The organism is Sphingobium sp. L-44, assembly GCF_056859495.1.
On sequence record NZ_JBSXOQ010000097.1, the window covers coordinates 1 to 54,597 of the forward strand.

General features: G+C 64.1%; 56 protein-coding genes, 3 tRNA genes and 2 pseudogenes (1 of these 61 only partly in view). 26 read left to right on the top strand and 35 right to left on the bottom strand.

Translation table 11 applies throughout. The features are described 5' to 3' along the window. Positions 1-567 precede the first annotated feature (567 nt). Together AC13EK_RS15130 and AC13EK_RS15135 are read left to right on the top strand one after the other, a co-directional pair. Positions 568-1,050: pseudogene (locus AC13EK_RS15130) on the top strand (TIGR02594 family protein); the annotation flags it as partial. Further along, positions 1,040-1,381 (top strand): PDDEXK family nuclease, encoded by a 342-nt coding sequence (locus tag AC13EK_RS15135; protein WP_069336934.1) that lies wholly within the window; start codon positions 1,040-1,042, stop codon positions 1,379-1,381. The pseudogene AC13EK_RS15130 and the gene AC13EK_RS15135, both read left to right, overlap by 11 nt. Before the next feature lie 403 nt (positions 1,382-1,784). On the opposite strand, the gene AC13EK_RS15140 is transcribed toward AC13EK_RS15135, so the two are convergent. The 7 genes from AC13EK_RS15140 to AC13EK_RS15170 all read right to left on the bottom strand — a co-directional run bounded on the left by AC13EK_RS15140 (position 1,785) and on the right by AC13EK_RS15170 (position 6,360). After that, a complete protein-coding gene (locus tag AC13EK_RS15140) occupies positions 1,785-1,913 on the bottom strand; it encodes a hypothetical protein (RefSeq protein WP_268801837.1) in 129 nt (42 codons plus the stop codon). Between the two features lie 160 nt (positions 1,914-2,073). Further along, positions 2,074-2,235, bottom strand: coding sequence for a hypothetical protein (locus tag AC13EK_RS15145; protein ID WP_017502130.1), 162 nt, complete (start codon positions 2,233-2,235; stop codon positions 2,074-2,076). A 79-nt stretch (positions 2,236-2,314) separates the two neighbouring features. Further along, positions 2,315-2,692 carry a hypothetical protein gene (locus AC13EK_RS15150; RefSeq protein ID WP_069336935.1) on the bottom strand — a complete coding sequence of 126 codons (378 nt, stop codon included), beginning with the start codon at positions 2,690-2,692 and terminating at the stop codon, positions 2,315-2,317. Between the two features lie 190 nt (positions 2,693-2,882). Beyond that, positions 2,883-2,957: transfer RNA gene (locus AC13EK_RS15155), tRNA-Thr, on the bottom strand. 28 nt (positions 2,958-2,985) lie between these two features. Next, positions 2,986-3,843, bottom strand: a complete 858-nt coding sequence (locus AC13EK_RS15160; protein WP_069336936.1) for a hypothetical protein — start codon at positions 3,841-3,843, stop codon at positions 2,986-2,988. Continuing rightward, the gene (locus AC13EK_RS15165) at positions 3,840-5,153 is read right to left on the bottom strand and encodes a replication-associated recombination protein A (protein WP_017499524.1); all 1,314 of its coding nucleotides are present in this window, start codon (positions 5,151-5,153) and stop codon (positions 3,840-3,842) included. Before AC13EK_RS15165 ends, AC13EK_RS15160 begins: the two co-directional genes overlap by 4 nt. A gap of 28 nt (positions 5,154-5,181) precedes the next feature. Next, on the bottom strand, positions 5,182-6,360 hold the full coding sequence (locus tag AC13EK_RS15170) for a glycosyltransferase family 4 protein (protein WP_069336937.1): 1,179 nt from the start codon (positions 6,358-6,360) through the stop codon (positions 5,182-5,184). Between the two features lie 123 nt (positions 6,361-6,483). Between AC13EK_RS15170 and AC13EK_RS15175 the strand changes: the two genes are divergently transcribed. Together AC13EK_RS15175 and AC13EK_RS15180 are read left to right on the top strand one after the other, a co-directional pair. Beyond that, positions 6,484-6,702 carry a hypervirulence associated TUDOR domain-containing protein gene (locus tag AC13EK_RS15175; protein ID WP_081331681.1) on the top strand — a complete coding sequence of 73 codons (219 nt, stop codon included), beginning with the start codon at positions 6,484-6,486 and terminating at the stop codon, positions 6,700-6,702. A gap of 75 nt (positions 6,703-6,777) precedes the next feature. After that, on the top strand, positions 6,778-7,431 hold the full coding sequence (locus AC13EK_RS15180; protein ID WP_069337021.1) for an MOSC domain-containing protein: 654 nt from the start codon (positions 6,778-6,780) through the stop codon (positions 7,429-7,431). 13 nt (positions 7,432-7,444) lie between these two features. Here the strand turns inward: AC13EK_RS15180 and AC13EK_RS15185 are convergent, their stop codons facing one another. The 7 genes from AC13EK_RS15185 to AC13EK_RS15215 form a co-directional block, all read right to left on the bottom strand. Continuing rightward, on the bottom strand, positions 7,445-8,071 hold the full coding sequence (locus tag AC13EK_RS15185) for a LysE family translocator (RefSeq protein WP_069336938.1): 627 nt from the start codon (positions 8,069-8,071) through the stop codon (positions 7,445-7,447). A gap of 100 nt (positions 8,072-8,171) precedes the next feature. Continuing rightward, complete coding sequence (locus AC13EK_RS15190) at positions 8,172-8,636, bottom strand: MaoC family dehydratase (RefSeq protein ID WP_069337022.1); 465 nt, start codon at positions 8,634-8,636, stop codon at positions 8,172-8,174. 116 nt (positions 8,637-8,752) lie between these two features. After that, positions 8,753-10,303, bottom strand: coding sequence for an alkaline phosphatase D family protein (locus AC13EK_RS15195; RefSeq protein ID WP_069336939.1), 1,551 nt, complete (start codon positions 10,301-10,303; stop codon positions 8,753-8,755). A gap of 45 nt (positions 10,304-10,348) precedes the next feature. Beyond that, on the bottom strand, positions 10,349-11,629 hold the full coding sequence (locus AC13EK_RS15200; RefSeq protein WP_069337023.1) for an alkaline phosphatase family protein: 1,281 nt from the start codon (positions 11,627-11,629) through the stop codon (positions 10,349-10,351). Positions 11,630-11,703: 74 nt separating this feature from the next. Beyond that, entirely contained in the window at positions 11,704-12,231 is a 528-nt protein-coding gene (locus tag AC13EK_RS15205; protein WP_069336940.1) for a DNA-deoxyinosine glycosylase, read from the bottom strand. A gap of 4 nt (positions 12,232-12,235) precedes the next feature. Continuing rightward, a complete protein-coding gene (ychF, locus tag AC13EK_RS15210; protein ID WP_004207317.1) occupies positions 12,236-13,336 on the bottom strand; it encodes a redox-regulated ATPase YchF in 1,101 nt (366 codons plus the stop codon). Positions 13,337-13,375: 39 nt separating this feature from the next. Beyond that, positions 13,376-13,735, bottom strand: coding sequence for a hypothetical protein (locus tag AC13EK_RS15215; protein ID WP_234792275.1), 360 nt, complete (start codon positions 13,733-13,735; stop codon positions 13,376-13,378). On the opposite strand from AC13EK_RS15215, the gene AC13EK_RS15220 reads away from it, so the two are divergent. Further along, on the top strand, positions 13,730-14,965 hold the full coding sequence (locus tag AC13EK_RS15220) for a hypothetical protein (protein ID WP_234792281.1): 1,236 nt from the start codon (positions 13,730-13,732) through the stop codon (positions 14,963-14,965). The two genes, AC13EK_RS15215 and AC13EK_RS15220, sit on opposite strands and share 6 nt — an antisense overlap. 9 nt (positions 14,966-14,974) lie before the next feature. On the opposite strand, the gene AC13EK_RS15225 is transcribed toward AC13EK_RS15220, so the two are convergent. Both AC13EK_RS15225 and AC13EK_RS15230 read right to left on the bottom strand, forming a co-directional pair. Beyond that, on the bottom strand, positions 14,975-15,685 hold the full coding sequence (locus AC13EK_RS15225) for a DUF2490 domain-containing protein (RefSeq protein WP_069336942.1): 711 nt from the start codon (positions 15,683-15,685) through the stop codon (positions 14,975-14,977). A 66-nt stretch (positions 15,686-15,751) separates the two neighbouring features. Further along, a complete protein-coding gene (locus tag AC13EK_RS15230) occupies positions 15,752-17,380 on the bottom strand; it encodes an alpha-D-glucose phosphate-specific phosphoglucomutase (RefSeq protein ID WP_069336943.1) in 1,629 nt (542 codons plus the stop codon). A 50-nt stretch (positions 17,381-17,430) separates the two neighbouring features. On the opposite strand from AC13EK_RS15230, the gene AC13EK_RS15235 reads away from it, so the two are divergent. The 3 genes from AC13EK_RS15235 to AC13EK_RS15245 are packed head-to-tail and all read left to right on the top strand — an operon-like array spanning position 17,431 to position 19,486. Then, on the top strand, positions 17,431-17,577 hold the full coding sequence (locus tag AC13EK_RS15235) for a hypothetical protein (RefSeq protein WP_483022264.1): 147 nt from the start codon (positions 17,431-17,433) through the stop codon (positions 17,575-17,577). A 28-nt stretch (positions 17,578-17,605) separates the two neighbouring features. Continuing rightward, entirely contained in the window at positions 17,606-18,661 is a 1,056-nt protein-coding gene (locus AC13EK_RS15240) for a linear amide C-N hydrolase (RefSeq protein WP_069336944.1), read from the top strand. 18 nt (positions 18,662-18,679) lie between these two features. Then, positions 18,680-19,486, top strand: a complete 807-nt coding sequence (locus AC13EK_RS15245) for a porin family protein (protein ID WP_069336945.1) — start codon at positions 18,680-18,682, stop codon at positions 19,484-19,486. Between the two features lie 7 nt (positions 19,487-19,493). On the opposite strand, the gene pth is transcribed toward AC13EK_RS15245, so the two are convergent. The 4 genes from pth to AC13EK_RS15265 all read right to left on the bottom strand — a co-directional run bounded on the left by pth (position 19,494) and on the right by AC13EK_RS15265 (position 22,699). After that, entirely contained in the window at positions 19,494-20,063 is a 570-nt protein-coding gene (gene pth, locus AC13EK_RS15250; protein WP_010337842.1) for an aminoacyl-tRNA hydrolase, read from the bottom strand. Between the two features lie 87 nt (positions 20,064-20,150). Further along, positions 20,151-20,762 carry a 50S ribosomal protein L25/general stress protein Ctc gene (locus AC13EK_RS15255; RefSeq protein WP_004207310.1) on the bottom strand — a complete coding sequence of 204 codons (612 nt, stop codon included), beginning with the start codon at positions 20,760-20,762 and terminating at the stop codon, positions 20,151-20,153. Positions 20,763-20,877: 115 nt separating this feature from the next. After that, complete coding sequence (locus AC13EK_RS15260) at positions 20,878-21,768, bottom strand: TraB/GumN family protein (protein ID WP_069336946.1); 891 nt, start codon at positions 21,766-21,768, stop codon at positions 20,878-20,880. 4 nt (positions 21,769-21,772) lie between these two features. Continuing rightward, entirely contained in the window at positions 21,773-22,699 is a 927-nt protein-coding gene (locus AC13EK_RS15265) for a TraB/GumN family protein (RefSeq protein ID WP_069336947.1), read from the bottom strand. Between the two features lie 134 nt (positions 22,700-22,833). Here AC13EK_RS15265 and AC13EK_RS15270 point away from each other — a divergent pair, with 134 nt between their 5' ends. The 3 genes from AC13EK_RS15270 to ppdK all read left to right on the top strand — a co-directional run bounded on the left by AC13EK_RS15270 (position 22,834) and on the right by ppdK (position 28,654). Then, a complete protein-coding gene (locus AC13EK_RS15270) occupies positions 22,834-23,706 on the top strand; it encodes a glycine--tRNA ligase subunit alpha (protein WP_004207307.1) in 873 nt (290 codons plus the stop codon). 106 nt (positions 23,707-23,812) lie between these two features. Beyond that, positions 23,813-25,816: a glycine--tRNA ligase subunit beta gene (glyS, locus tag AC13EK_RS15275; RefSeq protein ID WP_069336948.1), complete on the top strand. Its 2,004-nt coding sequence runs from the start codon at positions 23,813-23,815 to the stop codon at positions 25,814-25,816. A 138-nt stretch (positions 25,817-25,954) separates the two neighbouring features. Continuing rightward, a complete protein-coding gene (ppdK, locus tag AC13EK_RS15280; protein WP_048937175.1) occupies positions 25,955-28,654 on the top strand; it encodes a pyruvate, phosphate dikinase in 2,700 nt (899 codons plus the stop codon). Positions 28,655-28,716: 62 nt separating this feature from the next. Here ppdK and AC13EK_RS15285 read toward each other — a convergent pair whose 3' ends face one another. Beyond that, a complete protein-coding gene (locus tag AC13EK_RS15285; protein WP_069336949.1) occupies positions 28,717-29,208 on the bottom strand; it encodes a hypothetical protein in 492 nt (163 codons plus the stop codon). A 138-nt stretch (positions 29,209-29,346) separates the two neighbouring features. Between AC13EK_RS15285 and AC13EK_RS15290 the strand changes: the two genes are divergently transcribed. The 4 genes from AC13EK_RS15290 to AC13EK_RS15305 all read left to right on the top strand — a co-directional run bounded on the left by AC13EK_RS15290 (position 29,347) and on the right by AC13EK_RS15305 (position 30,181). Further along, positions 29,347-29,423, top strand: a tRNA-Arg gene (locus AC13EK_RS15290). Positions 29,424-29,528: 105 nt separating this feature from the next. Further along, on the top strand, positions 29,529-29,708 hold the full coding sequence (locus AC13EK_RS15295; RefSeq protein WP_069336950.1) for a hypothetical protein: 180 nt from the start codon (positions 29,529-29,531) through the stop codon (positions 29,706-29,708). Positions 29,709-29,801: 93 nt separating this feature from the next. Continuing rightward, on the top strand, positions 29,802-29,984 hold the full coding sequence (locus tag AC13EK_RS15300; RefSeq protein ID WP_004207302.1) for a hypothetical protein: 183 nt from the start codon (positions 29,802-29,804) through the stop codon (positions 29,982-29,984). 120 nt (positions 29,985-30,104) lie between these two features. Further along, positions 30,105-30,181: transfer RNA gene (locus AC13EK_RS15305), tRNA-Arg, on the top strand. 72 nt (positions 30,182-30,253) lie between these two features. Here AC13EK_RS15305 and AC13EK_RS15310 read toward each other — a convergent pair. The 10 genes from AC13EK_RS15310 to AC13EK_RS15355 all read right to left on the bottom strand — a co-directional run bounded on the left by AC13EK_RS15310 (position 30,254) and on the right by AC13EK_RS15355 (position 40,263). Then, positions 30,254-31,702 carry a cobyric acid synthase gene (locus tag AC13EK_RS15310; RefSeq protein ID WP_483022265.1) on the bottom strand — a complete coding sequence of 483 codons (1,449 nt, stop codon included), beginning with the start codon at positions 31,700-31,702 and terminating at the stop codon, positions 30,254-30,256. A 47-nt stretch (positions 31,703-31,749) separates the two neighbouring features. Continuing rightward, complete coding sequence (locus tag AC13EK_RS15315; RefSeq protein ID WP_069336972.1) at positions 31,750-33,393, bottom strand: TadG family pilus assembly protein; 1,644 nt, start codon at positions 33,391-33,393, stop codon at positions 31,750-31,752. Further along, entirely contained in the window at positions 33,390-33,836 is a 447-nt protein-coding gene (locus AC13EK_RS15320) for a TadE/TadG family type IV pilus assembly protein (protein WP_251007820.1), read from the bottom strand. The genes AC13EK_RS15315 and AC13EK_RS15320 overlap by 4 nt, the downstream gene beginning before the upstream one ends. Before the next feature lie 166 nt (positions 33,837-34,002). After that, positions 34,003-34,911: a histidine kinase gene (locus AC13EK_RS15325; RefSeq protein WP_069336973.1), complete on the bottom strand. Its 909-nt coding sequence runs from the start codon at positions 34,909-34,911 to the stop codon at positions 34,003-34,005. Positions 34,912-35,034: 123 nt separating this feature from the next. Next, entirely contained in the window at positions 35,035-35,256 is a 222-nt protein-coding gene (locus AC13EK_RS15330) for a hypothetical protein (RefSeq protein WP_029547748.1), read from the bottom strand. Between the two features lie 29 nt (positions 35,257-35,285). Then, positions 35,286-36,545: an N-succinylarginine dihydrolase gene (locus AC13EK_RS15335; protein WP_069336974.1), complete on the bottom strand. Its 1,260-nt coding sequence runs from the start codon at positions 36,543-36,545 to the stop codon at positions 35,286-35,288. Next, positions 36,542-37,561: an arginine N-succinyltransferase gene (locus AC13EK_RS15340; protein WP_069336975.1), complete on the bottom strand. Its 1,020-nt coding sequence runs from the start codon at positions 37,559-37,561 to the stop codon at positions 36,542-36,544. The genes AC13EK_RS15335 and AC13EK_RS15340 overlap by 4 nt, the downstream gene beginning before the upstream one ends. Before the next feature lie 16 nt (positions 37,562-37,577). Beyond that, a complete protein-coding gene (locus AC13EK_RS15345) occupies positions 37,578-38,795 on the bottom strand; it encodes a hydrolase (protein WP_069336976.1) in 1,218 nt (405 codons plus the stop codon). Between the two features lie 41 nt (positions 38,796-38,836). After that, complete coding sequence (locus AC13EK_RS15350; protein WP_010337856.1) at positions 38,837-39,736, bottom strand: DUF481 domain-containing protein; 900 nt, start codon at positions 39,734-39,736, stop codon at positions 38,837-38,839. A gap of 41 nt (positions 39,737-39,777) precedes the next feature. Next, a complete protein-coding gene (locus AC13EK_RS15355; RefSeq protein WP_069337025.1) occupies positions 39,778-40,263 on the bottom strand; it encodes an RNA pyrophosphohydrolase in 486 nt (161 codons plus the stop codon). 189 nt (positions 40,264-40,452) lie between these two features. Here AC13EK_RS15355 and AC13EK_RS15360 point away from each other — a divergent pair, with 189 nt between their 5' ends. Together AC13EK_RS15360 and AC13EK_RS15365 are read left to right on the top strand one after the other, a co-directional pair. Beyond that, positions 40,453-41,829 (top strand): cryptochrome/photolyase family protein, encoded by a 1,377-nt coding sequence (locus AC13EK_RS15360; RefSeq protein ID WP_069336977.1) that lies wholly within the window; start codon positions 40,453-40,455, stop codon positions 41,827-41,829. Positions 41,830-41,866: 37 nt separating this feature from the next. After that, positions 41,867-43,135 (top strand): annotated as a pseudogene (locus AC13EK_RS15365) (class I SAM-dependent methyltransferase). On the opposite strand, the gene AC13EK_RS15370 reads toward AC13EK_RS15365, so the two are convergent. Together AC13EK_RS15370 and purF are read right to left on the bottom strand one after the other, a co-directional pair. After that, positions 43,132-43,848, bottom strand: a complete 717-nt coding sequence (locus AC13EK_RS15370; RefSeq protein ID WP_069336978.1) for an SDR family NAD(P)-dependent oxidoreductase — start codon at positions 43,846-43,848, stop codon at positions 43,132-43,134. The pseudogene AC13EK_RS15365 and the gene AC13EK_RS15370 overlap by 4 nt on opposite strands. A 96-nt stretch (positions 43,849-43,944) precedes the next feature. After that, the gene (purF, locus tag AC13EK_RS15375) at positions 43,945-45,423 is read right to left on the bottom strand and encodes an amidophosphoribosyltransferase (protein ID WP_004207288.1); all 1,479 of its coding nucleotides are present in this window, start codon (positions 45,421-45,423) and stop codon (positions 43,945-43,947) included. A 184-nt stretch (positions 45,424-45,607) separates the two neighbouring features. Here purF and ccmC point away from each other — a divergent pair, with 184 nt between their 5' ends. The 8 genes from ccmC to AC13EK_RS15415 all read left to right on the top strand — a co-directional run bounded on the left by ccmC (position 45,608) and on the right by AC13EK_RS15415 (position 52,460). Further along, positions 45,608-46,330, top strand: a complete 723-nt coding sequence (gene ccmC / locus AC13EK_RS15380; RefSeq protein WP_037506637.1) for a heme ABC transporter permease CcmC — start codon at positions 45,608-45,610, stop codon at positions 46,328-46,330. 2 nt (positions 46,331-46,332) lie between these two features. After that, positions 46,333-46,464 carry a heme exporter protein CcmD gene (gene ccmD / locus AC13EK_RS15385; RefSeq protein ID WP_010337862.1) on the top strand — a complete coding sequence of 44 codons (132 nt, stop codon included), beginning with the start codon at positions 46,333-46,335 and terminating at the stop codon, positions 46,462-46,464. Next, on the top strand, positions 46,461-46,907 hold the full coding sequence (gene ccmE / locus AC13EK_RS15390; protein WP_069336979.1) for a cytochrome c maturation protein CcmE: 447 nt from the start codon (positions 46,461-46,463) through the stop codon (positions 46,905-46,907). The genes ccmD and ccmE overlap by 4 nt, the downstream gene beginning before the upstream one ends. Further along, on the top strand, positions 46,904-48,832 hold the full coding sequence (locus tag AC13EK_RS15395) for a heme lyase CcmF/NrfE family subunit (protein WP_069336980.1): 1,929 nt from the start codon (positions 46,904-46,906) through the stop codon (positions 48,830-48,832). The genes ccmE and AC13EK_RS15395 overlap by 4 nt, the downstream gene beginning before the upstream one ends. Continuing rightward, positions 48,829-49,356, top strand: a complete 528-nt coding sequence (locus AC13EK_RS15400) for a redoxin family protein (protein WP_234792285.1) — start codon at positions 48,829-48,831, stop codon at positions 49,354-49,356. The genes AC13EK_RS15395 and AC13EK_RS15400 overlap by 4 nt, the downstream gene beginning before the upstream one ends. Then, positions 49,356-49,766: a cytochrome c-type biogenesis protein gene (locus AC13EK_RS15405; RefSeq protein WP_037506841.1), complete on the top strand. Its 411-nt coding sequence runs from the start codon at positions 49,356-49,358 to the stop codon at positions 49,764-49,766. Before AC13EK_RS15400 ends, AC13EK_RS15405 begins: the two co-directional genes overlap by 1 nt. Then, the gene (locus AC13EK_RS15410; protein ID WP_069336982.1) at positions 49,763-50,404 is read left to right on the top strand and encodes a tetratricopeptide repeat protein; all 642 of its coding nucleotides are present in this window, start codon (positions 49,763-49,765) and stop codon (positions 50,402-50,404) included. The genes AC13EK_RS15405 and AC13EK_RS15410 overlap by 4 nt, the downstream gene beginning before the upstream one ends. 133 nt (positions 50,405-50,537) lie before the next feature. Continuing rightward, entirely contained in the window at positions 50,538-52,460 is a 1,923-nt protein-coding gene (locus AC13EK_RS15415) for a potassium transporter Kup (RefSeq protein WP_069336983.1), read from the top strand. 6 nt (positions 52,461-52,466) lie between these two features. Here AC13EK_RS15415 and AC13EK_RS15420 read toward each other — a convergent pair whose 3' ends face one another. Next, positions 52,467-53,534 carry a PA0069 family radical SAM protein gene (locus AC13EK_RS15420; RefSeq protein WP_069336984.1) on the bottom strand — a complete coding sequence of 356 codons (1,068 nt, stop codon included), beginning with the start codon at positions 53,532-53,534 and terminating at the stop codon, positions 52,467-52,469. Positions 53,535-53,653: 119 nt separating this feature from the next. Between AC13EK_RS15420 and AC13EK_RS15425 the strand changes: the two genes are divergently transcribed. Further along, positions 53,654-54,133 carry a YbjN domain-containing protein gene (locus AC13EK_RS15425; protein WP_234792291.1) on the top strand — a complete coding sequence of 160 codons (480 nt, stop codon included), beginning with the start codon at positions 53,654-53,656 and terminating at the stop codon, positions 54,131-54,133. Positions 54,134-54,139: 6 nt separating this feature from the next. Here AC13EK_RS15425 and moaB read toward each other — a convergent pair whose 3' ends face one another. Further along, positions 54,140-54,597, bottom strand: partial view of a molybdenum cofactor biosynthesis protein B gene (gene moaB, locus AC13EK_RS15430; RefSeq protein WP_069336986.1) — the 3' portion only. It continues 70 nt past the right edge of the window; the window shows 458 of its 528 coding nt (coding positions 71-528); its start codon lies off the right edge, out of view; its stop codon occupies positions 54,140-54,142.

Here is a 54,597-nt window from a genome sequence, read left to right on the forward strand (position 1 = left end):
TGTGACGTGTGGTAACTCCACCTTACCGATGAGCCCGGTGGCCACCGAGTTCGAAATCGCATGGGGTTGGGCATGCCCAACCCCATGCGATCACCTCAATCTACACCGGAAATTACACCACGAGCGCGGACGCTAACGCCGATTGCCGCAAGGTCGTCATGCGACAAGCTGATTTGCGGAGGCCCAAACGGGCATTCTCCCCTATCCATATGCACTCCTCCAAAACGGTGATCGTATGATAACGGGCGGAGTGCCGCCCGTCGGTTCATTATTTCCGACCGCTCCTGCGTCCAGTTTTAGGCTTAGCTCATCAAGCCAGGGATGGCGACGATTGGTCGCTTACAGACAGTCCGAATCTGTCCATGCGCCCAAGTAGGTTGATCCCGGCCCACCATATTCGGGGGGAATATTAGGGGTGTTTGTGGCCGGGATCGTCCGCCGCCTAGCGGAGCGAGCGATAGGGTAATCAGCATCAACACGAGCATGGTCAAGCGTGCGCATCTGATCGCCATCAGAATGTCCGATAAATAAGCGTTATGTGACCCTTTCGAGCCGTCTTGGCTCACCTATGCCCGCACACAAATCGGCGTCCGCGAAATCGTCGGCCCCAAGCATTCGCCCACGATCATGTCGTGGATCAAAGCGCTTGGTCCGAAAATTCTCGGCATCGCCGTCGATTCCGATGAAACCGCCTGGTGCGGCACCTTCGCCGCGCACGTCGTTTCGCACGCTGGTTTCCAGCCGCCGAAAATCGCCGTCCGGGCATCGTCGTGGGACGGTTTCGGCGAGCCGGTCGAAAAGGCCTATCTCGGCACCATCGTCCGGTTCCAGCGTCCTGGAGGCGGTCACGTCGGCATTTTGACCGGGGTCTCCGCTGACGGTCGGCTGTTCCGCGTGTTGGGTGGAAATCAGGGCAACGCAGTCAACGAGACCTGGATCGAACGCGGCCGATGCGTCGCTATGCGATGGCCGAAAGGGGCCGCGAAGCCGATTGCGCTGGCGCCAGTGCTGGATTCAGCGGGCGCGAAGGTTTCGACGAATGAAGCCTAACGCCCCGCGCTACCGGTCGAAATTCGAAGCCCGTTGCGCCGCGCTCGTTCCTGCCGAATTCACCCATGAAGCGATCAAGCTGCCGTATCGGATCGATCATACTTATCTGCCTGACTTCGTGGATGTTGAAGGTCGGCGGATAATAGAGGCCAAGGGTCGTTTTCTCGCAGAAGACCGAAGGAAGGTTCTCGCCGTCCGCGACCAGAACCCTGGTTGGACGATCGAGATGTGGTTTCAGAACCCCCGGCTCAAGATCAGCCCTGGCAGTTCGACCACATATGCGGCTTGGTGCGACCGCAATGGGATCGCCTGGCGCCAAGGTCCGGCCTGACGCGAGTGTTAGAGCAGGCTGTAAAGGCCTGCGGCCGACGATCCGATCATAATGGCGGCCAGGAAGATCGCCTGGACTTTGAGGACTAGCGACGATCGATCGCGATCATATTGGTGATGATTCAAACGTTCGCCTTCAAAAAAAATACCCCGCCGACTTTGGCGGGGCATAGTCAAGCCAGAGAGGAGACCGACAAACGCTTTCTGCTCGCGTCTGTTCCGCGCCTATCGCATCAAGCCCAGCATGGCGGCTGCCGCATATGCGCAAAGCACTGCCAGCGCGAGGATTGTATCGGCGATCGATCGCGTTCGGTTAGTGGCATCGGTGTCGGGGCGGCGCAACGAGTGTATCTCCAACATGGGCGGGTCGGGACGAAACGACCGTTTTCGTCGATGGTTGCGCGCTAGATGATCAGAATGACGACCGCGCTGATAGCCGCGACCAGGATCGTCGCAGCCAGGACGAACGCCTCGATATCCGACTGATCGTCGCCGCTTCGACTTTGGTCGCCATCGTCGTAATGATCGTCCATCCGTTCTCTCCCTGCGTCGAAGCGATAGCATCGATCCGTGCAGCGGTCGCCATTGAAATGGTCGAGAGGGATCAATGCGCTGGGGCGGATCGGTGCTGATCGCCTCGACGAACATCATCCCGCCCAGGGCGACGGCTTCAATGGTCAGGACGGATGGCGGTCACGTTTCATCAGGCATCAGCCTTCGGATGATCATTTCATCCATGACCGCCTGCTGCTCGTAGGAGAGGTTCTCTCGGTCGGTGACCGCAGTCCAGGCCTTCATCAGTTCGTCGTCTGACATATCGGCCGCAACCGCAGCGGCCTTCAGGTGGTCTTCCATCCGCGCCTCCGATCATTACGCAGGCGGCAAATAAAATCGATCGGGCAAGATTTTTCAACCGCCTCCAGTTTGCGCTGGGTTAGAAAATCTCGCTGATGGCCTCGCGGAAATCGTTCACCGACCGCAGCAGATCGGGCTGATGAAGGTCCGGAAAGACCCTAGCGTCATCGTCCAACTGATCGTCCTTCGACCGGCGCAGATTCATCGACTTCAGTATCCTCCGTGCGACCCTTTCCAAGACCGCACCAGGCGAAGGATCGGGCGTGGGATACATGGGCAGCGGCCGGTCCAGGCCAAGGTCGGCGCGGTCCTCCGGATGGACGGTCGCGATCAGCAGGGGGAAGCCCATGGGATCGACGACGTAGGACAGATGGTCCAACGGCTCTGGCGGGCTGTCGAACAAGTTCATGATGTCGTGTCGGAGGGTGGGGGCGGGTGATTCGTCATTGTCGCGCATGACGTATTTATCGATCGACGGGTGATTCGGTTTCCCCTGGAGTTTCCCCCGGCGCCCTGTCATTTCCCATCGACCTAGATCGACATCGCGAAATTGGAAAAGTTTCCCCCAGAGTTTCCCCCGGCAAATCTGGTCACGTCCGCACGTCCCCGAGGGGAATGATAAAACCTAACAATTTCAGGGGGTTGAATGGTGCCGACTGAGGGGATCGAACCCCCGACCTTCGGTTTACAAAACCGCTGCACTACCGCTGTGCTAAGCCGGCGCACCCGACGGGTCGGACGCCCTTACTATCAGATCACGCCGAACGTCCAGCCCTCTGTGCGCGCAATTTCGTCGGTCAGAGGCAAAGGTGTCCAAAGCGCCGGATTTTCCGCCCTTTCGCGCATCCAGGCCGCGGTCAGCAAGGCATCGGCTTGATGGTCGGCGGCGAGCGGACCGGCGTAAGGGGGCGTTGCGAACATGGTCAGCGCGTTATTGAGGGCGGCGAGATCGCGCATCTTGGTCCGGCCCTTCGGACGGCCAGCGGCGCGTGCAGCGATGCTGGTATAGATTTCGACGACCAGCGATCCGCTGGCAGGCAGCGGATCGAACGGCCAGACCGGCACATGTCGCCGGACGTGATGGAGCAGGCGCATGCCGGCAAAGCTGGCCTTGGCCACCTGCGCGGCGCCGATCGCGTCATAGATGGTCGAGGGCTTGCCGCCGCCCCCGGCATTATAATGGGCTTCGCAGGCGCGGTTGTGCAAAAAGTCGGCCTTCATCCCGTCGGCCTTGCCGAAATAGAAATGGCGACGATGGGTGGTTTCCAGCAGGCTGGCGGCGCCCAGATCGGGATCGGCGCAGACCGCATCGACATAGGCCCAGAAAGCGGGCCCGTTCGTGGGCGTCGGATCGCCGGGCAGATAGGCGCCGCGCGCCACGAAGGGCGGGGCGAAGCTGAAGTCGAAGCCGAACAGGGTCGGTGCCTCGCACGCCGTTGCGATCAGCCAGTCAGCGACCGCCTGGCGCGACCAGATGCCGTCGGGTGCCTCGACCAGTTCTGGCGCATCCTGACCGATGCCACAGGTGGCGACCGCTATCCCCTTGTGCCGCGCGCCCTTGGCGCCCGACCAGTCGATCGCCGCGAAGCGCGCGAACCGGGATGTCACGCCGCGCCGCGTTCGGCGCGCAGCTTGTTCCAATAGGCAATGCGCTCGGCAATCCGCGCCTCGAACCCGCGTTCGGTCGGCGTATAGAAGGTTTGCGGGCTCATCTCCTCCGGCCAGTAATTGGCGCCGGAAAAGCCGCCCTCGGCATCATGGTCATATTGGTAATTCTTGCCATAGCCGACCTGCTTCATCAGCTTGGTGGGTGCATTGACGATGTTCATCGGCGGCATCAGGGACCCGGTTTCGCGCGCGGTGCGGAAGGCCGTCTTCATCGCCATATAGCCGGCGTTCGACTTGGGCGCGGTGGCGCAATAGATGCAGGCCTGAACGATCGCCAGTTCGCCCTCCGGCGAACCGAGAAATTCATAGGCGTCCTTGGCGGCGAGGCACTGCACCACTGCCTGCGGGTCGGCCAGGCCGATATCTTCGGTGGCGAAGCGGACGAGCCGGCGCAGCACATAGAGCGGTTCCTCGCCCGCGGTCAGCATGCGGGCGAGATAATAGAGCGCCGCCTGCGGGTCGGAGCCGCGCAGTGATTTATGGAGGGCGGAGATGAGGTTGTAATGCCCCTCGCGATCCTTGTCATAGACCGCGACGCGGCGGTGAAGCAGGGCGGATAGGCCCGCCGGGTCGAGCGGGGCGGGGATATCGATCGAATAGAGCGTTTCGACCTGATTGAGCAGGAAGCGGCCGTCGCCGTCCGCGCTGGCCAGCAGCGCTTCGCGCGCGGCCATATCCAGCGGCAACGGGCGGCCGATCAGCGCTTCGGCCCGGTCCAGCAATTGTTCGAGCGCCGCGGCGTCGAGCCGGCGCAGGATCAGCACCTGCGCGCGGGACAGGAGCGCAGCGTTCAGTTCGAAGCTCGGATTTTCCGTGGTCGCGCCGACCAGCGTGACCGTGCCATCCTCGACAAAGGGCAGGAAACTATCCTGCTGGGCGCGGTTAAAGCGATGGATTTCGTCCACGAAGAGCAGGGTCTTTTCGCCACGCCGGCCATGGTCCTTTGCGGCGGCAAACACCTTCTTGAGGTCGGCGACACCGGAAAAGACGGCCGAGATAGGCTCGAATCGCATGCCGACGGCATCGGCGAGCAGCCGCGATATCGTGGTCTTGCCGGTGCCGGGCGGACCCCAGAAGAGGATCGAGGACAGGCGGCCGGCCGCCACCATCCGGCCGATCGCGCCGTCCGGGCCGGTCAGATGCTCCTGACCGACGACATCGGCCAGCACGGCCGGACGCAACCGATCGGCCAGCGGGGCGTGGTCGATGCCGGCGGGAAGGACATCGTCGGAAGAGAAAAGATCAGCCATCGGCCCCGATATAGGTCGGCCGGGCCGATCAGGGAACAGGGCTGGAACGGATCTTGGCGCCTTGGGTGCGCTGGCGGATGATCCGCAAATAGGTATCGACCAGCGCCTGGTTGACCCGGTCCCAACCGAAATGTTCGGCCTGCGCCTCAGCGGCGGCGCCTGCGCTGGCGCGGGCGGCGGCGTCGGTGCAATAGATTTGCAGGGCATCGGCGAACTTGCCGATCGCGCCGGGGCGAATCAGCCGGCCGGTAACGCCTTCCTGCACCAGATTTTCGCTGCCGGTGGCACGGGCCGCGACGGTGGGCAGGCGGCAGGCCATCGCCTCCAGCGTGACATTGCCGAAGGTTTCGGTGACCGACGGATTGAACAGCATGTCCATGCTGGCGACCGCGCGGCCAAGGTCGGCCCCGCCCTGAAAGCCGGTGAAGACCGCGTCGGGCAGGCGGTTCTGGAACCATTCGCGAGCCGGCCCTTCGCCGACCACCAGCACCTTGTGCGGCACCTTGCGTGCGGTCAGCTGGTCGATCGTGTCGGAAAAGACGTCCAGCCCCTTCTCCATCACCTGGCGGCCGATGAAGCCGATCACCGGCACATCGTCGGCAAAGCCGAGCGACCGGCGCCAGTCGAGATCGCGGCGCTGAGGGGTGAATATCTCGCGATCGATGCCACGGGTCCAGATGCCGACATCATAGCTCATCCGCTGCTCGCGCAGCAACTGGGCCATGGATTCCGACGGGGCGACGATGGCGTCGCAGCGGCGGTAGAAGCGGCGGAGAATGCCCTCGATCGCCGGCTCCAGGAAGGCGAGGCCATAATAGCGCGGATAGGTTTCGAACCGGGTGTGGACCGAAGCAACGGCGGGCAGGTCATGATCGCGCGCCCAGGTCAGTGCCCGATGGCCGAGCGGATCGGGGCTCGAAAGATGGATCATGTTGGGCGCGAACGCCTTTAGGTCCCGGCGCAGCGCGCGCGACAGGCGGGTAGGGATGCGATATTCCGGGCGGCCGGGCACGGGAATGGACGGCGCGCTGACCAGGTCGCCGGTCGGCGGGAAGGCGGGTGTATCGGTGGTCGGGGCATAGACGCGCACCTGCGCACCCTGACGCAGCAGATAGCCGACGAAGCGATTGAGCGCCTGGTTCGCGCCATCGCGCACATAATTATAATTGCCGCTGAACAGCGCGACACGAAGTCCGGTAACATCCATCGCGGCCCCTTAGACCAGACCGGCGAAAAACCCAAGGAACCAGAGCGGGTCTCGGGAATTTTGCTGAGGCTGACCGGGAAAGCCGGCCGGCATGATTGCCCCCGAAGGAGAGGATGTCTGCTGATGGCCGAGAGATTCCGTAAGGGAACACGGGTCAGGTGGAATTGGGGGCAGGGTGTCGGCCGGGGACGGATCGCCGAGCGGTTCGAGCGGCATGTGGAGCGGATGATCGCCGGCTCCCTGATCCGTCGCAACGGGTCGACCCGCGATCCCGCCTATCTGGTTCAGACCGACAAGGGCGACCTGGTGCTCAAGCTGGGATCGGAACTGAGCCCCGCCTGATCTTAGGGGGGCGGACGGGGCAAGCTGGCCGCAACTGGCCATCGTCATCGCGCTGCAACCATGGCATGGAGCGGCATGACCCAGCCTTTCATGACCATCGATGCGCTGCTGATCGGCATGCCCCGGCCCTTTCGTGATGACGAGCATAGTGCCATTGGCAAGCTGCCGGTCGCTGGCCCGATCCGCATCAACTGGCTGGGGTTCGCGGGCGACGGGGTGGCCGATACCGTTCATCATGGCGGCTGGGACAAGGCGATCCATCTCTATCCGCAGGACCATTATGGCTGGTGGCGCGATCGCAAGCCCGATCATCCACTGCTCGACGCGCCCGGCGCCTTTGGCGAGAATATCGCAAGCCGCGGCATGACCGAAAGCGACATCTGCCTGGGCGACCGGTTCAGTCTGGGCAGCGCGGTGGTGGAGGTGAGCCATGGCCGCCAGCCCTGCTGGAAGCTCGACCATCGTTTCGGTGCCCGCGACGTGATGGCGACGATCGTCAAGACTGCGCGCTGCGGCATCTATTTCCGAGTGATCCGCGAAGGTGAGGCGGAGGCCGGCACACAGATGACATTGCTGGAGCGGCCCTTGCCTGACTGGAGCATCGATCGGGTGTTTCGCCTGCTGATCGGTGGCGGCCACAAGGCTGATCCCGATGCGGTGCGCGCGCTGGCCGACATGCCGCAACTGGCCGACGCCTGGCGCGAACGGGCGCGTAAGTTGGCGGCGTGACGGCTGAGGTCGCCTAGCGCTCCACCGCCATGCGGACGGCGAGGCCGCCCAGCACCGTGCCCACCAGCCAGCGCTGGATCGTCAGCCAGTGCGGCCGGGTGCCGAGGAAACCGGCGATCGATCCGGCGAGGCAGGCGATGATCGCGTTGACCGACAGGCTGATCGCGATCTGGGTCGCGCCCAGGATCAGCGATTGGCCAAGCACATGGCCGCGCGCCGGATCGACGAACTGGGGCAGCAGCGAGAGATAGATCATCGCTACCTTGGGATTGAGCAGATTGGTCAGCAGCCCCATGGCGAACAGCTTGCGCGGGCCATCGAGCGGCAATTGCTTCACCTGGAAGGGCGAGCGGCCGCCGGGCCGCACCGCATTCCAGGCGAGCCACAGCAGATAGAGCGCGCCGCCCAGGCGCAGCGCGTCATAGGCGAAGGGCACCGCCATCAGCAGCGCGGTGATGCCGAAGGCGGCAGCGACCATGTAGAAGAGGAAGCCGCAGGCGACGCCGAGCAGCGAGATCATGCCGGCGGCGCGCCCCTGGCTGATCGAGCGCGAGATCAGATAGATCATGTTCGGCCCCGGCGTCAGCACCATGCCGAGCGATATGAGGGCGAAGGCGGCAAGATGCGCGGCGCTGGGCATGGCTGGGTTCCCCGGATGAGCGTTTGGCCTCGCCTAGGGGGGAATGATCCGCGCCAACAGGTCCGGGGGACAGCAATTGGCCACCCCGGAGGTGGTGGCCCTATGCTGGGCGGGTGCGCCACATGGCGATCGGGCACATGGTCAGGACGGGTTCGCCCTTCTGGTTGTAGAGCGTCACCTTGTTGCGGACGATGCCCATTTCCGGGCGGCTCTGCGAAATCTTCTTGTCGATCACCTCGTTGGTGCCGCGCAGCGTGTCGCCGGGGCGGACCGGGCGCAGCCAGCGCAATTCGTCGACGCCCATCGCGCCCAGGCTGGCCGCCTGGCGTCCGGGTTGCTTCTGCATTTCGGCCACGAACATCTTCATGAACAGGGCGGTGGTGTGCCAGCCGCTGGCCGAGAGGGTGCGGAAATGGGTGGTGGCTGCTGCCTCGTCGGACAGATGGAAGGGCTGGGGATCGAACTCCGCGGCAAAAGCGATCGTTTCCTCGCGCGACAGGGTCAGCGGCCCGAACGCGAAGCTGTCGCCTATCTCGATATCCTCGAAATAGAGAATGTCGTCCATATCATCCGTCTCCTCGAAGCGATTTCGAGGCAGATGGCACATCTGCCGGCTCGGAAATCGCGCCATCATTCTTCAACGGATAAAGAGGTAGGTGAGCTTTCCGTTTACGTCAACTGTCAGCTGATGCTCAACCCTGGCGTGCCGCGCGGCACGGTCATGGTCGCGCGGGCGCGGATCTGGCCGCCCGGCGCCGATACCTGATCCATCACCATCGCCCGCGTCGTCCAGGCGTCCGGCGTCACCTCGCAGGTCAGATAGCCGCGCTGGTCGTTGATGAATTTGAGCTGCGGGTTGTTCTTCAGGATGATGTCGCTGCCGGGCCGCTGGTCCGATCCGTCGCCGCCCGAGGAGATGGAGGTCGACACGAACTCGACCGCGACCGGCTTGGCGCCGTCATCCAGCAGGCCGGCAAAATTCTGATGCTCGTCGCCGGTCAGGACCACGACATTGTCCAGCCCCTTCATGCGGCCGAGCAGCCGCTGGCGCTGCACCTTGTAGCCGGCCCAGGTGTCCATATTGTAGATCGGCTCCGCCGCGTCCGCGCTGTTGCGACGATCGAGCGCCATCATCATCACCTGCTGCGCCAGGCAGTTCCATTTGGCGTCGCGGCGGGCAAGGTTGCGAGCCAGCCAGCCTTCCTCCTCGGCGGAAATGACCTGTGCCTGGGTGGCGGCCATTTCGGTGCAGGCCGGCTTGAAATTGTCGCCACAGGGCTGATCGGTGCGGAAGGTGCGGGTATCGAGGAAGTCGATCGACAAGAGATCACCGAAGCGCGCCTGGCGATACATGGTGCCGATCATCTCGCTGCGCGGCGCCATCGCCGCGCGGACCGGCATATATTCATACCAGGCCTGCATGCCGGCGGCGCGACGCATGCGGAAGGCATCGGCCGGCGCGCCCCTGGCGTCGATGTCGCCGACCCAGTTGTTGGCGACCTCATGGTCGTCGAAGGTCGGGAACCATGTATGACGGCAACGCGCCGCCTGCAGGTCATAATCACTCAGATATTGGGCGTAGCGCAGCCGATAGTCGGCAAGGTCGTAGCAATCCTGGCCGATATGGTCGCGCACCTGCGGTCCGGGCAGGCCGTCCTTGTCATAGTCCGGGCCGCGCTGGCTATATTCATAGATGAAGTCGCCATAATGATAGACGAAGGCGAGATCGTCCTCCCGCGCCAGATGGCGGAAGGCGGTGAACAGGCCGTCCTGATAATTCTGGCAGCCGGCGACGCCGAATTTGAGCAGCTTGGGACTCGCCGACGCCAGCGGCAGGGTGCGGGCGCGGCCACGAGTCGATTGGTCATTGCCGAGCGCAAAGCGATACCAATAGGGCCGATCGGGCTGAAGGCCGGTCACCTCGACATGGACGCTGTGGCCCAGTTCTGGCCGGGCGATCGCTTCGCCACCGGCCACGATGGTCCTGAAGCGATCATCCGCCGCGACCTCCCATTTTACCGGGATCGGCGTCATCGGCATGCCGCCATGCGGCTCGAACGGACGCGGTGCCAGCTTGGTCCAGATCACGAAGCCGTCTGGCGCCGGATCGCCCGATGTCACGCCCAGCGCGAAGGGATAGCCGGCGAACCAGCTCTGGGCGTGCAGGATGGCGGGCGCGCCGGCGATCGGGGCGATGGCGGCGGCGGAGAGGAGCGATCGGCGCGTGAACATGACGCGCCGCCTAGAGCCGCTTTATGACAAATGCATGTCGCCCGATCAGGGCTTGACCAGCCCCTGCAGCACCGCCGGGTTGCCATCGCTCGCCACCGGCGTCACGCCCAGCAGGCGGGCGAGCAGCGGATAGACGTCGACATTGGTGAAATCGGCCGAGGGACGGAAGCCGCTGACGAAGGCCGGGCCATTGGCGATGAATAGCGCCTGCATTTCGGGCGCCCGATCGTCCCAGCCATGGTCGCCGCCGGTGACCGGCTTGGTCGGCGTCGTGTTCTGGAACACCCAGCCGGTTTCGGCCAGGCAGAAATAGGGCGGGATGCGGCGATGGGTGCCATAGTGGAAGCGCGCCGGGATGTCGCTCTTGCGCCAGCACTGCATATGGTCGCGCGGCTTGAACAGCGCGGCCTCCAGCGCCTTTTCGCGGCCGGGATTGGCGACCAGGCTGGCATAGGGGCCGGCCTCGACGACGCGATAGTCGGCCGGGTCGGCGATCTTGTCGATCGGCAGCACCCGGTCATTCGCCTTGGCCGCCATGCCATGGTCGGAGACGATGACGATATTGGCGGGCTGGCCCAGCGCCTTCAGGCCGCTGATCAGTTCGCCGATATGGGCGTCGACGTCCGCCACCGCCCGCGTCGTTTCCGGCGCGGCCGGGCCATTGATATGGCCGGCGGTGTCGACTTCATCGAAATAGAGGGTGACGAAGCGCGGACGGATGTCGGCCGGGCGGCGCAACACGTCCAGCACGCCATTGACGCGCTGGGTCGGGCTGATCGCTTCGTTGAACTGCGCCCAGTCGCTCGGGCGCGATCCGCCGCTGATCCTGTAGGGCCACTCGGCGGCCTTGTTGCCGCCCCAGGCGACGTTGGAGCCGGGCCAGAACATGGTCGCGGTGCGCACGCCCTGCTTTTCGGCGGTGATCCAGATCGGCTCGGCCTCGTTCCACCAGTATGGATCGTCGCTCGCCATGGTGAACTTGTCCTTGGGCCGGCTGGCATCTTCCATATTATTGGCGACGATGCCGCTGCGGTCCGGCCGGTCGCCGGTCACGATCGCCCAATGATTGGGAAAGGTCTTGGTCGGGAAGGACGGGCGCATCGATGCTTCGGTGCCGCCGGCCGCCAGCGCGTTGAGGTTGGGCGAGACGCCGCGGGTCAGATAATCGGGGCGGAAGCCGTCGATCGACACCAGGATCGTCACCGGCGCGCGCTGTTCGGCCGGGGCGGCAGCGACGCTGGCGGGATGCTGCTGCACCGGGGCGCAGGCGCCGAGCAAGGTGGAAACGGACAGGGCAAGTGCGAGCGACAGGCGACGGGCGGACATCATGGCCTCATGGCAAAAAGGAAGATTTGACCGCTGCTTAGCAGTCCAACCATGTCGGTAAAGTGACGAATGGTTCATGTCGGATCGACATAGGGTGCCAGCGCGCTCCAGGCCTGTCGTTTGGCATCGCGTGAAAGGCTGGCATAGGCGCCGCTGGAGGAAGGGAGGTCAATCATCACCAGATCGGACCTTTCGCCCAATTGGCGACGGCCATGCTGGGCGGCGGTCTTGCCGTTGAAGGCGATCGCGCGGAGATTGGGCAGGCGGGACAGGAAGGCGCTGAGGTCGCGTAGTTCCGCGCCCCGGATGCTGCTGTCCAGGCTGCCGTCGCGGTCCGCGCTTTCGATCACATCCCACAGGCCGACGCCCCGTGCGCGCAGCCGCTTGAGCTTCATCGCATAGGGTGCGCTGCGTAGATCCTCGCTTAGTATATCGCTGACGAGCGCCCAGAAGGCATTGCCGCGATGGGCGTAATATTCGCCCTGTTTGATGGAGGCGTCGCCGGGCAGGCTGCCCAGGATCAGCAGCCGCGTTCCCGCGTCCACGCTGGGCGGGAAGGCGGCCTTGCGCTGCGCAGGCCGCTGGCCGATGCGCAGCGCCATCGGATCAGACGTTGAAGCGGAACAGCATGATGTCGCCGTCCTGCGTCACATAATCCTTGCCTTCCGAGCGCCACTTGCCCGCTTCCTTGGCACCGGCTTCGCCGTTGAACTGGACATAATCGGCATAGGCCATGGTCTCGGCGCGGATGAAGCCCTTTTCGAAGTCCGAGTGGATCGCGCCGGCGGCCTGCGGGGCCTTGCTGCCCTTGGCCACGGTCCAAGCACGGGCTTCCTTGGGGCCGACGGTGAAGAAGGTGATGAGGCCAAGCAGTTCATAGCCGGCACGGATGATGCGGGCGAGACCGGCTTCGGTCAGGCCTAGCGCTTCGAGATATTCGCCGCGTTCCTCGACCGGCATGGTGATGAGTTCGGCCTCGATCGCCGCTGACACGATGACTGCGCTGGCATTTTCGGCCGCCGCCTTCTCGAACACGCGGGCGGAAAATGCGTTGCCCTCGGCCGCGGCACCTTCCTCGACATTGCAGACGTAGAGGACGGGCTTGGCGGTCAGCAGTTGCGCCTGGGCGAACAGGCGGGCTTCTTCCTCGTCGCGCGGCTGGGTCAGGCGGGCGGGCTTGCCGTCGCGCAGCAGTTCCAGCGTCTGGCCCAGCACGGATGCGGCGGCCTTGGCCTCCTTGTCGCCCTGCGCGCCCTTCTTGAGCAGGTTGGGAACCCGCTTTTCCAGGCTTTCGAGGTCGGCGAGCATCAGTTCGGTTTCCACCGTCTCGGCGTCGGCGATCGGATCGACCTTGCCCTCGACATGGGTGATGTCGTCATCCTCGAAACAGCGCAGGACGTGGACGATGGCGTCGGTCTCACGGATGTTCGCCAGGAACTGGTTGCCCAGCCCTTCGCCCTTCGATGCGCCGCGCACCAGGCCGGCAATGTCGACGAAGGCGAGTTGCGTCTCGATGATCTTGGCGCTGCCGCCGATCCTGGCGATGGTCTGCAACCGGTCGTCGGGCACGGCGACGCGGCCCTCATTGGGCTCGATCGTGCAGAAGGGATAATTCGCCGCCTGCGCTGCCTGCGTCTCGGTCAGCGCATTGAACAGGGTGGACTTGCCCACATTGGGAAGCCCGACGATACCGCAACGAAAACCCATTATCGAAACCTTTGAAGACGCAGATTGATGCTCTGCCCGCTAGCGCCTTCCCGCCTGCAAGGCCAGCATTTCCACGATGCGGGGGCGGAAAACAGTGGATGCGGCTGCTGTTTCGGGCATTCCTCCGGGGTGGCCCTTATTGTGGGGAACCAGCCTTTTCCTAATATGGCTGAAAAATAAGCGGGTCGCGCTGGCAATCGGGAGACGATTATGACCATCGCGACAAGGCTTGATGCGGCTCTTGGCAAGAATATCAACAAGATATGCGAAAATAAATTTCACGATCCGGCAGCGAATCACTGTGCGCATTTTGTCTCGCACATATGTGATCTGACATTTTCCTTTAACTGCAAACAGTTCGCCGGCGGAAACAAGCCTGGCGCCAATGTTCGTGTGCATGAAGTGTTCGCCCAATGCCCGCGCGTGGGGCGCTGGGTCGATGCCGATCTCGCCAAGACCCAGCTGATTTTCGTGACGCTGGCTAGCAATGTCGACCTTACCCGCAAAGAGATGGTCAACATTCCGCAAAAGCATATCGGCGTCTATCATGGCGGGAAGGTCTATCATTACAGCAACACCGCCGATCAGGTGACATCGGAATCGCCCGAGAGCTTCCTTGCCAAGTTCCAGGAACTTTATGCCGGCAATCAGGGGCTATTCTATGGCTGGATACCGGGCGAAAATCTGCTGCTCGACGTGCAGGCCGAGCCGCAATCGGTCAGCGCCGACAAGAAGTTCGAACTGCCCGATCCCGTCGATGGCCGCTGGAAGGCGCGACTGGTCGGCGAACCTGATTTCTTCCTGGTGGGGAAGGAGGTCAATGACGCTGCCCGCAAATATCACGGCATCTTCATGCCGGGCGCCAGCTATTGGGGCGAGATTTATCGGGCGGAGGAGTATCGCCCCAGCTTGCGGACCTGGGCGACGCTGCTGGAAGTGACGGGGGCCTGCGAGAGCGAAAATCACTTTAATCTGGTCAACACCTATGATCGGACGAAATTCACCTTCGGCTTCTATCAGCTGGCTGCGCATACGCCGCAGGACAATCTGATCCTGATGTTCCACCGGCTGGCCCAATTGCCGGATTTCAAGGGCTATTTTCCCGAGCTGGAACTGCGGGGCGGGCGGTTGTTTCGGGTCGATTCCGATGGCGGGGCGACGGATCTGGAGCAGGAATTCACCGCCAGCAATGGCGAACGGCAGATCATGTTGTTCATGAACTATCTAAACCCCCAGCGGGTGCCGATCGACCGCCAGGAAGTCTTGCAGGCGGCGCGGCTGATCCACTGGACGCAGCATGATCCGGCTGCCCGGCTGGCCCAGGTGCGGACTGCCGCCGATATTCTGCAGCGCAAGATGGCCGCGCGCTACGCCCGGAAACTGCCGCTGGATGGCAAGTCCGACATCATCTGCGCGATCGTGGCGGATATTTTCCATCAGGGGCGCTCGACCTTTGCCGCCGTCAAGCCGCTGCTCAGCAGCGCCAATCCGGTCGAGGCGCTGCTGAAGGTCAATGATGCCGCCTGGAGCGGGCGTAACAATCGGCTGCGCGCGGCAATCAAGGTCGCCAAGGACCAGGGGCGGCTGGGGCAGAAACATTATTCCGCCGCCACCAACGAATTTGTCTGACCCGGAGGATCAGTGGCGGAAGAACAGCGTCACCGATGCGACATGGTTGACGCGCTGGCGGCTGCCGCCCTGGTCGATCAGCTGGTTGAGATAGCCGACTTCCATGGTCGACGCGCCCGGCAGGCCGATTTCGACGCCGGCGAAGCTGCGGAGTTGGTCGAAGCCCTTGCGGGCGCCCCAGTCGGTGTCGTTGAGAGCAAGGAAGACCTCGCCATAGGCGAGCGCATTGACCGCGTCGCTGCCGGGTTTGAGCGCATGTTCCACCCGCAGCATCTCGCGCAGGCGCCAGCCCATGTCGCTGCCGTTCGAGCGCCAGCGCTGTTCCAGCCGGGTGCGCGAGGAAATCTCGGCATCCTTTGGCCGCGCCAGTGTCCAGCTCAGTTGCTGGAAACTGCGTTCCTCATTGACGTCCGTGCCGCCCTCGATCGGGACGACGACATGGGCGTAGCCCTGGTAAAGGGTGATGTCGCGCGACAATTTGACGCCCAATGCGCCGCGGAACAGGGCCTGGTCTATGCGCGACACGCCGTCGCCGAGGCGCGGCTGCATTTCGGCGAAATAGACCAGCTCGTCCTTGATCGACCCCATCGCCGTCAGATTGACCCAAAGCTGCTCGTCCTCGCTCGACGCGGCCTGGGCGGGCAGGGCGAGGGCTGCAAGGGACAGGGCGACAGCAAGCGACGGGAAACGCATGAAACCTCTGGCGGTGGAAAGCGACATTCCCACCGCCTTTAGGTTGCTGTCATTGCTGGCCCGTTGCTGCGGGGTAAGCGATGGTGAACCGGCTCAGGTGATGACGCTGGGCTGGTCCATGCCGGTATAGCCGGCGATGTCGGCCAGTTCCTGCGCCGCCGCCGCCAGCGGCGCCAGCGCATCGCCGGTGGCCAGTGCCAGATCGCCGTGCGGCCCGACATAGCGTTCGATATAGACGCGCAGGGTGGCCCCCTCGGTGCCGGTGCCCGACAGGCGGAACACTACGCGCGATCCATCCTCGAACAATATGCGTACGCCCTGGTTCCGGCTCACCGACTGGTCGGTCGGGTCGGTATAGGCGAAATCGTCCGCTGCCTTCACCGTGCCGCCGCTGTTGTCGGTGCCGGGCAGGCTGGCGAGCGTGTCGCGCAGGGCGGTCATCAGCGCGTCGGCCTTGTCCTTGGCGATCGCTTCATAGTCGTGGCGAGCATAATAGTTGCGGCCATAGGTTGCCCAATGATCGGCCATGATGTCGGCTACGCTCTGCTGGCGCGCGGCCAGGATGTTGAGCCACAGCAGCACTGCCCAGATGCCGTCCTTCTCGCGCACATGGTCGGACCCAGTGCCGGCGCTTTCCTCGCCGCAGATCGTCGCCATGCCGGCGTCGAGCAGGTTGCCGAAGAATTTCCAGCCGGTCGGTGTCTCATAGAGCGGAATGCCCAGCTTCTGCGCCACCCGGTCGGCCGCGCCGCTGGTCGGCATGGACCGGGCAATGCCCTTGAGGCCACCGGCATAGCCGGGCGCCAGATGGGCATTGGCGGCCAGCACCGCGAGCGAGTCCGAAGGCGTCACATAACAATGGCGGCCGATGATCAGGTTGCGATCGCCGTCGCCGTCCGACGCCGCCCCGAAGTCGGGCGCATCGGCGGCCATCATCCGGTCATAGAGCGCCTTGGCATGGACCAGATTGGGGTCGGGATGGTGATGGCCGAAATCGGGCAGGGGGGTGCCGTTCATCACCGTGCCGGCCGGTGCGCCCAGGCGCTTTTCGAAAATCTCGGTCGCATAGGGGCCGGTCACCGCGCTCATCGAGTCGAAGGCGAGGGTGAAGCCACCGGCGATCATCGCCTTGATCGCGGGGAAATCGAACAGGCTTTCCATCAGCGCGGCATAGCCGGCAACCGGATCGACCACTTCGACGGTCATGGTGCCGAGCAGGCTGGTGCCGAGCGTGTCGATGTCGACGGCGGCGGCGTCGAGAATGCGATAGCTGTCGATGGTCAGGGTCCGTGCGTGGATCGCGTCGGTCACCTTCTCCGGGGCTGGCCCGCCGTTCGACACATTATATTTGATGCCGAAATCCTCGTCCGGCCCGCCGGGATTATGGCTGGCCGACAGCACCAGTCCGCCAAAGGCGCCGGACGAGCGGATCAGGTGCGACGCGGCCGGGGTGGACAAGATACCGCCCTGGCCAACCAACACCCGGCCAAAGCCATTGGCCGCCGCCATCCTGAGCGCGATCTGGATGACTTCGCGGTTGAGATAGCGGCCATCGCCGCCGATCACCAGGGTCTGGCCGGCAAAGCCGTCCAGGCTGTCGAACACCGACTGGATGAAATTTTCCGCATAATGGGGCTGCTGGAAGACCCGGACCTTCTTGCGCAGGCCCGATGTGCCGGGCTTCTGGTCGTCGAAAGGCGTGGTCGCGACGGTCTGGATCACCTCTGTCCCCTGCTTTGCCTAATAAGTCGTTACGCCTCTATGGCTTGTTCATGCTGCACTGCGCAATGCGCTTTGTCGCGCCGAAGGTGCGGGCGACCGTGATCGGATGCGATTACTGCGCAAGAGACGGGTTGGCCAAGGCCGTCATGCGGGTTATCACCCATGGCAACTATTCAGAAAATCGGCATTTTCAGTGACAGTATCGTGACCTTTGTAGGAGGTTCCATGTCTCGTCTGCCCGCTTTCCTGTCCGGTCTTGCGCTGCTGACGGCGCAACTGGCTTCGGTATCGGCCGATGCCTGCACGCGCCTGGTCTATCATGGTGCCAATGACGATGTGATCACCGCCCGGTCGATGGATTGGAAGGTCGATGTCGGTACCAACCTCTGGATCTTACCGCGCGGCATCGCGCGCAGTGGGGAGGCCGGTCCCAATTCGGTCAAATGGACGTCGCGCTATGGCAGCGTGATCGCCACCGGCTACGACATTTCCACCACCGACGGCATGAACGAGGCGGGGCTGACCGCCAATCTCCTGTGGCTGGTCGAGTCCGAATATCCCCATTATGACGGCAAGCAGCCGGGCATGAGTATCGCCATCTGGACCCAATATGTGCTCGACAATTTCGCCACGGTGAAGGCGGCGGTCGACGCACTGGGCAAGGAAAGCTTCGTCGTCGTCACCGACAATATTCCGGGTGAAGAACGGCTCGGCACGCTCCACCTCGCAATCTCGGACGCGTCGGGCGACAGCGCCATCTTCGAATATATCAAGGGCAAGCTGGTGATCCATCACGGCCCGCAATATCCGGTGATGACCAATTCGCCGATCTTCGACGAGCAACTGGCACTCAACGCCTATTGGAAGGATATTGGCGGCACAACCATGTTGCCGGGCACCAACCGCTCGGCCGATCGTTTTGCCCGCGCCTCCTTCTATGTGAATGCCATTCCCAAGAGCGAGGATCCGGTGACGGCGCTGGCCAGCGTGTTCAGCGTGATCCGCAATGTCTCGGTGCCGCTCGGCATCTCGACCCCCGACCAGCCCAATATCTCCTCGACCCGCTGGCGCACGGTCGCGGACCACAGGCGCAAGCTCTATTTCTTCGAATCCGCGATGACGCCCAACAGCTTCTGGGTCGACCTCAAGACGATCGACTTTGCGCCTTCTGCCAAGGTGAGGAAGCTCGATCTTGGCCCGAACCAGACCAAAACCTATTCGGGCGAGGTCGGCGGCCAGTTCAAGGATGCGCCGGCCTTCAAATTTCTGGGACTGTCCTGATCGGCTGGGGGCGCTGCCATGCGATATCTTCCTCTATGCTGCCTGCTCGCCAATGTCGTTGTCTATGCCGGACCGGCCTTGGCGCAGGAGGTGCCGGCGCACCTGTCCGATGACACGCCCGATCAGGGCTGGCATCTCACCGTCTCGCCCTATGTCTGGGCGGCGTCGCTGCACGGTAATGCGGAACTGGCGGGGTTCCGCACCAGGGTCGACATGCCCTTCTCGGAGATATTCGATCATCTCGACTTCGTCACCATGGGCGAAATCGTCCTGAGCAATGGCAAGGTCGGCGCCTATGTCGACGGCCAATATGTGAAGACCAGCCAGGACGCATCCGTCTATCATCAGCAGGTGGGACTGGGCATCAGGAAGACCCATGTGTCGGGCGGCCTCTTCTATAATGTCATCGACCATCGCATGGCGGAGCGGACCGTCCATGGGGTTCGGCGCCGCTTCACCTTCGCGCCGGTCGTCGGTTTGCGCTGGTCGAAACTGTCGGCCGATGTCGCGGCGCTGGGCTTGACGGCCAATCGCAAGGCCGACTGGACGGAGGTGTTGGCCGGCATCCGCACGGCGGGCGATATCGACCGTCACTGGGTGATCGACGCGCGCCTGAATGCCGGCGGTTTTAGCGATCGGAAATCCAGCATGGATGGCGAGGGAACGATTGGCTACCGGCTGCGCCTCGCCGGCCTGCCACTGACCGTGCGCGCGGGCTATCGCTTCGTCCATCAGCAATATCGGATGCGCGACTTTACCGGCCAGCAATTTCGCTGGAACGTGTCGCAGGAAGGGCCGCTACTGGGCCTCTCGGCGCGCTTCTGATCGGCCTTCAGTCGGCCAGCCGCAGCGCCACTTCGTTCATGAAGCGGGCGTCGTCATTCTTGGCCAGCCATTCCGCCTCGGCGCCGATCGCGCCCAGCATGTCGGCGAGCGCGTCCATCTCGCTCTTGTGGTAATTGCCCAGCACATAGCCATGGACCTTGTCCTTGTGGCCTGGATGGCCGATGCCCAGGCGCACGCGGCGGAAATCATTGCCGATATGGGCGTCGGTCGACCGCAGGCCGTTATGGCCGGCATTGCCGCCGCCGCGCTTCACCTTGACCTTCATCGGCGCAAGGTCGAGCTCGTCATGGAAGACGGTCACGTCCTGCGGCGTCAGTTTGTAGAAGCGCATGGCCTCGCCGATCGCGCGGCCGCTTTCGTTCATGAAGGTGGCGGGCTTGAGCAGGATGATCTTCTCCGGGCCGATCCGCCCTTCCTGCACCCAGCCCTGGAACTGCTTCCTGGGCGGCGAGAAGCGATACATGTCGGCGATCAGGTCCACGGCCATGAAGCCGACATTGTGCCGGTGCATCGCATATTGCTGCCCCGGATTGCCGAGGCCGGCCCAGATCTGCATCGTCTATCCCGCATAAAATGAAAATCCCGCCCGCCGGTTAGGCGGACGGGATCGGAATTTCCAGCCTGCAAGCAAGCTGTAAGGCGATTACTCGCCTTCGCCCTCGGCGGCTTCGCCTTCGGCGCTCTTCAGAGCCGAGGGAGCGACGATGGTGGCGATGGTGAAGTCGCGGTCTTCGATCGCAGCCTTCGCGCCCTTGGGCAGGGTCACGGCGCTGATGTGGATCGAATCGCCGACTTCGAAGCCCTTGAGGTCGACGACGACGTCATCGGGGATCTCGGCGGCATCGACGACCAGTTCGACGTCGTGACGGACGACGTTCAGCACGCCACCCTTCTTGAGGCCGGGCGAGGCGTCTTCATTCTCGAAGCGCACCGGGACAGCGACGGTCACGGTGGCATGTTCCGAAACGCGCAGGAAGTCGGCGTGCAGCGGACGATCGGTCACGGGGTGGAAGGCCACATCCTTGGCGAGGGTGCGGACGGTCTTGCCGCCGACTTCGACCATGATGACCGAATTGAAGAAGTGGCCGGTGCCGAGCTGCTTGTTGAGGAGCTTTTCCTCGACGTGGATCGACAGGGGTTCTTCGTTCATACCATAGATGACGGCGGGTACGCGGCCCTCACGGCGGAGGGCGCGGGAGGCTCCCTTGCCTGCCCGATCGCGTGCCTCGGCCGACAGCGTAAGCTGCTCGCTCATTGCGTGTCTCCAAAAGCAAATTTGATACAATTTTCCCGCCACGCCTCCAGGGATGACCATCGCGGGAAGGCGGCCCTGTAGCAGAAAGCGGCGATAAAGCAAGTTTAGCGTTGGCTTATTGCACGCGCGTGACCTTGTAGCCTTTGGCCTTGAGCAGATCGATGAGATTGTCCTTGCCGGTCAGGTGGCCGGCGCCCACCGCGATGAAGGGGTGCCCCTTCAGCTTGTCGACCGCGCCGACCCAATCGCGGTTGCGCGCGGTCAGGATCGCATCCTCGACCACCGGATCGGGCTGCTCGCCATTCTGGTCCTCCTTGGCGATCGCCTCCATGTCGCCCTTGGCCCAGGCGGTCAGGATGCGATTATAGAGCGCCTTCATGTCCTTGGCTTCATGGATGGTCTGGATCAGCAGCTTGCGCTGCGCCGCTTCGGGCAGGCCGTCAAAGGCGCCGAACTGGCGCTCGACGGTTTCGAGGCCACCGATCGGCCGGCCCTTGAAGGCGGCGATCAGCACCGGTTCGACGCCATTTTCCTGGCTGACGTTCAGGCTTTCCTGCGATGCGGCGGACAGCAGCATGGCGGCTGCCCAGCTTTCATAGCCCGACAGTGCCTGCGCGCTGGTGCCGCCTTCCTTCACGATCCGGTCGAGTTCGGGCCGCTCGCCCGCCGGCACGCGCGCGTCGAGCGCGGGCAGGTTGGGGCTGCGGCCCATGCTTTCGAACAGGCCCAGCGTCTTCTGCTGGTCCTGCAGGTCGGCAGCCTCCAGCACCAGCTGGTCGGCATCCTTCCACGCCTGCTTGATCGTTGGCGTCTGCCAGTCGACCCCTTCGGGAAGGACATGGATGGTGCCGAAGATCCAGCCGTCCAGCCCGGCGCGTTCGACCCGCCACAGTGCCGGGCCCTGGCCGGCCTCGACCTTGGGGGCAGGGGCTTTCTGCTCGCTGCCGCAGGCGGCGATCAGGGCGAGGCCGCAGAGGGCCAGAAAGCGAATCATCCAGCTTTTCATGGTCTTATTCCCCCTGCTTCACACGCGCGCTGGCGATGCCCAGCGTCTTCAACTGATCCTGCACGCTGCCCTTGCCGGCCAGATGGCCCGCGCCGACCGCGACGAACACGGTGCCGGGCTGGTCCAGTCGCGCCTTGATCCACTTGGCCCAATTGGCGTTGCGGTTGATCAGCAGCACCTGCGCCAGCTCGGGCGTGGCTTTGAGCGAATCATTCATCTCGTCCGCCAGTTTTTCCGGCTGGCCGGTCTGCCAGTGATTGAGCAGGGCGGCGAACTCGCCTTCCATGCCGTCCATGCCCTCGACCGTGGCGTTGAGGAACTGAACCTGCTGCGCCATCGGCAGGTCGGCGAAGAAATTGAGCTGCTGCTCCACCGTTTCCAGCGCGCCGACCTTCTTGCCGGCCTTCTCGGCTGCGGCCCGCAATATCTTTTCCGCGCCGATATCGGACTGATAGCCCAGCTTCTGCAGCGGCGCGACCGACAGGATCATGCCCGCCATCCACGGATTGAACGCCTCGAACGATTGCCAGGGCACACCGGCAGCCACCATCGCCGCGCGATATTTCTGCGCGGCGTCGGGCGCGAGCCTGGTGGACAGGGCGACCCGGTCGGTCGCCATCGCCTTGCCCGCCATCATCTGCGCCATCTCGCCGGGATTTTCGGGCTCGATGATTTCCAGCACCAGTTCGTCCGACGCGTCGAACGCCTGCTTCACCCCGCCCTTGAACCAGTCGATCCCCGGTTTCAGCACATGGACGGTGCCGAACAGATAGATGGTCGTGTCGGCGTCCTTCACCTGCCACAGGGCAGGGGCGACGTTGACGGCGATGTTGACGGGTTCGCGGGCGGCGAGGGGCTGGGTCTGGCCCAAGGCGCCGAGCAGCAAAAGTCCCGCGGAAAGCCAGCGGGACGGGAAAGCGGTCAGTCTCATATCCCTTCCATGCGGGCGCCGGGCGCGCAGGGCAAGCGGCTTAACCCTGTTCGACGCGGCTTTTCCTTGACCCTTGGCCCGCGCTGCGCCAAGGCGCGGCCGACCATAATCTGTCATTATTGCAAGGACCACCGGTGGCCGAGGGCAAAGCGCTTTCCTTCCAGGACCTCATTCTCACCCTGCACGCCTATTGGGGCAAGCAGGGTTGTGTCATTCTTCAGCCCTACGACATGGAAGTGGGGGCGGGTACATTCCACCCGGCAACCACGCTCCGCAGCCTGGGGCCCAAGCCCTGGAACGCGGCCTATGTCCAGCCCAGCCGCCGTCCGACCGACGGCCGCTATGGCGAGAACCCGAACCGGCTGCAGCATTATTACCAATATCAGGTGATCATGAAGCCCAGCCCTGCCAACCTGCAGGAGCTATATCTGGGCAGCCTCCGGGAAATCGGCATCGATCCGCTGGTCCACGACATCCGCTTTGTCGAGGATGACTGGGAAAGCCCGACGCTGGGCGCCTGGGGTCTGGGCTGGGAAGTCTGGTGCGACGGCATGGAAGTCACCCAGTTCACCTATTTCCAGCAGATGGGTGGCTATGACTGCAAGCCGGTCGCGGGCGAATTGACCTACGGCCTCGAACGCCTCGCCATGTATATTCAGGGCGTCGACAGCGTCTATGACCTGAAGTTCAACGACCAGGGCGTCACCTATGGCGACGTGTTCCTAGAAAATGAGCGGCAGATGTCGAAATGGAATTTCGAGGTCGCCGACACCGAAAAGCTGTTCCGCTGGTTCAAGGACTGCAAGGCCGAATATGACCAGTGCATCGCCAATGATGTGCCGCTCGCGGCTTTCGAGCAGGCGATCAAGGCCAGCCACACCTTCAATCTGCTGCAGGCGCGCGGCGTGATCTCCGTGCAGGAGCGCGCCAGCTATATGGGCCAGGTCCGCGACATGGCGAAGGGTAGCTGCGAAGCGTGGATGAAGACCAACGGATGGACCGCCTGATGACCATGAACAATTTCGTCATCCCAGCGAAGGCTGGGATCTCGGGCCATGTGGCACTGCATTCGCTTGCGGCCCCAGCCTGCGCTGGGGCATCGGAGGAAATCGCATGACCGATTTCCTCCTTGAACTGCGCTGCGAGGAAATTCCCGCGCGCATGCAATTGAAGGCGTCCGACGATCTGGCGCGCCTCTTCACCGAGGAACTGGCCAAGGCCGGGCTCAAGCCCGCGTCGATCGACAGCTTCGTCACGCCGCGCCGCCTGGCGCTGATCGCTCGCGACCTGCCGCTGGAAACCGCGGCGGTCAGCGAGGAGTTCAAGGGTCCCCGCACCAGCGCCCCGGCGCAGGCGCTTGAAGGCTTCCTGCGCAAGACCGGCCTGACCCAGGATCAGCTTGAGGATCGCGACGGCGTCTGGTTCGCCGTGGTGAACAAGCCCGGCCGTGCCACCACCGACGTGCTGGCCGAAGCCGTGCCGGCAGTCATCCGCGCCTTCCCCTGGCCCAAGTCGATGCGCTGGGGCGCGGCCAGCGCCACCACCGAAAGCCTGCGCTGGGTCCGCCCGCTGCAGGGCATCATCGCGCTGCTCGGCGGCGAGATCGTCCCGCTGTCGATCGAGGGGATCGAGGCTGGCCGCGAGACGGTGGGGCATCGCTTCCATTCGACCGGCGCGATCCGCATCGAAGGCGCCGACGACTATGCCGCCAAGCTGCGCGCCGCTTATGTCATCGTCTCGCATCAGGAGCGTCAGGCGATCATCGAGGCGAAGGCCGGCGAGGCCGCAGCGGCCAAGGGCTATAGCGTGATCGAGGACAAGGGGCTGGTCGCGGAAAATGCCGGCCTGACCGAATGGCCGGTGCCCTTGCTGGGCGATTTCGATCCGGAATTTCTTGAGGTTCCGCCTGAAGTCATTCAGCTAACCCTGCGTATCAACCAGAAATATTTCGTTCTGCGTGATGCGACGGGCAAGCTCGCCCCTGCCTTCATCTGCACCGCCAATATCGAGGCGAAGGATGGCGGTGTGGCGATCGTCGCCGGCAACCGCAAGGTGCTGGCCGCACGCCTGAGCGATGCCCGCTTCTTCTGGCAGCAGGACCGCAAGACCCCGCTCGCCGAGCAGGCGAAGAAGCTTGGCCGTATCACCTTCCATGAGAAGCTGGGCACCGTCGCCGACAAGGTCGAGCGCGTCGCGAAGCTGGCCGAATGGCTGGCGAGCGAAGGTATCGTGCCGAACTGCGACCCGGTGCTGGCGCGCCAGGCGGCGGAACTGTGCAAGGCGGACCTCGTCACCGAAATGGTCGGCGAATTCCCCGAATTGCAGGGCGTCATGGGCGGCTATTATGCTCGCGCCGAAGGCCTGCCCGACGCCGTCGCCGACGCGATCCGCGACCATTACAAGCCGGTCGGGCAGGGCGATGATGTCCCCACCGCGCCGATCACGGTGGCGGTCGGCCTGGCGGACAAGCTGGATACGCTGCGTTCCTTCTTCGGTATCGATGAAAAGCCGACGGGTTCGCGTGACCCGTTCGCGCTGCGCCGTGCAGCACTGGGCGTGATCCAGATCGTGACCGCCAATGGTCTGCGTATGCCTGTTGCAGAGGGTGACCTGCTCGACTTCTTCGCCGACCGCCTCAAGGTCCAGCAGAAGGAAGCCGGCGTTCGTCATGACCTGATCGACGCGGTGTTCGCGCTGGGTGGCGAGGACGACCTTGTTCGCCTGCTCGCACGCGTGAAGGCGCTCCAGTCCTTCGTCGCGACCGATGACGGCGCCAATCTGCTCGCAGGCTACAAGCGCGCCGCCAATATCCTCAAGAAGGAAGGCGTGGAGCAGGCGGAGGCGATTTCGCTTTCCTATGAACCCGAAAAGGCGGAAGCTGATCTGATCGCTGCGCTCGACGCTGCGGAACCGCAGGCGGCACAGGCTGTCGCGGCCGAGGAGTTCGAAGGCGCCATGGCGGCGCTCGCGACGCTCCGGGCGCCGATCGACGCCTTCTTTGAGACCGTGACGGTGAATGATGCTGATCCGGCGAAGCGCACGACTCGCCTCGCGCTGCTGGCGCGGGTCCGTGATGCAGTGCACAATGTCGCCGACTTTTCGAAGATTACAGGATAAGGAAACGAAATTCCAAAATCTGCGGGAAATATGCGAAGTTAAGCGGGATAAGTCCTATCCCCTAATGGCTTGAGCCGCTAATTGCGGCATTATTATTGCAACGCACAACTCGGCAATCAGTGCAGGGAGAGCCGGTATATGGTTATGACGGAAGAGGCCCAGATGAGCACCACTTCGACGCGCTATGTTTATCGTTTCGGCGGTGGCGTGAACGACGGGGGCAAGGGCGACAAGAATCTGCTGGGCGGCAAGGGCGCGAACCTTGACGGCATGGCCGCGATCGGCCTGCCGGTGCCGCCGGGCTTCACAATCACCACCGAAATGTGTACCCGCTATTATACCGATGGCGGCGTCTATCCCGAAAGCCTGAAGGCGGAAGTCGCCAATGGCATCGCCCATATCGAGGCGGTTACCGGCAAGAAATTCGGCGATGCGGCCGATCCGCTGCTGGTCTCGGTCCGCTCGGGCGCGCGCATCTCTATGCCGGGCATGATGGACACGGTCCTCAATCTCGGCCTCAATGACGAGACCGTGCTGGGCCTGGCCGCCGCATCGGGCGACGAGCGTTTCGCCTGGGACAGCTATCGCCGCTTCATCCAGATGTATTCGGACGTGGTGCTGGAACTCGATCATGGTGCGTTCGAGGAAGCCCTTGAAATCGCCAAGGAAGATCAGGGCTACACGCTCGACACCGAAATGACCGCCGACGACTGGAAGGCGCTGGTTTCGGAATATAAGGCGCTGGTCGCCAAGCTCTGGAACAAGCCTTTCCCGCAGGATGTCGCCGACCAGCTCTGGGGCGCGATCTCGGCCGTGTTCGGCAGTTGGCAGGCGGACCGTGCCAAGGTCTATCGCCGCCTGAACTCGATCCCCGGCGACTGGGGCACCGCCGTCAATGTGCAGGCGATGGTGTTCGGCAATATGGGCGACACATCGGCCACCGGCGTCGCCTTCACCCGCGACCCCGCGACCGGCGAGAACGCCTATTATGGCGAATATCTGATCAACGCCCAGGGCGAGGACGTCGTTGCCGGCATCCGCACCCCGCAATATCTGACCAAGCAGGCGCGCGAGCGGGCAGGGGCCAAGCCGCTGTCGATGGAAGAGGCGATGCCCGAAACCTATGCCGAACTGGCACGGGTGTTCGACATCCTCGAAACCCATTATCGCGACATGCAGGACATCGAGTTCACGGTCCAGCAGGGCAAGCTCTGGATGCTCCAGACCCGTTCGGGCAAGCGCACGGCGAAGGCCGCGCTGAAGATCGCGGTCGAAATGGCCAGTGAAGGCCTGATCACCGAGGAAGAAGCCGTCGCCCGCGTCGATCCCGCCGCGCTCGACCAGCTTCTGCACCCCACCCTCGATCCCAAGGCACCGCGCGACGTGCTGACCAAGGGCCTGCCGGCCTCGCCGGGTGCGGCCAGCGGCGCGATCGTGTTCGATGCCGACACCGCCGAGCGTCGCAACGAACTGGGCGACGCCGTCATCCTGGTGCGCGTCGAAACCAGCCCGGAAGATATTCACGGCATGCACGCGGCCAAGGGCATCCTGACCGCGCGTGGTGGTATGACCAGCCACGCCGCCGTGGTGGCGCGCGGCATGGGCCGTCCCTGCGTCTCGGGCGCGGGTAGCCTGTCGATCGACAATGCCAACAAGATACTGCGCATCGGCAGCCGTGAGCTGAAAGAAGGCGATATCCTGACCATCGACGGCGCCACCGGCGAAGTCATGGCGGGTGAAGTGCCGACCGTGCAGCCCGAACTGGCCGGCGACTTCGGCATCCTGATGGCCTGGGCCGACAAGGTCCGTCGCCTGAAGGTCCGCGCCAATGCGGAAACCCCGCTCGACTGCCAGACCGCGCGCGACTTCGGTGCCGAAGGCGTAGGCCTGTGCCGGACCGAGCATATGTTCTTCGACGCGGCCCGCATCACCGCCGTGCGCGAGATGATCCTGGCCGACAGCGAGAAGGGGCGCCGCGTCGCGCTCGACAAGCTGCTGCCCGAACAGCGGGACGATTTCGCCCAGATCTTCATGGTGATGGCCGGCCTGCCCGTGACCATCCGCCTGCTCGACCCGCCGCTCCACGAATTCCTGCCGCATGGCGAAGCGGAGTTCGAGGAAGTGGCCAAGGCGGCGGGCGTCGGTGTCGAGGCGCTCAAGCGTCGCGCCGCCGAACTGCACGAATTCAACCCGATGCTGGGCCATCGCGGTTGCCGCCTGGGCGTGACCTATCCCGAAATCTACGAGATGCAGGCCCGCGCCATCTTCGAAGCGGCGCTGATCGTGAAGGAACGGAGCGGCGAGGCGCCGATCCCGGAAGTCATGATCCCGCTCGTCGCGACGAAGAAGGAGCTGGAACTGATGAAGGCGATCGTCGATCAGGTCGCCAAGGACGTGTTCGCCGAGCAGGGCGCATCGGTCGACTATCTGGTCGGCACGATGATCGAACTGCCGCGCGCGGCGCTCAAGGCCGGTGAGATCGCCGAAGTTGGCGAATTTTTCTCCTTCGGCACCAACGACCTCACCCAGACGACCATCGGCATTAGCCGTGACGACGCCGGCCGCTTCCTGACGCAATATGTCGACAAGGGCATCTTCGCCCGCGATCCGTTCGTCAGCATCGATGTGGAGGGCGTGGGCCAGCTCATCGAACTGGCGGCCGAGCGCGGCCGGGCGACCCGCCCCGGCATCAAGCTGGGCATCTGTGGCGAACATGGCGGTGACCCGGCCTCGATCGCCTTCTGCGAGGCGACCGGCCTCGATTATGTCTCGGCCTCGCCCTATCGCGTGCCGATCGCCCGTCTCGCCGCGGCGCAGGCCGCTCTGGCGAAGAAGTAAGCGGAAAGGGCGGGAGGCAATTCCCGCCCTTCTTCGTTTCAGGGGCTCAGGGTTTCAGGGGGTCAGGCCTGGCCGGTGAGGCGGCTCAGCAGGCCCGGCTTCTCGCCCCGTTCCAGATCGTGCGCCTGGCCGCGCCAGTCCTCATGCGCGATCGTGCCGGGCTTGAGCCCCAGGCGGGCTTCCAGCGTCGCTTCCTGCTCGCCATTCAGCGCCGCAATCTGGCCGTAGCGATGATAGCCCGCCTCGTTGAGCGCGACCTCCTGCGTCTGGCTGATGCCGTTGATGCGGCTGAGGTCATCGCGGCCCTGCACGCCGCCGGCCACGGCGGTGGCCGTGCCGGGGCCGATCGGGGCGGACTGGCGCTCCAGTTCGGCGATCCGTTCATTGGCGGCATTCAGCCGCGCATCGCGATCCCGGATGGCATGGTGGTGGGCCCTTTGCTCCTCGCGCCACAGGCGCTTATATTTGCCCCGGCCGCTCATCATCAGGCCAAGCACCAGGCCGGCCAGCAGCGCCACCAACAGCAGCGCAATCTCGTTGGGTGTGAAGCTCATGTCGGCATCCTTTCCAGCGTCGAAACGATCAGCCCGCCGGGAAGTTGCCGAAAACGCCCATGGTTCGGGCATTGTCAAAAAAAGTGAAAGAAAGTGCTTGCCAGCACCGCCGGACGCTTCTAACAGCGCCACTCCAACGCACCCGTAGCTCAGCTGGATAGAGCATCAGACTACGAATCTGAGGGTCGGACGTTCGAATCGTTCCGGGTGCACCATTTTCCTTCATCGCTGAACGATCGAGCGCAACTCACTGTGGTTGCTTGAGATTTGTCGAGTCAATCGGCATTGACGCCGGGCGCGATCTGGCGAAGCATCCCTCTATGCGCACGACATTGGGCATTTGCACCCGCAAGGCACGCTATGCCACGGAGGAGGAGGCATGGGCTGTCGTCCATCGTGCATCCATCGTCCTGCGGCCTTATCGCTGTGCGCTGTGTCGCCAATATCATCTGACCAGCCGGACCAAGGGCATGCGGCTGCGGCCACCCTATCGGGAATGACCGATCAGAGGCCAAAGCGGCTTCCAGACTAATTTCCCTGCCGAAGTCAGCATGCTAGGATCGACGCATCGTTACGACATGCGGGGAATATCCATGGTCTGGATCGCACGCCTCCTTCTGTTCATACCGTCGCTGATTGCGGGATGGTTCGTGTCGCAGGAAGACCCGCGCTACTGGGTGATTGCCCTGGCGATCGGCCTCACTTTCCTGGCGCTGGGCATCATTGCCGCCATCTACATCCCGATTCTCCATCCCTGGCCGCGCCGCAAGCAATAGGCGGCGAGGGGCAAGTCCTGGAAATACGGGCTTTTGTCGGCGATTTTCGCATAAATTTCACATTGATGATTTTTGGGGGTTGCCAGATCAGGCGGGCCCTTATATCTGCGCCTCCACAACGCACCCGTAGCTCAGCTGGATAGAGCATCAGACTACGAATCTGAGGGTCGGACGTTCGAATCGTTCCGGGTGCACCATTTCTTCACAGGAATAAAACGGGCCGGAAACCGCAAGGTTTCCGGCCCATTTGGCGTTTAAGGGCTGAGCGCTCAGCCCAGCGCCAAGGCGACGATCGCGTCGATGTCCAGATGCTCTTCCAGCCGGGCGGCGATCGCATCCAGCGCCATGTCGACCGACTTATCATAATCCGCCACGCCGCCATCAACGCCCAGCCGGGCAAGCAGGGCCGCGCGCAGCGGGCAGCTGGCGAGCAGGCCATGGACATAGGTGCCCATCACCCGGCCGTCGGCGCTGATCGCGCCATCTGCATTGCCGCCAAGGCGTGCGAAGGGCCGCTCGCTGTCGGGGCCGCTCGTTTCGCCGATATGCATCTCATAGCCGCCAAAGATGGCGCCCAGCGCCACGCCTTCGACCCGTTCCAGTCGCTTGCCCGCCGACAGTCGCGTCTCGACGTCGAGCAGCCCCAGGCCCGCGACCGTGCCGGCCGGTCCCTCGATCCCGTCAGGGTCGGCGATATGGCGCCCGAGCATCTGATATCCGCCGCAAATGCCCAGGATCGCGCCGCCGCGGCGATGATGCGCCAAGATGTCGATGTCCCAGCCCTGCGCGCGCATGGCCGCCATGTCGGCGATCGTCGCCTTGGAGCCGGACAGGACGATCAGCGCGGCCTCGGCCGGTATCGGCTGACCGGGCGGCACCATGCGCAATTCCACGCCGGGGTCGAGCTTGAACGGGTCAAGATCATCGAAATTGGAAATGCGGGGCAGGATGGGGCAGGCGATGACGGTGCGCGCGGTTCCGGGCTGTGCTGTCCGCTCCAGCACCACCGCATCCTCGCTGGGCAGGCGGGCGGTCGCCTCCAGCCAGGGGACGACACCAAAGCCGCGCCACCCCGACAGCGCTTCGATCTGGCGATAGCCATTCTCGAACAGCGCGGGGGCGCCGCGGAACTTGTTGATCAGGAAGCCGCGGATCATCGCGGCATCCTCCGGGTCGATCACGGCCCTGGTGCCGACGATCGCCGCGATTACGCCGCCCCGGTCGATATCGCCGACCAGCAGCACCGGTACATCGGCGGCGCGGGCAAAGCCCATGTTCGCAATGTCGCCGGCGCGCAGGTTGATCTCGGCCGGTGATCCGGCGCCTTCGACGACGACAATGTCGCATTGCGCCTTCAGCCGCTCATAGCTTTCCAGCACGGCGCCCAGCAACTGCCCGCGCGCACTGCGGAAATTGCCGCTGCCCAATGTGCCGCGCACCTGGCCATGGACGATCAACTGCGATGTCCGGTCGGCCTGGGGCTTCATCAGTACTGGGTTCATGTCGGTATGCGCCTCGACCCCGCAAGCGATCGCCTGCAGCGCCTGTGCGCGGCCGATCTCGCCGCCGTCCACGGTGACGGCCGCATTGTTCGACATATTCTGTGGCTTGAATGGCCGGATGCGATACCCCCGGCGGAGCAGGGCGCGGCATAGCCCCGCCACCAGCACCGATTTGCCGACGTCCGATCCGGTTCCCTGCAGCATGATTGCGCCCATGGCCTGTTCCTGCAAGCCGGCGGCAATGATGGCAAGCGCTTAGCGCATCATGCGACGAGCGTCGGCATCCCGCATCGCATCTGGTGGACCTTGACCGTCGCGGTGCCCAGCTTCACGCCCAGGATGGCGGTGAGGTTGCTCAGCAGGTCGTCCAGGATGGGCGCGGTCGTGCCCAGCAAGCCCGCAACCGGTGAGATCAGGGGGCTGAGCGGCAGTTGCAGTCCGGCGAGCGTGACCGTGACCTTGGTCTGGTTGGCCAGGCTGGAGGCGACCCCCTGGGTCAGATCCTGGGTGCTGACGGTCTTGCTCTGCTTCCCGGAAATATCGCTGGGCGTGAACAGCACATTTTGCTGGGTCACGCCGCCCAGCGCGATATTGGCATAGGCATGGACCTGGGTCAGCGATCCGAGGACCGACGCCAGAGTCGCGGTGCGCGGATTGGCGGGCGTCGAGAAATTGGTGAGCGCGGCTTCATCGACATCACCGATCACCGCCGTCCCTATCGACGGCTTGACCGCCAGCGTCACGCCATTGTTGATGGCACCCTGATCGCAGACGATATTCGACAATTGCGCTTCGGCCGATGCCAGTTCGACATAGAGCGGGATGCGGATCGTTGCGATCCCGGTGAGCAGAGTGCCGACCCGGCTTTCGAGGAAGATGCGGGTCTGCGCCGTGCGCAGGATGAAATTCTTGTCGTTGGTGATGCTGATCAGGGGGGTGCTGGCCTGGCCGGTGCCGGTGATGAGCTTCAGCCGCGTGCTGGTCAGGCCCGGAACGTTCAGGGTCAGGTCCAGCGGCACGGCGGTCGAGGATGGCGGGCTCAGCACCATGCGCAGCATCGAGAAGGAGTCGAGCAGCAGGCTGGGCTGGCCGGTCGAACTGCCGGTCCCCTTCATCGGACCCAGATCGATGACATCGCTGAGGCGGACGCTCTTGCCCGGCAGCTTGCCGCCGATATTGCGGAGCAGGGCGGCCGTGCCGCTATTGTCCGCGGTGTCGGCAATGGCGCCGATGACGTCGGACAATGGAATATTGGCACCGAACAATTCGCCATAGGCGGCGTCATTGCGTCCGGTGCGGACCTTGAGAGCGTCGGCGAAATGAAGCAGGTCGACGTTCAGGTTGGCCAGCCCCTGATAGTCCATGACCGACAGATTGAGTTCCGTCCCGGCAAGGGCCGACAGCAGCATGTTGGGAAGGCCGCCGCTGAGCGAGGCAAGGCCGGTGCCGATGGAGAAGGCTGCCGCGTCGGAGCGGGCGGCGGTGGCATGGGCGCGCACGTCGACGCCATCCCTGCCGACCAGCAGGCGGCCGAAGAAGAGGGGGGTACGGCGCTGGACCTGGACCTGGATCGCGCTCGCACGCGGGTCGCCCGATACAAAGCGATTGCCGACCGCGACTGCGCTATTCTGGTCATAATAGCCGGTTTGGACCGCCACCAGGGATACGCCGGGGACGCCGCTCTTGGTCAGCAAGGCTTCGGCGGCCGATCGCCCGCCACTGCTGGCCGCCAGCGCGGCGGCATCAGCCACGCCCTGCAACTGGCGCTTGGCGAGATAGACCGATCCCAGGTCGACGGCGACCGTAGCGGCGCCAGCGAGCATGAATAGCGATCCCGCCAGCAGGACGCTGATGCCGCCGCGCTTGTCGGCGAGCAGGCGGCGCATGCGCTTGTGCGGCTGGTTCATGACGCAATCCGCACAACGGCGCTCCGCTGGATCTGGGCGGCGGGCATCGGAAAGATGGCGGCGGAGAAGAAGGGGGCGTTGCTGAGATTATAGGTCAGGGTGACCGTATAATAGCCGCTGTTCGCATTGGCGGCGACGCCGATCGTCTGCGCGCCCGGCAGCGGAAAGGAAGGGCGGCTGGCATTGACGCTTTCGTCGACCAGCGCTCGTCGCTCGGTCGCGGTCATGCCGGCCACGGCCGCGCGTGCCGCGTCATTGGCTGCCTGCTGCAGGCTATGAGCGGTCATCAACCAGCCGCCATAGAGCAGGATACCGAGCAACAGGATGATCATCAGGGGGAGGGCGAAGGCGGCTTCGACAAGCACGCTGCCACGCTCATGACGGGACATGGCCTGGCCCAGTCGAGCGAGGCGAAGCACCGCATGGAGAGGAGGGTTCCGCATGTCACTCCAATAAAGGCGCAACATTCAAAAAGCGGTATGCGAAATTCGCGCACATTTTGTGCGAATTGTGTAAATCCGAAGCCGCGTTTTCGGGGCTTTTCGGACATTTCGGGGAGATACTGAACGGTCTACACGGACAAATCCGCTATGACCGCTGGATTTTACATCATTGGGGTCCGGCTTGGTCGTTTTCGCTCAAGCAGGGCGGAGTCATGACCAGCACAACGCCCTCCGTTCCGTAGGTGCCGCGCAACTGGACCAGCGCGCCTTCCATCGGGAGCAAGGCGCCACCATTGGTGAGCAGATGGGCCTGGACGCGGCGGTCGCCCTCGCCGCGCAATACCGCTTCCAGTTCCTGGCGGAAATGCGGCCGCTGTGGCAGGGCGATGAGGTCGGTCATATAGGCGTTGATCAGGCGAGCTTCGGGGAGCCCGACCAGGGTGCAGATGGTGGCATCGACATATTCGATGAAGCCGCGGTTGGAGAGGCGGGCATAGCCGACGCCGCCATGGATGCCCATCGCCTTGAGAATGGCCGATTTGACGTCGGCCAGGCGATGGCGCTGCACGTCGGACGTGATGTCGCGCAGCAGCAAGCCGATCCCGTCGGCGAAGGGAAAGGTTTCGACGTGGAGCCAGCTATCGTCGCGGAAGGGGGAGGGAATATCCGCAGCGCTGATTTCGCCGGACACCTGGCTATGCCGGGCATGCGCCTCGGTCAGCGTGCCGACCAGTTCTGGCAGCGCGTCCCAAAGCATCTGTCCTTCCAGCCGCCGGTCCCAGCGCCGTGCCATGGCCAGCGCGACCGGATTGATCAGGTCGATGCGAAAATCGGCGCGGCACAGTATCAGTCCCTGGGCCATGCGCACGGCCAGTTCGCGCAATCGATCGGGATTCTGATCGAACTCGTCCTGGCTGGCGAGCGCCTTGAACCGGTCCAGCCCCATGAAGACATGGGTTTCGCGGCCATGATGGGTGATCAGCAGGGGGTGTCGCGCGCCGATCTCGCGCCAATGGGCAAAGTTGCGGACCAGTTCCGCAGCGGTGACACTCCTGTCGCTTATGTCGTCCGGCATGATTGACCCTCTCCCAAATCTGGGTGCAGGCACAAAGACCCTCACCAACGGGCGGCGGCTACGTAATATCCCTTATGTGCGGCGAACTGGTGTTGCTTTGCGAGCAATGGTGTTCAGGCAGTATCAAGAGCCGTAACTACGCTGGAGTTCCAGGGCGTCGAGCATTTTTCCGCCCGCCATGAAGACAGCGCCGGAGCAGGCGAGGGCAAGCAACTGGCCGCCGACGCCGGGATATTGATGCATATAGACGACGCCGCGCTCGCTGGCGCCCAGCGCAAGCGCGTAGATCACGAGGAAAGCCTCGAACTTGGTCTTGATCGTGAAGAGGCGTTTGATCCGTTCCATCAGACTCATCCGAGGCTTTCGTCCATCTTCTAAGGCATTAAGTCGCCCGAAAGTTGCAAATGGTCAACAAGGCTTAACCATGATTGTTCGATCCGGGCAATAAGGCGCGTGTCGGACAGGTCGTCGGGCGCAATGGTTTCGGGCCAATAGTCCGAAACGATGCGGGCGATTTCATCCAGGCGCGGCTCATCGACCAGGAAACGCGGGTCGATATCCTTTGGATCCGCGACCACGCGCAGGCGCAGGCAGGCGGGGCCGCCGCCATTGGCCATCGACTGACGCACATCGACGGGGACGAGGCGGCGGATCGGGCCATTGCCGGCGATCATCTGTTCCAGCCAGGTCCATACGGCCGGGACCGCCTGCGCCTCGCTCGGCAGGATCAACGCCATGGTGCCGTCAGGAAGCGTGACGAGCTGCGCGTTGAACAAATAGCTCTTGATCGCGTCGGCCAGGCTGACGGCGCTGGCGGGCACTTCGACGATCTCCACCGACGGCAACAGCGTGCGCAGCGAGGCGTAGAAGGCCTGCTTGTCGGCAAAGGCCTGTTCATGCGTGAAGAGAACGCGCTCATTGGCGACGGCGACGACGTCATTGTGGAAGGCGCCGGCGGCAATTGCCTCCTGCGACTGCTGCACGAACAGGGTGCGGGCCGGATCGAGGCCGTGGATGCGGGCCACGGCCTTGCTCGCCTCGACATGCTGGCGGGCAGGGAAGGGGCCACCCGACTGGCCATAGACGAAGACCTCGATGCCCGGCGCGCCATGGCTGTCGCACAGGCGCATATGGTTGGCCGCGCCTTCGTCGCCAAAGGGCGCGGGGATCGGGCCATGCACGGCAAAGGCGCGGGTGTCGGAAAAGGCGATGCGCAATTGCGCCAGCGTCTGGGGCCATTCATGGCTGCGATGCGCCATGGTAACGAGATTGGCGACGGTCAGGTGGGTGCGTCCATCGGCGGTGTCGGCGGCCGGTGAGACGGTCGCGGCATTGGCGGCCCACATGGACGAGGCCGACATGGCGGCGGCGCGGATATGCGGATCGGCATTGCTGATGTCGGTGCCCAAGGTCGCGAGCCAGGCGCCGTCAGGACGCCATTGCGGCAGGAAAATACCCTGGGCAAGGCCAAGGCGCAGATTGCCGCGCATCTTCTCTATCCCCTGCAGGGCTGCGGCACGAGGGTGCGACACCGCGCCGGCATTGCGGGACGAGGCCAGATTGCCAAGGCTGAGGCCGGCATAATTATGGCTGGGGCCGACCAGCCCGTCGAAATTGATTTCGCGCACGCTCATGCCCGCCCCGCCATGGTGAATGCCTGTCCGACGTCCAGTTGCAGCAGCGCGGCGCTGGCCGCGTCGAGCGAGATGCTGCCATCCTCGCCCTCCTGCACATAGCCATAGGTGCAGCGATAATCGGCGAGCAGGCCGGTCGACACCAGCATCTTGTCGCCGCCCTTGTCATGGGTGGCCGCCAAGGTGACGTCGCGTGCCTGGGCCACGGTGCGGAGCTGGTCGATCTGGCCCACCATGGTCGGGCCGCCGTCGAAGATGTCGACATAGCCGGCATTGGTGAAGCCTTCGGTCTCCAGCATCCGCATCGCCGCGCGGCCATTGGGATGGGGCAGGCCTATGACGGCGCGGGCGCTGTCGGTCAGCATCGCGGTGTAGATCGGCGTCTTGGGCATCAGGTCGGCGATGAACTGGTTGCCGTTGACGGCGTTGAACTCGTCGGCTTCCTGGAAATTCATGCCGAAGAAACGGCCGGCCAGGCCATCCCAGAAGGGCGAGCCGCCCGCTTCGTCGATCACGCCGCGCAGTTCGGCAATCACCCGGTCGCCGAAGCGATCGCGATGGTTGCGGATATAAAGATAGCGGCTGCGCGCGAGCAGCAGGCCAAGCCCCTCGGCCCGTTCGCGCGGGTGGAGGAAGAGGCCGCCAACCTCGGTCGATCCTTCCAGATCGGTCGTGAGCGAAAGCATCTGCGCGCGGAAGGTGCGGGCCAGTTCGCGGCTATGCTGGGTCAGCACGCCCAGCCGATAGGAATAGAAGGGCCAGCTCTGCCCCACCGTGCTGAAGATCTGGCAGGTGCCGCGCACCTGGCCGGTCTGCGCATTGACCAGCACCAGGACGATCAGATCATCCTTGATCCCGCCATCCTGCCGGCCGAGCGCCTGTTCGGTGCGCTCCAGCTTGGCGGTCAGCGCGGCGCGATCGGGTGGCAGGTTGGTGAAGCCACCGCCGGTCAGCTTCGCCATTTCATACAGGGTCTGCAGGTCGTCCGCTCGCGCGGTGCGCATGTAGAAACTCAAAAGGCCGTCCTCTCTCTCAATATTGTCCTTGGGCGATCCGCAGCAGCGCCAGCGCGGACAGTTGCGCGCGCTCGGCCAGGCTGTCGCTGATCAGAAATTCGGCGTCGCTGTGGATGCTGCCGCCGCGCACGCCCATGGTGTCGACCACCGGGACGCCGCAGGCCGCGATATTGTTGCCGTCGCACACGCCGCCGGTGTCGCGCCAGCCGATGTCGAGGCCAAGTTCCGCGCCGCAACGCCTGACCAGGCCGAACAGCCGCTCGGCCTTGGCATCCATGGGCTTGGGTGGGCGACCAAAGCCGCCATGGAGATGCAGGCTGACGCCATGGTCGCGGGCGACATCGGCCATGGCCCGATCCAGCAGGGCGCGGGCCGCGATTTCATCGTCCGGCGTGCGCGGGCGGAAATTGACTCGCAGCACGGCATGGTCGGGCACGACATTATTGGGACTGCCGCCGTCGATCTTGGCGGGATTGCAGGAAAAGCCGCTGCCGCTGCCGGCCTTCAGGCGCAGCGCGAGATCGGCGGCCGCGAGCAGGGCGTTGCGGCCATCGTCGGGATTGCGGCCGGCATGGGCGCTGAGGCCGGTGACGATGATCGAGAAATTGCCGCTGCCTGCGCGCGCGCCGGCCAGCGTGCCATCGGGCAGGGCTGGTTCATAGGTGAAGGCGGCGCGCTTGCCGGCTGCGGCTTGGCGGAGCAGCGCGGCGGAAGAGGGGCTGCCGACTTCTTCGTCGCTGTTGATCACCACCTGATAGCCAAGCGTCCGGGTCGCCTCGCTATGCTCGATTGCCGTCAGGGCGGCGAGCATGACGGCGATGCCGCCCTTCATGTCGGCGACGCCGGGGCCGTTGAGAATGCCGGGTTCCAGCCAGCGAAGCGTCTGAAACGGGTGGTCGACGGGAAATACCGTGTCCATATGCCCTGTCAGCAGCAACTGGACCGGCGCATCGGGACGGACGGTCAGGCGAAGATGCTGGCCATGGCGGATCACCGATGTGCGGCCATCGGGCGCCACGGTCTCGACCGGATCGGGGTCGATCAGGTCTACCTCGCCCGGCAGCACCGAAAAGGCGTCGGCGAGCGTGGTGGCCATGGTGGCGAGCCCGGTCAGGTTGCGCGATCCGCTGTTGATGCTGGCCCATGCCTCGACCTGTGCCAGCATCGGCGCGGCGGCGACCTGCTCCAGCAGGGCGGTTTCAGGGGCTGTTACGGGCGGGTGGATGCCGTTCATCCCGGAGGTCTATCAGAGCGCGGGCGCCTGCTCCACCCCGATCAGAAATCGTAGCTGAGAGTCAGGCGGCTGAGCGTATCGAAGTCGCGCGCGGACAGCAGGGTCTCCGACTCATATTGCACCGTATAGGACAGGCCAGCGGACAGGCGCGTGCTCACCTTGGTTTGCAATTGTGTCAGGGAATTGACGGAAAATACGTCAGTTTCCGCGTAGCCTGCAGCGGTCTGCTTGAAGGTGACATTGGGCGCCAGACGCCAGGCCAGGTCCATAGATGCACGCGCGCCCAGCTTGGTTTCGCGCGGCCCGATCACATATTTGGCATGACGGACGGACGGGCCCAGGTCGAGCGACAGGTCGATCGGCTTACTGACGATCACCTTGTAACCGATACCGGCCGAGGCGGTGTAGCGCTCGTCATAGCCGATCGAGGGATCGCGTTCGAACTGGGTCAGGCCATAGGCGAAGCCGCGTGGATCGAACTGATAACGCGGTTCATAGCTGGCGGTGTAGCGCTCGCGCGAGGTGACGCCATTGGCGCGGCGATAATCGACCGTGGCGCTGAGCTTATGGCTCCATTCCAGCCCTTCGCGCTTGACCTGCGCCGCGGCGCTGATGCCGATTTCGCTGGTCGAACCGGTCGAGCGGAAGCCGCCGGCCTCCAGCTTGCCGGTCCATAATTCGGTGAAGCGCGCCTCGCGAATCACCGTGTCATGGGTCGCCTTGGTCCGTTCCTTCCAGCTGTTGACCATCTGCTGGATCTGGTCGGCCGATTGCGGATTGGTCTGCTTGGCGATCTTGGCGACGGTCGCGATCTCCGTCTCATTGCCATTGGCAATCGCCGCCTCCAGCATTTCGCGTACGGATGGCGGCAGCAGCGCAGGGGCATTGGCCCAGGCCTGGGTGGCAAAGAGGAAGGGCAGGATAGCCAGACAGTGACGCATGCCGCTGTCATAGCGAACCGACCGGGGATTTTAAGCCCCCATCAGATCAAGTCGTGGAATTCCTGCAATATGTCGCGGTAAAGCTTGCGCTTGAACGGCACGATCAGTTCCGGCAGCGTTTCGGGCGCAGCCCATTTCCATTCCCGAAATTCGGGATGCTTGGTCTGGATGTCGATATGGCTGTCCTTGCCCAGGAAGCGGGCAAGGAACCAGATCTGGCGCTGGCCACGATATTTGCCGCCCCACAGCTTGCCGATCAGCTCGGGCGGCAGATCATAGAAATGCTCGTCGCGGCTCTTGGCGATGATCTCGACATGTTCGGGTGTGATCCCGGTCTCTTCGCCCAGTTCGCGCAGCGCTGCCGTCTTGGCGTCTTCGCCTTCGTCGATCCCGCCCTGTGGCATCTGCCAGGCTTCCACGACATTATCGAGGCGCTGACCGACGAAGACCTTGCCCGCCATGTTGACCAGCATGATCCCGACGCACGGCCGGTAATTCAGTTCTGCATTATCTGGCATCGACGCCATGTCTTCCCCTGCATCGCTGCAGCCATGGCCGGTTGACGACCCATGGCTAGTGTAATGGGTTCCAGAATAGGCGGCGGCGATGCGCGCGTCCATTGGCCGAATCGACATTCATCGGATTTGCAGCTCATCTCCCGGAAGGGCGCGGAAAATTCATTTGGAACCGGGGGGCTAGGCAGGCATTGGGCGGTCATGCCATCCCCCACCATAATCTGGTTCCGCCAGGATCTGCGCCTATCGGACCAGGCGGCGCTCGCCGCCGCCGCGCAGGCCGGCCCGGTCATTCCGCTCTATATCCTTGATGATGAAAGCCCGCGCCAATGGGCGATGGGCGGCGCTTCGCGCTGGTGGCTGCATCACAGTCTTGCCAGCCTGGACGAGCGACTGAGGGGCAAGGGATCGCGATTGATCCTGCGGCGCGGACGCTGCGCCGATGTGCTGGCGCAGGTGGCTCAGGAAAGCGGCGCGCAGGTCGTGCATGCGATCCGCCATCATGAACCCTGGTGGCGCAATGCCGAAAAGGCGGTGGCAAGGCAGATCGACCTGCGACTTCATGACGGCGGACTGCTATTGCCAGTGGAGGCGGTGCGGACGGGTGGCGGGACGCCCTATCGCATCTACACGCCCTTTTCCCGCGCGGTGATGCTGCATATGCCACCCGCGCCACCACAGCCCGCGCCGCAGCGGATCGATGCCCCATCGCATTGGCCGGTCAGCGACAGGCTGGAGGATTGGACGCTGCTGCCGCGCGATCCGGACTGGGCGCGCGGCTTCCCTGCCGACTGGTCGCCGGGCGAAGAGGGGGCAAAGCGCTATCTCGACAGTTTTCTGGGAGAAGTCGGAGACTATGCGGTCGCGCGCGATCTGCCGTCGCAGGAGGGAACGTCCCGCCTTTCCCCGCATCTTCATTTCGGGGAGATTTCGCCGGCCAAGGTCTGGCATCGGGTGGCGCAGGCGCCGGGCGACGCGACCGTCTATCTCAAGGAACTGATCTGGCGCGACTATGCCCATAATCAGGTCTGGGCCTTGCCGACCTATGGATCGGAAAATGCCCAGCCGGCCTTCGACGCCATGCGCTGGCGCGATCTGCGCGAGGCGCGAGTCGACTGGACGGCGTGGAAACGGGGGCAAACGGGTTATCCGATCGTCGATGCCGGCATGCGCCAGCTCTGGCAGACGGGTTGGATGCACAATCGGGTGCGGATGATCGCGGCCAGTTTCCTCATCAAGCATTTGCTGATCGACTGGCGCCATGGCGCGCGCTGGTTCTGGGACACGTTGGTCGACGCGGATTATGCCAATAACAGCGTCAACTGGCAGTGGGTGGCGGGCAGCGGCGTCGATGCCAATCTCTTCACCCGGATCATGGCGCCGCTGACCCAGTCGGACAAATTCGATGCCGCCGACTATATCCGCCAATGGGTGCCGGAACTGGCGCATCTGGACGATCGCGTCATCCATGACCCGGATTTTCATGGGGTTAGGCCATCATCCTATCCCGAAAAGCGGATCGGCCATCGCGAGGGCCGCGAGCGTGCGCTGGCGGCCTATCGCCAGATGAAGGGGTGATTGCAGCGACGCGCGGCATGGGGCAGAAAGAGGCCCGATGAATGCAGTCGACCCCCGTCGCGGCAAGGCCGCATTGTCGATCCGGCGCCCGCCGGCAGACCGGACGCCGGGATGGCGCGCGCGCCTGTTCGCGCCGCTTTTCCATCGCATGCTCGATCGTATCGACCAGGGATTGGAGCAGGGCTCACTGGACGCGATTTTGCCGGACGGCACGCGCCGCCTGCTGGGCGGACGGGCGCCGGGGTTCGACTGCGTCGTGGACCTGGTTGACTGGCGCGCCTTGGTGCGGCTGGCGATGGGTGGCTCGGCGGGCTGGTATCGCGCCTGGGCGGCGGGCGAGTGGCGCAGTGCCGATCCGGTGCCGCTGTTCGCACTGTTCATGGCCAATGCGGTATCGCTGGGGCGCGTCGCGCGACCCCATGGGCCGGCCCGTTGGGCAGGGCGATTGTTGCACTGGGCGCGGCGGAATAATCGTAACGGCTCGCGCCGGAACATCGCCTTCCATTATGATCTGGGCAATGATTTCTACAGCCTATGACTGGACAAGAACATGCATTATTCCAGTGCCTTATTCCTCAATCCTGAGGATCGAATCGAAAGCCTGGAGCGCGCGCAGCAGCGCAAGGTGGACGCCCTGCTGGATCGGCTGGACTTGCGCGACGGGCAGGCGCTGCTGGAAATCGGATGCGGCTGGGGCGGCCTCGCCGAGCAGGCGATGGAGCGCTGCGCCATCCGATATGATGGGCTGACTCTGTCGGTCGAGCAGGCTGATTATGCGCGCGATCGGCTGGGATCGGGCGCGCAGATTCATCTGACCGATTATCGCGACGCGCAGGGGCAATATGAGGCCATCGCCAGCGTGGAAATGGTGGAGGCCGTCGGCCAGCATTATTGGCCCGACTATCTGGATGCGGTCGCGCGCCTGCTGAAGCCCGGCGGCCGCGCCGCGATCCAGTATATTTTGATCGACGACGCGATCTTCGATCATTATGCGCGCGGCGCCGATTTCATCCAGACCTACATCTTCCCCGGCGGCATGCTGATATCCGAAAGTCGTTTTCGGGCCTTGGCGCAGGAACGCGGGCTGGAATGGCGCGACGTGCGCCGCTTTGGCGGCCATTATGCCGAAACGCTGCGCCGCTGGCGCGAGCGGTTCGATCGGGCGATCGACGAAGGACGATTGCCGGCCAGTTTCGACCAGCATTTCGTTGGCTTATGGCGCTATTATCTGATGTATTGCGAAGGCGGTTTCCGGGGCGGCACCATTGATGTCGCCCAGGTCACGCTGGCAAAGCCGGCCGCTTAACTCTCGACGCGCAGGCGGTGGCCGTTCGGGGCATCGCTCAGCACCAGATCATGGATGGCCCTGGCGACCGTTTCCGGTCCCTTGAGCGTTGCGGGGTCTTCGCCGGGGAAAGCGCGGGCGCGCATTGCGGTGCGGGTGGCGCCGGGATCGACGATATGGGTGCGAATGGCGGAGATGTTCTTCATCTCCTCGCCATAGGCGCCGACCAGCGTTTCGAGTGCGGCCTTGGACGCGCCATAGGCGCCCCAATAGGCGCGCGGGGTGGCGCCGACCGAGGATGTCAGGGCAATTACCCGCGCGTCGGCGCTCGCCCGCAGCATCGGATCGAAAGCGGCGATCAGCGCCTGGGGGGCGGCAATGTTGAGCATCAGCAGCCGGGCAAATTCCTTGGCATCGATTGCGGGAACCGATGCCAGCGACCCGAGCGTCGCCGCGTTGAGGACGAGTATGTCGAGTGCCTTCCAACGGCCAGAAATGGCCTGGGCCAGGCGGCCGATGCTTTCGCCGTCGATCAGATCGAGCGGCGCGATGGTGGCGCTGCCGCCGGCCTGATGAATGCGATCTTCCACCTCTTCCAGTCCGCCGCTGGTGCGCGCGGTCAGGATCACATGGGCGCCGGCTGCGGCCAGCGCTTCCGCCGTCGCGGCGCCGATGCCCCGGCTGGCGCCGGTGACGAGCGCAAGTTTTCCGAACAGCGGCAAGGTATCAGACATCGGCTCTCCGTTCGCCCCGACCGATGCCGGGTGTCGTCGTGGGAAAAGGAAAGGGCGGGGTCGTGCGACCCCGCCCGGTCGGGCCTTGCCCGTGGATCAGGAGACCCGTTCTGCCAGCAGTTCGAACTGGTTTTCGACCACGGCTTCATCCTGGTCGGTGAGCTTGGTCGGATAGTCGCCAGTGAAACAGGCGTCGCAATATTGCGGACGGATGTCGGCGCGCTTCGCCTCACCCAGCGCCTTGTACAGGCCGTCGATCGAGATGAAGGCCAGGCTGTCGGCGTGGATGAAGTCCTGCATGCCGCCAATGTCCAGCTTGTGCGCCAGCAGCTTGGTGCGCTCGGGCGTATCAACGCCATAGAAGCAGCTATGCTTGGTCGGCGGCGATGCGATGCGCATATGCACTTCGGCCGCGCCCGCTTCGCGCATCATCTGCACGATCTTCAGCGAAGTGGTGCCGCGCACGATCGAGTCGTCGATCAGCACGATGCGCTTGCCCTGGATCAGGGCGCGGTTGGCATTATGCTTCAGCTTGACGCCCAGATGGCGGACCTTGTCGCCCGGCTGGATGAAAGTGCGGCCGATATAATGCGACCGGATGATGCCCAGTTCGAACGGGATGCCCGATTCCTGCGCATAGCCGATGGCGGCCGGCACGCCGCTGTCGGGCACCGGGATGACATAGTCGGCCTCGACCGGATTTTCGATCGCCAGCTGCGCGCCGATCGCCTTGCGGACCGAATAGACGCTGGAATTGTCGATGATGGAATCGGGGCGGCTGAAATAGACATGCTCGAAGATGCAGGGGCGCGGATGCACTTCGCCGAACGGGCGGATCGAGCGCATTTCGCCATCCTTGGTGACGATGACGAGTTCGCCCGGATCGATCGAGCGGACATAGTCGGCGCCGACCACGTCGAGCGCGACGGTTTCCGAAGCGAAGATGGTCGAATCACCCAGCTTGCCCATCACCAGCGGGCGGATGCCCAGCGGATCGCGGCAGGCGATCATGCCCTCGGGGGTCATGACGATCAGCGAATAAGCGCCTTCGATCTGCTTGAGCGCGTCGATGAACTTGTCGAGCAGGGTGCGATAATTGGACGTCGCGACCAGATGGATGATGACTTCGGTGTCCGAGGTCGACTGGAAGATGGAGCCGCGGCGGATCAGTTCGCGGCGGACCTTCATCGCATTGGAGATATTGCCGTTATGGGCAACCGCGAAACCGCCGGAATTGAGTTCGGCATAGAGCGGCTGGACGTTGCGCAGCGAGGTTTCGCCGGTAGTCGAGTAACGGACATGGCCGCAGGCCGTGTCGCCGGGAAGGCCCCGAATCACCTCGTCGCGGTCGAAATTGCCGGCGACATGCCCCATGGCGCGATGGGTATGGAAATCATGCCCGTCCCAGCTGGTGATGCCTGCCGCTTCCTGGCCGCGATGCTGCAGGGCGTGAAGGCCGAGCGCTACCATCGCGGACGCGGTTTCTGCGCCAGATACGCCAAAAATGCCGCATTCTTCGCGCAACTTGTCGTCGTCGAAAGGATTCGTCGTAATCATGGGTGTGAGCGGGTCCATTGCCGTTCCTGACCACCCCTCTGGGGCGACCTTTCGCGCGCATATAATCCTTCCCGGTCGATTTGTCGCCTGCCTGTAACAAAAAAGCGTGGCCAATCGTGGCAACGCTGCGTTTTGCCGGCTTTTCCATGGGCTAAACGGCCACTGGCGTTGGCGTTCGGGTGTCGCTAAGAAACCTGTACTCATGCACCGTTTTGCCAATCCCGCCCGCTTCCTGAAGATCGCCCGTCCGATGACGGGCTGGCTGTTCTGGCCCGGCCTCGTGCTGCTGCTGGCCGGCTGCGCTTCGGGTCTGTTCCTGACGCCGGCGGATTATCTGCAGGGCGATACGGTGCGCATACTCTATATACATGTGCCGGCCGCGTGGCTCGGCATGGCGGGCTGGACCGGCATCGCCGTGTCCGGGCTGATGCAACTGGTCTGGCGCCATCCGCTGGCTTCCGTAGCCGGCCGCGCGATCGCGGCGCCGGGCGCGCTGTTCACCGCCATCTGCCTGATGACCGGTTCGATCTGGGGGCGGCCGACCTGGGGCACCTGGTGGGAATGGGACGGGCGCATGACGTCCATGCTGGTCCTGCTCTTTCTCTATCTGGGCTATATCGCCCTGGCCAACGCATCGGCGCGGCAGGGGCAGGGCGGGGTCAGCCCGGTGACCGCGATCTTCGGCCTGGTCGGCGCGATCAACATTCCGATCATCAACCGTTCGGTGGTCTGGTGGAACAGCCTGCACCAGGGCCCCAGCATCACGATGCGGGGATCGAGCATCGACGGATCGTTGCTCTGGCCGCTCGGCCTGACGCTGTTCGGCTTCACCTTGTTGTTCGCGGCGATCGTGCTGATGCGGATGCGGGCAATATTGGCACAAAATAAGGTCGAGGCGCGAATGCAGCGCCTGACGAGAGGGTAGAGATGAACCAATGGGCTTTCGTGATCGCCGCCTATGCCGTGACGGCGGTGGGCACGGCGATCGTCACCATCGCCAGCTGGCGCGCGATGCGGGCGGCGGAACGTCAGGCCGAACGACTGTCTGACCGGACATGAAGGCCAAGCATCAACGGCTGATCCTGGCGCTCGCAGCGCTGGTGGCGATCATCGGCGCCGGGCTGCTCGCCGTATCGGCGCTGAAGGACGAGGCGGCCTATTTCTACGCGCCCAACGACGTGAAGACCAAGGGTGTGGAGCCCGACAAGGCGATCCGTCTGGGCGGCATGGTGGTGAAGGGCAGTCTCAAGCGTGCGGCCGATGGCGTGACGATCAATTTCGACGTGACCGACGGCAAGGCGACCGTGCCGGCGACCTTCAGCGGCATCGCGCCCGATCTGTTCAAGGAAGGCAGCGGCGTGGTCGCGGAGGGCGCTTTCGACCGGCAGGGGCGGTTCGTCGCGACCAATTTGCTGGCCAAGCATGACGAGCGCTACATGCCGCGCGAACTGGACGGCATGACCTATAATGAAACCACGCATGAGATGAAGGCCGCGCCATGATCGCCGAAGCCGGTCTCGCCGCCCTGTGGTTTGCCGCGGTCCTCGCGCTGCTCCAGCTGTTTCTGGTCGGCATGGGGCTGGCTGGTGGCAAGAGCGAGGTGCTGGGCGCCGTCCGTCCTGTCGCTGTTGTGCAGGGCGTGCTGACGGCAGCCGCCTTTGTCGCGCTGATCAGCCTGTTCCTGCGGTCCGACATGTCGGTGCTGCTGGTGGCGACCAACAGCCATTCGGCCAAGCCCTGGCTCTACAAGTTCGCGGGAACCTGGGGCAATCATGAAGGGTCGATGCTGCTCTGGGTCACGGTGATGGGCGTCGCCGGCGCGGCCGTGGCGCTGTTCGAGCGGGCGTTGAAGCGTGATGCGCATATGGCGACGCTGGGGGCGCAGGCGGCAATCAGCCTCGGATTCTACGCTTTTCTGCTCTTCTCCTCCAATCCCTTCGCCCGCATTTCCCCGGCACCGGCGGACGGGCAGGGGCTCAACCCGCTGCTGCAGGATCCCGGCCTCGCCTTCCATCCGCCGACGCTCTATCTCGGCTATGTCGGTCTGTCGGTCGCCTTCTCCTTCGCGGTCGGGGCCTTGCTGACGCGGCAGGTGGATGCGGCGTTCGCCCGCGCCATGCGCCCCTGGGTGCTGGCCGCCTGGGTCATGCTGACACTCGGCATCACCGCGGGCAGCTATTGGGCCTATTATGAGCTGGGCTGGGGTGGCTGGTGGTTCTGGGATCCAGTCGAAAATGCATCGCTGATGCCCTGGCTGGCGGCGACTGCGCTGCTGCACAGCGTGACCGTGCTGGCGACCCGCGACGCGCTGCGCGCCTGGACGGTGATGCTGGCCGTCGTCGCCTTCTCCATGTCGATGGTCGGCACTTTCCTGGTCCGGTCGGGCATATTGACCAGCGTTCATGCCTTCGCCGTCGATCCGGAGCGGGGCAGTTTCATCCTGGCCTTGCTGGCGCTTTATATTGGCGGCGCTTTGGCTCTGTTCGGCTGGCGGATCGGCACGGTGCGCGAGGGCGCGCCGTTCGAACTGGTCAGCCGCGAAACCTTCCTGGTGGTCAACAACCTGTTGCTTTCGGTGATCCTCGGGCTGGTGCTGATCGGCACGCTTTACCCGCTGATGACCGAAGCATTCGGACACAAGGTGTCGGTTGGCGCGCCCTATTTCGATCGCATTGCCGGACCAATCGCGCTCATCCTGCTGATCGTCATGGCGGCAGGGCCGCTCACCCGCTGGCGCCGGGATAAGGCGCGCGCCGTGGCCGGGCGCATGCTCATTCCGGCGGCGGTCGCACTGGCGGCCGTGGTGCTGGTCGGTGCGCTCGCCTGGGGCCGGATCGGGCTGTTGCCCTATTGCGGGCTGGTGGTGGCGCTGGCCGTCGGCGTGGGATCGCTGGCGCCGCTGTGGAAGCGCAATCTGCGCCGCACGCCGCTCTTCACCTATGGCATGGTGATCGCCCATCTGGGCTGTGCCGTCAGCCTGGCGGGCATGGCCTGCGATTCGGCGTTCACGGTCGAGAAGCTGGTGGCAGTCCGGCCGGGCGACAGCATCGAGACGGCCGGCTGGACGCTGCGCTTCCAGCGTATCCTGCCGCTTGCTGGCGACAATTGGACGGCGTTGCAGGCGGACGTCATTGCGGAGCGCAGCGGCCGCGCGGTCGTGATCCATCCGCAGTCACGCTTCTTCGCCTCGCCGCCGACGACCACGACCGAGGCGGCCCTGCTGACCCGGTGGAATGGCCAGCTCTATGTCGTGCTGGGGCAGGAAGCCGATGCCGGCCGCTGGCAGATGCGGATCTGGTGGAAGCCGTTCGTGACGCTGATCTGGCTGGGCGGCATCATGATCGCGCTGGGCGGCCTGCTGGCGCTGGTCGGGCGAGAGCGGCGCGGCTGGCTGATGAAATGGCGGGCGCGGAAGGCAATGGCATGAGGAAGCTGCTGATCTGGCTACCGCTTGTCCTGTTCCTCGGCTTCTTCGCGCTGTTCGCCACCGGCCTGTTCAAGCCGGATGACCGTGTCATCACCTCCAAGCTGATCGGCCAGGCTTTGCCGGCCTTCACCCTGCCGGCTGCTGCCAGCGATCGGCCGGCGCTTGCCAGCACACAATTGGCGGATGGCAAGCCGCGCCTGCTCAACATCTTTGCCAGCTGGTGCATTCCCTGCGCGGCGGAGGCGCCGCAACTGATGGCGCTCAAGCAGGCTGGGGTAGCGATAGACGCGATCGCGATCCGCGATGCTTGGCCCGATGTCGACGCCTTCCTGGCGCGCAACGGCAATCCCTATAGCCGGATCGGCCTGGATGCGCGCAGTGGCGTGCAGATCGCACTGGGCTCGTCAGGCGTGCCGGAAACCTTCGTGATCGATGGCAAGGGCAGGATCGCCTATCAGCATATTGGTGACATCCGCGCCGATGACGTGCCGATGCTGCTGCAACGGCTGAAGGACGCGCAATGATGAGGGGGCTGCTTTCTCTTCTCCTGCTGATGCTGGCGGCGCCGGTTCAGGCGCAGACCGCCCTGCCGCCGGCGCCCTATGCCGACCGGCAGCTTGATGACCCGGCGCTGGAGCGCAAGGCGAAGGCGCTGATGGAAACCATCCGCTGCCTCACCTGCCAGAGCCAGTCGATCGCCGATTCGAACGCCAGCATGGCCGGCGACATGCGCTCCGAGATACGCGAGCGGATCAGGGCGGGAGAGGAGCCTGAGCATATCAGGCGCTGGCTGATCGAGCGCTATGGCGATTGGGTCAGCTATGAGCCGACGGCCGCGCCGATCCTCTGGCCGCTCTGGGCGGCGCCGATCATCCTGCTGTCATTGGGGCTGTTGTTGATGCGCGGACGGATCAAGCGGAGGCCGCGGGCATGACGGGCTGGATCATCGCTTTCGGCATCGCCATCCTCGCCATGGCGGCGCTCTGCTTCATCGGGCGCATCCCGCGCGTGACGCGGGAGATCGTTGCAGCGGCTTTGCTGGTCGGCCTCGCGGGCTATGCCTGGCAGGGGCATCCCGGCCTTGCCGGCGCGCCGCGACAGGTCGCAGCCGAGAAGGAAGCGCAGTTCGACGAGAAGCTGGCGGAGCGACGCCGCAGCCTGGCGGAGCGCTATGGCCCGGCCGGCCAATGGCTGATCATGTCGGATTCCTACGGGCGGCGCGGCCTGACCAAGGAGGCGGCCAATGTCCTGCTCTCCGGCCTCAAGCAGACGCCGGACGACGCCAATTTGTGGCTCGGCATGGGCAATGCGCTGGTCGCGCATGCCGATGGTGTGGTCGCGCCGGCGGCGGACTATGCCTATCGCCAGGCGCTGCGGCTTGACCCGGAAGGGCCGGCGCCGCGCTATTTCTATGGCCTCGCCCTCGCCCAGGCCGGGCAGTTGGACGCCGCGCGCAAACAATGGTTGCCGCTGGCGCAAACGGCGCCTGAAGGCAGCAAGATCAAGGCGGAACTGCAGGCCAATATCGCGCGTATCGATGCCATGCTGGCGATGGATGCGGCTTCGCGATGATCCGCATCGGGGCGATCATTGCGTGAACCCTGTGCCCATGGTAGGGGCCGGCGGTTTGCTGGGCTCCGTCCTTGGAATGAGAATTGCCCTGGCAAGGGTTGCGACATGATATTGATGATCGAGCATTTCCTTCATGGCTGATGACAGCGCGGTCGCCGTCCCCGAAGACGGCGAGCAGGAAGGGCATGGTCATGCCCGCCAGAAAGCCACGGCCAAGCTGGTCGTCGGCGCGATCGGTATCGTCTTCGGCGATATCGGCACCAGCCCGCTCTACGCCTTCCGCGAAACTTTTGCGGGGCACCATCATCTCGATCTTGATCCCGACCATATATTGGGCGTCATCAGCCTGATGTTCTGGTCGATGATGCTGGTTGTGACGCTTAAATATGTCAGCATCATCATGCGCGCCGACAATAAGGGCGAGGGCGGTAGCCTGGCGCTGCTGGCGCTGATCAACGGCCAGACCAAGACGCAGCGCTGGTCGCGCGGGATCGTGCTGCTGGGCGTATTTGCGACGTCGCTCTTCTACGGCGATTCGATGATCACGCCGGCGGTCTCCGTGCTGTCGGCGGTGGAAGGTCTGGCGGTCTATAACGCCAATCTGGCGCCGGCGATTCTGCCCGTCGCGGTGCTGATCCTGCTCGGCCTGTTCTGGATCCAGGGGCTGGGGACCAACAAGGTTGCGACCCTGTTCGGGCCGATCATGCTGATCTATTTCGTGACGATCGCATCGCTCGGCGTGCTCAGCATCGTCAAGACGCCGGGCATTCTCTACGCCTTCAATCCCTATTGGGCGGTGATGTTCTTTGCCACCGATCCGCTGCCCGCCTTCCTGGCGCTGGGCTCGGTCGTGCTGGCGGTGACGGGCGCCGAAGCGCTCTATGCCGATATGGGCCATTTCGGCCGCAGCCCGATCCGCGTGTCCTGGCTGATCTTCGTGCTGCCGGCATTGATGCTCAACTATATGGGGCAGGGCGCACTGCTCTTCCGTGAGGGCGCCGCGGCGCTGCACAGTCCCTTCTACAATCTCGCGCCGCAATGGATGCAGTTGCCGCTGATCGGCCTTGCCACGCTGGCGGCGATCATCGCGTCGCAGGCGGTCATATCCGGCGCTTTCTCGGTCACGCAGCAGGCGATCCAGCTCGGCTTCATGCCGCGTCTGCGGATCGAGCATACCAGCGCCTCGACGGCCGGCCAGATCTACATTCCCCTGATCAACTGGGGGTTGATGGTCATGGTCATCCTGCTGGTGCTGGTCTTCAAGACCTCGTCCAACCTGACCGCGGCTTATGGCATTGCCGTCACCGGTGCGATGTTCATCGACAATGTGCTGCTGACCGTGGTGCTCTATCGGCTGTGGCACTGGAAATGGTATTATGCCGCGCCGCTGCTTGCCGTCTTCTACCTGGTCGATGGCGCCTATCTGGCGGCCAATCTGACCAAGGTGCCCGACGGCGGCTGGTTCCCGCTGCTGATCGGCTTCGTCGTCTTCACCTTGCTGACCACCTGGTCTCGTGGGCGCCGGCTGGTGCAGGAACGGCTGCGCGAGGCAGCAATGCCGATCCCAGTATTCGTGGCTTCGGCCGCCAACAGCGCCGTGCGCGTGCCGGGGACCGCTGTTTTCATGACTTCGACGCCCGATGGCGTGCCGCATGCGCTGCTGCATAATCTCAAGCACAACAAGGTGCTGCACGAGCGGGTGATCCTGTTGACGGTCAAGATCAAGGATGTGCCCGTGGTCGAGGATGACGGCCGGTGCAAGCTGGAGGATCTGGGCCGCGGCTTCTTCCGTCTGGTGCTGCAATATGGCTTCATGCAGGAGCCGGATGTTCCGGCCGCGCTCAAGAATGTTACCGGCTGCGGCCAGGCGTTCAAGATGATGGACACCAGCTTCTTCCTGGCGCGCCAGACACTGCTGCCTTCGGCCAATCCCGGCATGCCGCTGTGGCGGGAAAAGATCTTTGCCTGGATGCTCCGCAACGCGGAAAGCGCGATGGAGTTCTTCCGCCTGCCGACCAATCGCGTGGTCGAACTGGGGAGCCAGGTCGAGATTTAGGGGCGCTTAGAAGAGCTGCATCTGGGCACCCTCGGGCGGCCGGAACAGATCGGTGCGGACGCTGATTCGCGCCTGGCCCAGATTGGCCTTGCGCCGGGCCTTGGTGAAGCGGGCGCGGGTCAGGTCGGCCCAGACGCCCTGGCCGCGCATCCGGCTGCCGAAATCGGGATCATTGTCGCGCCCGCCGCGAATGTCCCGGATCATCGCCATCACCTTGGCGGCGCGATCGGGATAATGGGTTTCCAGCCAGGCGCGGAACAACGGTGCGACCTCATGCGGCAGGCGGACCAGGATGTAGTTGACGTCCTGCGCGCCGGCCATGGCAAGCCGCGCCACCACCTGTTCGATCTCATGATCGTTGATCGCCGGGATGATCGGCGACATGTTGGCCGATACCGGCACGCCGGCTTCGGCCAGGCGAGCGATCGCGGCAATCCGCCGTTCGGGATGGGGCGCGCGCGGCTCCAGCGTGCGCGCGACCTTGGGATCGAGCGAGGTGACCGAAATCATCACCGCCACCAGATTGTCGCGTGCCAGATCGGCAAGCAGGTCGACGTCGCGCAGGATGCGGTCGGACTTGGTGGTGATGAAGACCGGGTGGCGGCATTCCACCATCACCTCCAGCAATTGGCGGGTGATCTCCCAATCCTTCTCGATCGGCTGATAGGGATCGGTATTCGTGCCCATGGCGATCGGTGAGACGCTGTAGCTCCGGTGTGACAATTCCTTGCGCAGCAATGTCGCTGCATCCGGCTTGGCGAACAGGCGCGTCTCGAAGTCGAGCCCCGGCGACAGATCATGATAGGCGTGGGTCGGGCGGGCAAAGCAATAGATGCAGCCATGCTCGCAGCCGGCATAGGCGTTGATCGACTGGGAGAAGGCGATGTCGGGCGACGCGTTGCGCGAGATGATCGTGCGCGGCGTAATCAGCGAAACGCTGGTGCGCAGTTTCTGGGCCGGTCCGTCGATCGCTTCCACGGCGTCGAGCCAGTCGCCGTCCGCCTCGCGCGCGGCCAGGTTGAACCGGCCGCTGGTCTGGTTGTGCGTTGCGCCGCGTCCGGGGATGTTTGCCATCTGGGAATAAGAACATATCATGAACTTATTGACAAGGTCGCTTCCGACGCGTCATGGCTGCCCCCTTGAAAGCAGGGGGAAATATCATGCGTGCCTGGTGGCTTGTTCCGGCTCTGATAATGATGGCAGGCGCGGCCGATGCCGAGGCGCCGACGACGGATTGTGCCGCAAATATGGTCTGCGCCAGCCGACCCCAGTCGGTGGTCGATGCGTTGCAGGCGGCGGGCTACAAGGCGGCGCTGACGAAGAGCAAGTCGACCGGCAATCCGATGATCGAGAGCGCTGCCTCCGGCTATAATTTCACCATCTATTTCTATGGCTGCGAAGAGATGAAGGACTGCAACTCGTTGCAGTTCGGTATCAATTTCGCGGACGATGGCGGCAACACGGTCGAGCTGGCGAACAAGTGGAACCAGTCCAAGCGCTTCATCCAGATGTCGCTGGCCGACGACAAGACGCTGGACGTGTCCTATGACGTCAGCACGATCGGCGGTCTCAATCAGGAGAATTTCGCCGACGTGGTCGACTGGTGGTCGGTAATGCTCGGCGAACTCAGCAAATTCTTCAAGGAGAACCCGGCGCCCACGCTCAAGAAGTGAGGGCGTTTAGCGCTCGGTGAGGCGCGGCATCAGCTCGACGAAATTGCAGGGGCGGAACCGGCTGTCGAGCTGGCTGGCGAGAATGCCGTCCCAGGCATCCCGCACGGCGCCAGTCGAACCGGGCAGCGCGAAGATATAGGTGCCGCGCGCGACGCAGGCGGTGGCGCGCGATTGGATGGTCGAGGTGCCGATCGACTGATAGCTGAGCCACCGGAACAGCTCGCCGAAACCGGGAATTTCCTTGTCCTGCACCTGAGCCAGTGCCTCGGGCGTGACGTCCCGGCCGGTGACGCCGGTGCCACCGGTGGTCAGGATCACATCGACCTGCGGATCGTCGATCCAGGCGTGAAGGCGCGCGACGATGGCGCTGCGATCATCGGTGACGATCAGCCGGTCGGCCAGGATATGGCCCGCGCCGGTCAGGCGCTCGACCAGCGTGTCGCCGGACCGGTCATCGGCCAGGG

Bases quoted from the DNA above. Each gene is read 5' to 3' on its own strand.
- AC13EK_RS15225 (WP_069336942.1), bottom strand. From the start codon at position 15,685: ATGTCGCTTTCCACCGCCAGAGGTTTCATGCGTTTCCCGTCGCTTGCT.
- AC13EK_RS15150 (WP_069336935.1), bottom strand. From the start codon at position 2,692: ATGCGCGACAATGACGAATCACCCGCCCCCACCCTCCGACACGACATC.
- AC13EK_RS15330 (WP_029547748.1), bottom strand. From the start codon at position 35,256: ATGGAACGGATCAAACGCCTCTTCACGATCAAGACCAAGTTCGAGGCT.
- AC13EK_RS15260 (WP_069336946.1), bottom strand. From the start codon at position 21,768: ATGAAAAGCTGGATGATTCGCTTTCTGGCCCTCTGCGGCCTCGCCCTG.
- AC13EK_RS15195 (WP_069336939.1), bottom strand. From the start codon at position 10,303: ATGTTCACGCGCCGATCGCTCCTCTCCGCCGCCGCCATCGCCCCGATC.
- AC13EK_RS15395 (WP_069336980.1), top strand. From the start codon at position 46,904: ATGATCGCCGAAGCCGGTCTCGCCGCCCTGTGGTTTGCCGCGGTCCTC.
- AC13EK_RS15265 (WP_069336947.1), bottom strand. From the start codon at position 22,699: ATGAGACTGACCGCTTTCCCGTCCCGCTGGCTTTCCGCGGGACTTTTG.
- AC13EK_RS15135 (WP_069336934.1), top strand. From the start codon at position 1,040: ATGAAGCCTAACGCCCCGCGCTACCGGTCGAAATTCGAAGCCCGTTGC.
- AC13EK_RS15185 (WP_069336938.1), bottom strand. From the start codon at position 8,071: ATGCCCAGCGCCGCGCATCTTGCCGCCTTCGCCCTCATATCGCTCGGC.
- AC13EK_RS15170 (WP_069336937.1), bottom strand. From the start codon at position 6,360: ATGGATGTTACCGGACTTCGTGTCGCGCTGTTCAGCGGCAATTATAAT.
- AC13EK_RS15200 (WP_069337023.1), bottom strand. From the start codon at position 11,629: ATGTCCGCCCGTCGCCTGTCGCTCGCACTTGCCCTGTCCGTTTCCACC.
- AC13EK_RS15335 (WP_069336974.1), bottom strand. From the start codon at position 36,545: ATGAGCGTGCGCGAAATCAATTTCGACGGGCTGGTCGGCCCCAGCCAT.
- ccmC (WP_037506637.1), top strand. From the start codon at position 45,608: ATGCACCGTTTTGCCAATCCCGCCCGCTTCCTGAAGATCGCCCGTCCG.
- glyS (WP_069336948.1), top strand. From the start codon at position 23,813: ATGACCGATTTCCTCCTTGAACTGCGCTGCGAGGAAATTCCCGCGCGC.
- AC13EK_RS15350 (WP_010337856.1), bottom strand. From the start codon at position 39,736: ATGCGTCACTGTCTGGCTATCCTGCCCTTCCTCTTTGCCACCCAGGCC.
- AC13EK_RS15420 (WP_069336984.1), bottom strand. From the start codon at position 53,534: ATGGCAAACATCCCCGGACGCGGCGCAACGCACAACCAGACCAGCGGC.
- ccmD (WP_010337862.1), top strand. From the start codon at position 46,333: ATGAACCAATGGGCTTTCGTGATCGCCGCCTATGCCGTGACGGCGGTG.
- ppdK (WP_048937175.1), top strand. From the start codon at position 25,955: ATGGTTATGACGGAAGAGGCCCAGATGAGCACCACTTCGACGCGCTAT.
- ccmE (WP_069336979.1), top strand. From the start codon at position 46,461: ATGAAGGCCAAGCATCAACGGCTGATCCTGGCGCTCGCAGCGCTGGTG.
- AC13EK_RS15295 (WP_069336950.1), top strand. From the start codon at position 29,529: ATGCGCACGACATTGGGCATTTGCACCCGCAAGGCACGCTATGCCACG.
- AC13EK_RS15370 (WP_069336978.1), bottom strand. From the start codon at position 43,848: ATGTCTGATACCTTGCCGCTGTTCGGAAAACTTGCGCTCGTCACCGGC.
- AC13EK_RS15320 (WP_251007820.1), bottom strand. From the start codon at position 33,836: ATGCGGAACCCTCCTCTCCATGCGGTGCTTCGCCTCGCTCGACTGGGC.
- AC13EK_RS15425 (WP_234792291.1), top strand. From the start codon at position 53,654: ATGATGGCAGGCGCGGCCGATGCCGAGGCGCCGACGACGGATTGTGCC.
- AC13EK_RS15300 (WP_004207302.1), top strand. From the start codon at position 29,802: ATGGTCTGGATCGCACGCCTCCTTCTGTTCATACCGTCGCTGATTGCG.
- AC13EK_RS15345 (WP_069336976.1), bottom strand. From the start codon at position 38,795: ATGAACGGCATCCACCCGCCCGTAACAGCCCCTGAAACCGCCCTGCTG.
- AC13EK_RS15325 (WP_069336973.1), bottom strand. From the start codon at position 34,911: ATGCCGGACGACATAAGCGACAGGAGTGTCACCGCTGCGGAACTGGTC.
- AC13EK_RS15415 (WP_069336983.1), top strand. From the start codon at position 50,538: ATGGCTGATGACAGCGCGGTCGCCGTCCCCGAAGACGGCGAGCAGGAA.
- AC13EK_RS15215 (WP_234792275.1), bottom strand. From the start codon at position 13,735: ATGCACACGAACATTGGCGCCAGGCTTGTTTCCGCCGGCGAACTGTTT.
- AC13EK_RS15410 (WP_069336982.1), top strand. From the start codon at position 49,763: ATGACGGGCTGGATCATCGCTTTCGGCATCGCCATCCTCGCCATGGCG.
- AC13EK_RS15165 (WP_017499524.1), bottom strand. From the start codon at position 5,153: ATGGCTGATCTTTTCTCTTCCGACGATGTCCTTCCCGCCGGCATCGAC.
- AC13EK_RS15355 (WP_069337025.1), bottom strand. From the start codon at position 40,263: ATGGCGTCGATGCCAGATAATGCAGAACTGAATTACCGGCCGTGCGTC.
- AC13EK_RS15360 (WP_069336977.1), top strand. From the start codon at position 40,453: ATGCCATCCCCCACCATAATCTGGTTCCGCCAGGATCTGCGCCTATCG.
- AC13EK_RS15175 (WP_081331681.1), top strand. From the start codon at position 6,484: ATGGCCGAGAGATTCCGTAAGGGAACACGGGTCAGGTGGAATTGGGGG.
- AC13EK_RS15285 (WP_069336949.1), bottom strand. From the start codon at position 29,208: ATGAGCTTCACACCCAACGAGATTGCGCTGCTGTTGGTGGCGCTGCTG.
- AC13EK_RS15245 (WP_069336945.1), top strand. From the start codon at position 18,680: ATGCGATATCTTCCTCTATGCTGCCTGCTCGCCAATGTCGTTGTCTAT.
- AC13EK_RS15315 (WP_069336972.1), bottom strand. From the start codon at position 33,393: ATGAACCAGCCGCACAAGCGCATGCGCCGCCTGCTCGCCGACAAGCGC.
- AC13EK_RS15310 (WP_483022265.1), bottom strand. From the start codon at position 31,702: ATGGGCGCAATCATGCTGCAGGGAACCGGATCGGACGTCGGCAAATCG.
- ychF (WP_004207317.1), bottom strand. From the start codon at position 13,336: ATGGGTTTTCGTTGCGGTATCGTCGGGCTTCCCAATGTGGGCAAGTCC.
- AC13EK_RS15255 (WP_004207310.1), bottom strand. From the start codon at position 20,762: ATGAGCGAGCAGCTTACGCTGTCGGCCGAGGCACGCGATCGGGCAGGC.
- AC13EK_RS15400 (WP_234792285.1), top strand. From the start codon at position 48,829: ATGAGGAAGCTGCTGATCTGGCTACCGCTTGTCCTGTTCCTCGGCTTC.
- AC13EK_RS15240 (WP_069336944.1), top strand. From the start codon at position 17,606: ATGTCTCGTCTGCCCGCTTTCCTGTCCGGTCTTGCGCTGCTGACGGCG.
- purF (WP_004207288.1), bottom strand. From the start codon at position 45,423: ATGGACCCGCTCACACCCATGATTACGACGAATCCTTTCGACGACGAC.
- pth (WP_010337842.1), bottom strand. From the start codon at position 20,063: ATGCAGATCTGGGCCGGCCTCGGCAATCCGGGGCAGCAATATGCGATG.
- AC13EK_RS15145 (WP_017502130.1), bottom strand. From the start codon at position 2,235: ATGGAAGACCACCTGAAGGCCGCTGCGGTTGCGGCCGATATGTCAGAC.
- AC13EK_RS15405 (WP_037506841.1), top strand. From the start codon at position 49,356: ATGAGGGGGCTGCTTTCTCTTCTCCTGCTGATGCTGGCGGCGCCGGTT.
- AC13EK_RS15205 (WP_069336940.1), bottom strand. From the start codon at position 12,231: ATGGCGCTGCGCATCGGCCAGCGGCCTGCGCAGCGCAAGGCCGCCTTC.
- AC13EK_RS15235 (WP_483022264.1), top strand. From the start codon at position 17,431: ATGCTGCACTGCGCAATGCGCTTTGTCGCGCCGAAGGTGCGGGCGACC.
- AC13EK_RS15140 (WP_268801837.1), bottom strand. From the start codon at position 1,913: ATGGACGATCATTACGACGATGGCGACCAAAGTCGAAGCGGCGACGAT.
- AC13EK_RS15180 (WP_069337021.1), top strand. From the start codon at position 6,778: ATGACCCAGCCTTTCATGACCATCGATGCGCTGCTGATCGGCATGCCC.
- AC13EK_RS15190 (WP_069337022.1), bottom strand. From the start codon at position 8,636: ATGGACGACATTCTCTATTTCGAGGATATCGAGATAGGCGACAGCTTC.